This window comes from Streptomyces sp. MI02-7b, from assembly GCF_033793585.1.
Lineage (GTDB): Bacteria > Actinomycetota > Actinomycetes > Streptomycetales > Streptomycetaceae > Actinacidiphila.
This window is the reverse complement of the sequence record NZ_JARAWX010000021.1, coordinates 111,091-156,325: the sequence shown is the minus strand read 5'-3', so window position 1 is coordinate 156,325 and position 45,235 is coordinate 111,091. Positions and strand designations below refer to the sequence as shown.

Annotated in this window: 45 protein-coding genes (1 of these 45 cut by a window edge); 17 read left to right on the top strand and 28 right to left on the bottom strand. The window is 72.5% G+C overall.

Annotated elements, in window-relative coordinates:
• The first annotated feature begins 581 nt into the window (after window positions 1-581).
• Window positions 582-1,580 carry a tryptophan--tRNA ligase gene (trpS, locus tag PV364_RS30210; RefSeq protein WP_319663610.1) on the top strand — a complete coding sequence of 333 codons (999 nt, stop codon included), beginning with the start codon at window positions 582-584 and terminating at the stop codon, window positions 1,578-1,580.
• A gap of 54 nt (window positions 1,581-1,634) precedes the next feature.
• Here the strand turns inward: trpS and proC are convergent, their stop codons facing one another.
• The 3 genes from proC to PV364_RS30195 form a co-directional block, all read right to left on the bottom strand.
• Window positions 1,635-2,444: a pyrroline-5-carboxylate reductase gene (proC, locus tag PV364_RS30205; RefSeq protein ID WP_319663609.1), complete on the bottom strand. Its 810-nt coding sequence runs from the start codon at window positions 2,442-2,444 to the stop codon at window positions 1,635-1,637.
• 68 nt (window positions 2,445-2,512) lie between these two features.
• Window positions 2,513-3,250: an ABC transporter permease gene (locus tag PV364_RS30200; RefSeq protein ID WP_319663608.1), complete on the bottom strand. Its 738-nt coding sequence runs from the start codon at window positions 3,248-3,250 to the stop codon at window positions 2,513-2,515.
• Complete coding sequence (locus PV364_RS30195) at window positions 3,247-4,053, bottom strand: ABC transporter ATP-binding protein (RefSeq protein WP_319663606.1); 807 nt, start codon at window positions 4,051-4,053, stop codon at window positions 3,247-3,249. Before PV364_RS30195 ends, PV364_RS30200 begins: the two co-directional genes overlap by 4 nt.
• A gap of 181 nt (window positions 4,054-4,234) precedes the next feature.
• Between PV364_RS30195 and PV364_RS30190 the strand changes: the two genes are divergently transcribed.
• From PV364_RS30190 to PV364_RS30175, 4 genes are all read left to right on the top strand, one after another.
• Window positions 4,235-4,597, top strand: coding sequence for a hypothetical protein (locus tag PV364_RS30190; protein WP_319663605.1), 363 nt, complete (start codon window positions 4,235-4,237; stop codon window positions 4,595-4,597).
• A 178-nt stretch (window positions 4,598-4,775) separates the two neighbouring features.
• On the top strand, window positions 4,776-4,904 hold the full coding sequence (locus tag PV364_RS30185) for a hypothetical protein (RefSeq protein ID WP_319663604.1): 129 nt from the start codon (window positions 4,776-4,778) through the stop codon (window positions 4,902-4,904).
• Window positions 4,901-6,385, top strand: a complete 1,485-nt coding sequence (locus PV364_RS30180; RefSeq protein ID WP_319663603.1) for a SulP family inorganic anion transporter — start codon at window positions 4,901-4,903, stop codon at window positions 6,383-6,385. The genes PV364_RS30185 and PV364_RS30180 overlap by 4 nt, the downstream gene beginning before the upstream one ends.
• 160 nt (window positions 6,386-6,545) lie before the next feature.
• Window positions 6,546-7,022: a hypothetical protein gene (locus PV364_RS30175; RefSeq protein ID WP_319663602.1), complete on the top strand. Its 477-nt coding sequence runs from the start codon at window positions 6,546-6,548 to the stop codon at window positions 7,020-7,022.
• Here PV364_RS30175 and PV364_RS30170 read toward each other — a convergent pair.
• From PV364_RS30170 to PV364_RS30160, 3 genes are all read right to left on the bottom strand, one after another.
• Entirely contained in the window at window positions 7,019-7,807 is a 789-nt protein-coding gene (locus PV364_RS30170; RefSeq protein WP_319663601.1) for a class I SAM-dependent methyltransferase, read from the bottom strand. The two genes, PV364_RS30175 and PV364_RS30170, sit on opposite strands and share 4 nt — an antisense overlap.
• A 63-nt stretch (window positions 7,808-7,870) precedes the next feature.
• Window positions 7,871-8,176, bottom strand: a complete 306-nt coding sequence (locus PV364_RS30165; protein WP_319663600.1) for an SH3 domain-containing protein — start codon at window positions 8,174-8,176, stop codon at window positions 7,871-7,873.
• Window positions 8,177-8,317: 141 nt separating this feature from the next.
• A complete protein-coding gene (locus PV364_RS30160; protein ID WP_319663598.1) occupies window positions 8,318-8,635 on the bottom strand; it encodes an SH3 domain-containing protein in 318 nt (105 codons plus the stop codon).
• A gap of 123 nt (window positions 8,636-8,758) precedes the next feature.
• Between PV364_RS30160 and PV364_RS30155 the strand changes: the two genes are divergently transcribed.
• Window positions 8,759-10,954, top strand: coding sequence for a serine/threonine-protein kinase (locus PV364_RS30155; protein ID WP_319663597.1), 2,196 nt, complete (start codon window positions 8,759-8,761; stop codon window positions 10,952-10,954).
• Between the two features lie 37 nt (window positions 10,955-10,991).
• Here the strand turns inward: PV364_RS30155 and ilvD are convergent, their stop codons facing one another.
• From ilvD to PV364_RS30135, 4 genes are all read right to left on the bottom strand, one after another.
• Complete coding sequence (gene ilvD / locus PV364_RS30150; protein WP_319663596.1) at window positions 10,992-12,845, bottom strand: dihydroxy-acid dehydratase; 1,854 nt, start codon at window positions 12,843-12,845, stop codon at window positions 10,992-10,994.
• A 127-nt stretch (window positions 12,846-12,972) separates the two neighbouring features.
• On the bottom strand, window positions 12,973-13,683 hold the full coding sequence (locus PV364_RS30145; protein WP_319663595.1) for a TetR family transcriptional regulator: 711 nt from the start codon (window positions 13,681-13,683) through the stop codon (window positions 12,973-12,975).
• Window positions 13,683-14,486 (bottom strand): sugar phosphate isomerase/epimerase, encoded by an 804-nt coding sequence (locus PV364_RS30140; RefSeq protein ID WP_319663622.1) that lies wholly within the window; start codon window positions 14,484-14,486, stop codon window positions 13,683-13,685. Before PV364_RS30140 ends, PV364_RS30145 begins: the two co-directional genes overlap by 1 nt.
• Before the next feature lie 144 nt (window positions 14,487-14,630).
• On the bottom strand, window positions 14,631-15,569 hold the full coding sequence (locus PV364_RS30135) for a Ppx/GppA phosphatase family protein (RefSeq protein ID WP_319663594.1): 939 nt from the start codon (window positions 15,567-15,569) through the stop codon (window positions 14,631-14,633).
• A gap of 101 nt (window positions 15,570-15,670) precedes the next feature.
• Here PV364_RS30135 and PV364_RS30130 point away from each other — a divergent pair, with 101 nt between their 5' ends.
• Window positions 15,671-16,516 carry a hypothetical protein gene (locus PV364_RS30130; RefSeq protein WP_415924621.1) on the top strand — a complete coding sequence of 282 codons (846 nt, stop codon included), beginning with the start codon at window positions 15,671-15,673 and terminating at the stop codon, window positions 16,514-16,516.
• On the opposite strand, the gene PV364_RS30125 is transcribed toward PV364_RS30130, so the two are convergent.
• The gene (locus PV364_RS30125; protein ID WP_319663593.1) at window positions 16,513-18,207 is read right to left on the bottom strand and encodes a BACON domain-containing protein; all 1,695 of its coding nucleotides are present in this window, start codon (window positions 18,205-18,207) and stop codon (window positions 16,513-16,515) included. The genes PV364_RS30130 and PV364_RS30125 overlap by 4 nt on opposite strands.
• 247 nt (window positions 18,208-18,454) lie before the next feature.
• On the opposite strand from PV364_RS30125, the gene radA reads away from it, so the two are divergent.
• Window positions 18,455-19,843: a DNA repair protein RadA gene (gene radA / locus PV364_RS30120; protein ID WP_319663592.1), complete on the top strand. Its 1,389-nt coding sequence runs from the start codon at window positions 18,455-18,457 to the stop codon at window positions 19,841-19,843.
• A gap of 66 nt (window positions 19,844-19,909) precedes the next feature.
• Complete coding sequence (disA, locus tag PV364_RS30115) at window positions 19,910-21,040, top strand: DNA integrity scanning diadenylate cyclase DisA (RefSeq protein ID WP_319663590.1); 1,131 nt, start codon at window positions 19,910-19,912, stop codon at window positions 21,038-21,040.
• 70 nt (window positions 21,041-21,110) lie between these two features.
• Here disA and PV364_RS30110 read toward each other — a convergent pair whose 3' ends face one another.
• Window positions 21,111-21,920: a hypothetical protein gene (locus PV364_RS30110; protein WP_319663589.1), complete on the bottom strand. Its 810-nt coding sequence runs from the start codon at window positions 21,918-21,920 to the stop codon at window positions 21,111-21,113.
• Window positions 21,921-22,115: 195 nt separating this feature from the next.
• On the opposite strand from PV364_RS30110, the gene PV364_RS30105 reads away from it, so the two are divergent.
• From PV364_RS30105 to PV364_RS30085, 5 genes are all read left to right on the top strand, one after another.
• A complete protein-coding gene (locus tag PV364_RS30105; protein ID WP_319663588.1) occupies window positions 22,116-22,994 on the top strand; it encodes an A/G-specific adenine glycosylase in 879 nt (292 codons plus the stop codon).
• 147 nt (window positions 22,995-23,141) lie between these two features.
• Window positions 23,142-23,747, top strand: coding sequence for a SigE family RNA polymerase sigma factor (locus tag PV364_RS30100; RefSeq protein WP_401977896.1), 606 nt, complete (start codon window positions 23,142-23,144; stop codon window positions 23,745-23,747).
• Window positions 23,732-24,499, top strand: a complete 768-nt coding sequence (locus PV364_RS30095; RefSeq protein WP_319663587.1) for a hypothetical protein — start codon at window positions 23,732-23,734, stop codon at window positions 24,497-24,499. The genes PV364_RS30100 and PV364_RS30095 overlap by 16 nt, the downstream gene beginning before the upstream one ends.
• On the top strand, window positions 24,492-25,175 hold the full coding sequence (gene cseB / locus PV364_RS30090) for a two-component system response regulator CseB (RefSeq protein ID WP_319663586.1): 684 nt from the start codon (window positions 24,492-24,494) through the stop codon (window positions 25,173-25,175). Before PV364_RS30095 ends, cseB begins: the two co-directional genes overlap by 8 nt.
• Window positions 25,176-25,180: 5 nt before the next feature.
• Window positions 25,181-26,446 (top strand): HAMP domain-containing sensor histidine kinase, encoded by a 1,266-nt coding sequence (locus tag PV364_RS30085; protein WP_319663585.1) that lies wholly within the window; start codon window positions 25,181-25,183, stop codon window positions 26,444-26,446.
• A gap of 39 nt (window positions 26,447-26,485) precedes the next feature.
• On the opposite strand, the gene PV364_RS30080 is transcribed toward PV364_RS30085, so the two are convergent.
• From PV364_RS30080 to PV364_RS30070, 3 genes are all read right to left on the bottom strand, one after another.
• Window positions 26,486-26,956 carry a VOC family protein gene (locus PV364_RS30080; protein ID WP_319663584.1) on the bottom strand — a complete coding sequence of 157 codons (471 nt, stop codon included), beginning with the start codon at window positions 26,954-26,956 and terminating at the stop codon, window positions 26,486-26,488.
• A gap of 55 nt (window positions 26,957-27,011) precedes the next feature.
• The gene (locus PV364_RS30075) at window positions 27,012-27,428 is read right to left on the bottom strand and encodes a helix-turn-helix transcriptional regulator (protein ID WP_319663582.1); all 417 of its coding nucleotides are present in this window, start codon (window positions 27,426-27,428) and stop codon (window positions 27,012-27,014) included.
• 82 nt (window positions 27,429-27,510) lie between these two features.
• A complete protein-coding gene (locus PV364_RS30070) occupies window positions 27,511-29,073 on the bottom strand; it encodes an MDR family MFS transporter (RefSeq protein WP_319663581.1) in 1,563 nt (520 codons plus the stop codon).
• Between the two features lie 124 nt (window positions 29,074-29,197).
• Between PV364_RS30070 and PV364_RS30065 the strand changes: the two genes are divergently transcribed.
• Window positions 29,198-29,776 (top strand): TetR/AcrR family transcriptional regulator, encoded by a 579-nt coding sequence (locus tag PV364_RS30065; RefSeq protein WP_319663580.1) that lies wholly within the window; start codon window positions 29,198-29,200, stop codon window positions 29,774-29,776.
• Between the two features lie 35 nt (window positions 29,777-29,811).
• On the opposite strand, the gene PV364_RS30060 is transcribed toward PV364_RS30065, so the two are convergent.
• The 3 genes from PV364_RS30060 to PV364_RS30050 form a co-directional block, all read right to left on the bottom strand.
• Window positions 29,812-30,483: a M23 family metallopeptidase gene (locus PV364_RS30060; protein WP_319663579.1), complete on the bottom strand. Its 672-nt coding sequence runs from the start codon at window positions 30,481-30,483 to the stop codon at window positions 29,812-29,814.
• Window positions 30,484-30,786: 303 nt separating this feature from the next.
• Window positions 30,787-32,478: a ricin-type beta-trefoil lectin domain protein gene (locus PV364_RS30055; protein ID WP_319663578.1), complete on the bottom strand. Its 1,692-nt coding sequence runs from the start codon at window positions 32,476-32,478 to the stop codon at window positions 30,787-30,789.
• A 333-nt stretch (window positions 32,479-32,811) separates the two neighbouring features.
• Window positions 32,812-35,340, bottom strand: a complete 2,529-nt coding sequence (locus PV364_RS30050; protein ID WP_319663577.1) for an ATP-dependent Clp protease ATP-binding subunit — start codon at window positions 35,338-35,340, stop codon at window positions 32,812-32,814.
• A 433-nt stretch (window positions 35,341-35,773) separates the two neighbouring features.
• On the opposite strand from PV364_RS30050, the gene PV364_RS30045 reads away from it, so the two are divergent.
• Complete coding sequence (locus PV364_RS30045) at window positions 35,774-36,304, top strand: hypothetical protein (RefSeq protein WP_319663576.1); 531 nt, start codon at window positions 35,774-35,776, stop codon at window positions 36,302-36,304.
• Here PV364_RS30045 and PV364_RS30040 read toward each other — a convergent pair.
• The 10 genes from PV364_RS30040 to PV364_RS29995 all read right to left on the bottom strand — a co-directional run bounded on the left by PV364_RS30040 (window position 36,235) and on the right by PV364_RS29995 (window position 44,295).
• Window positions 36,235-36,576 (bottom strand): histone-like nucleoid-structuring protein Lsr2, encoded by a 342-nt coding sequence (locus tag PV364_RS30040; RefSeq protein ID WP_319663575.1) that lies wholly within the window; start codon window positions 36,574-36,576, stop codon window positions 36,235-36,237. The two genes, PV364_RS30045 and PV364_RS30040, sit on opposite strands and share 70 nt — an antisense overlap.
• Window positions 36,577-36,742: 166 nt before the next feature.
• Complete coding sequence (locus PV364_RS30035; protein ID WP_319663574.1) at window positions 36,743-37,261, bottom strand: amino-acid N-acetyltransferase; 519 nt, start codon at window positions 37,259-37,261, stop codon at window positions 36,743-36,745.
• A gap of 9 nt (window positions 37,262-37,270) precedes the next feature.
• Window positions 37,271-37,684 carry a BlaI/MecI/CopY family transcriptional regulator gene (locus PV364_RS30030; RefSeq protein WP_319663573.1) on the bottom strand — a complete coding sequence of 138 codons (414 nt, stop codon included), beginning with the start codon at window positions 37,682-37,684 and terminating at the stop codon, window positions 37,271-37,273.
• A gap of 58 nt (window positions 37,685-37,742) precedes the next feature.
• Complete coding sequence (locus PV364_RS30025) at window positions 37,743-37,937, bottom strand: hypothetical protein (protein WP_319663571.1); 195 nt, start codon at window positions 37,935-37,937, stop codon at window positions 37,743-37,745.
• A 70-nt stretch (window positions 37,938-38,007) separates the two neighbouring features.
• On the bottom strand, window positions 38,008-38,709 hold the full coding sequence (locus PV364_RS30020; protein WP_319663570.1) for a hypothetical protein: 702 nt from the start codon (window positions 38,707-38,709) through the stop codon (window positions 38,008-38,010).
• A gap of 94 nt (window positions 38,710-38,803) precedes the next feature.
• Entirely contained in the window at window positions 38,804-39,601 is a 798-nt protein-coding gene (locus tag PV364_RS30015; protein WP_319663568.1) for a type III pantothenate kinase, read from the bottom strand.
• Window positions 39,601-40,644, bottom strand: coding sequence for a carboxylating nicotinate-nucleotide diphosphorylase (nadC, locus tag PV364_RS30010; RefSeq protein ID WP_319663567.1), 1,044 nt, complete (start codon window positions 40,642-40,644; stop codon window positions 39,601-39,603). Before nadC ends, PV364_RS30015 begins: the two co-directional genes overlap by 1 nt.
• Complete coding sequence (locus PV364_RS30005; protein WP_319663566.1) at window positions 40,641-42,494, bottom strand: L-aspartate oxidase; 1,854 nt, start codon at window positions 42,492-42,494, stop codon at window positions 40,641-40,643. Before PV364_RS30005 ends, nadC begins: the two co-directional genes overlap by 4 nt.
• Window positions 42,491-43,345 (bottom strand): pantoate--beta-alanine ligase, encoded by an 855-nt coding sequence (gene panC / locus PV364_RS30000; protein WP_319663565.1) that lies wholly within the window; start codon window positions 43,343-43,345, stop codon window positions 42,491-42,493. Before panC ends, PV364_RS30005 begins: the two co-directional genes overlap by 4 nt.
• Window positions 43,342-44,295, bottom strand: coding sequence for a Rossmann-like and DUF2520 domain-containing protein (locus PV364_RS29995; RefSeq protein WP_319663563.1), 954 nt, complete (start codon window positions 44,293-44,295; stop codon window positions 43,342-43,344). The genes panC and PV364_RS29995 overlap by 4 nt, the downstream gene beginning before the upstream one ends.
• Window positions 44,296-44,396: 101 nt before the next feature.
• On the opposite strand from PV364_RS29995, the gene PV364_RS29990 reads away from it, so the two are divergent.
• A protein-coding gene (locus PV364_RS29990) for a threonine aldolase family protein (protein WP_319663561.1) crosses the window boundary here: on the top strand, window positions 44,397-45,235 show its 5' portion. Its footprint extends 292 nt past the window's final position; only the first 839 of its 1,131 coding nucleotides appear in the window; its start codon is at window positions 44,397-44,399; its stop codon lies beyond the right edge, outside the window.

Genomic DNA, 45,235 nt, shown 5'->3' with positions numbered 1-45,235 from the left:
TGGCGTTGACTTTTGGCACGCTGTTGAGTTCTCAAGGAACGGAAGCTTCCTTCGAGACCGTTTCACCGGCCCCTCCGGGCTTTCCCTTCGTTGTCTCCAACCTTACCAGATCCGTTTCGCGTTTCCGCTCTTCGTTTCCGGCCCCCTGTTGGAGCGGGGTTTTTGTTTCGCGCCTTCCGGCGTGTCCACTACTTTAGCGGATTCCCTCCGTGACTCATAATCGAGCCATTCGGACCGAATTTCGGCACGCCGAAATCGACCCCGCAGGGAAGTCGTGAAGTACTGGGTTGCCGCCGGGCGGCGTGAGTGGCTGCCGTTGGAAGGTGACCCGTCCGAGGCAGCTAGAGAACACTACACCACGCCCTCGCGTGCTTCAAACCTGTGGCCGGCCACGCGTTTGAGGGCTACCGTCGGAACATGACCACGCATGCGCACACGAACCTGTGGTGGGCCGCCTGAGGCGGCCGACCCCACTGCGCATGCACCCAACGGCCGCCGCTCCGGCGGCCGTTTCGCGTTTCCCCTGCGGGCCGCCGGATCGACGGGTCCGGCACGCCGGACGACAGCAGGAGGAGACAGAGATGACGCGGGTCTTCAGCGGGATCAAGCCGACCGGGCACCTGACCCTGGGCAACTACCTGGGGGCGGTTCGGCAGTGGGCCGCGGTGAACCAGCACCAGGCCGAGTCCCTCTTCTGTGTGGTGGATCTGCACGCACTGACGGTGGACCACGATCCCGCCCGGGTGCGCCGGCTCAGTCGGCAGGCCGCGACCCTGCTCCTCGCGGCGGGACTGGACCCGGCGGTGTGCACCCTGTTCGTCCAGAGCCATGTGGACGAACACGCCCGTCTGGCCTACCTCCTGGAGTGCGCCGCCACGGACGGGGAGATGCGGCGGATGATCCAGTACAAGGAGAAGGCCGCCCAGGAGCAGCGGCGCGGCGGCAGCGTACGGCTGTCGCTGCTGACGTACCCGGTGCTCATGGCGGCGGACATCCTGGCGTACCGGACGGACGAGGTGCCGGTCGGCGACGACCAGGCGCAGCACGTGGAGCTGACGCGGGACCTGGCGGAGCGCTTCAACCAGCGGTACGGACCGGTGTTCACGGTGCCCCGTGCGGTGCTGCCGCCGGTGGCGGCGCGGGTGATGAACCTGCAGGACCCGGCCGCGAAGATGGGGAAGTCCGACGACACCGGCCCCGGGATCGTCTATCTGCTCGACGAGCCGGAGGCGGTCCGCAGAAAGGTGATGCGGGCCGTGACCGACAGCGGCGACGACGTGGCGTACGACCGTGAGGAGCGGCCGGGCGTGGCGAACCTGCTGGAGATCCTGTCCGCCTGTTCGGGACGGTCGCCGCAGCAGCTGGCCGCGGAGTACGACTCGTACGGGGCATTGAAGAAGGACACGGCGGAGGCGGTGGTCGAGGAGCTGCGGCCGCTGCGGGAGCGGCACGCGGAGCTGGCGGCCGATCCTGGGTACGTGGACGCGGTGCTCCGGACGGGGGCGGAACGCGCGCGGGCGCTGGCGCGGCCGACGGTCGACTCGGCCTACCGGGCGATCGGGCTGCTGCCTCCCGCGTGAGCTGCGGAGGCGACTGCCGCCCCGGGTGCCGGGAGCGGCAGTCCCCTCCGGACGTCAGCCGTTGCCGGAGGCGAGTTCGCGGCTGCGGTCGCGGGCGGCTTCCAGCGCGGCGATCAGGGCGTGCCGCACACCGTGCTTCTCCAGCTCGCGGATGGCGTTGATGGTGGTGCCGGCCGGGGAGGTGACGGCCTCGCGCAGCTTGACCGGGTGCTCGCCGCTGTCGCGGAGCATGACGGCGGCGCCGATCGCCGACTGCACGATGAGGTCGTGCGCCTGGGCGCGGGGCAGGCCGAGGAGGATGCCGGCGTCGGTCATGGCCTCGACCAGGAAGTAGAAGTACGCGGGGCCGGAGCCGGACAGCGCGGTGGCGGCGTCCTGCTGGTACTCGGGGATGCGCAGGGTCTTGCCGACCGGCTGGAAGATGCCCTCGGTGCGGACGAGGTGCTCCTCCCGCGCGTGGCTGCCCGCGGAGATGACCGACATGCCCTCGTCGACGAGGACGGGGGTGTTGGGCATGACGCGGACGACCGCGATGCCGGCGGCGAGGCGTTCCTCGAAGAAGGAGGTCGGCACGCCGGCGGCGGCGCTGATGACGAGCCGGTCCGCGGCGACGTGCGGGGCCAGCTCGTCCAGGAGGGCGGACATGTCCTGCGGCTTGACGGCCAGGATGAGGGTGTCCGCGGTCTTGGCGGCCTCGTCGTTGGAGACGGCGTCGACGCCGTAGCGGGCGCGCAGTTCCTCGGCGCGGGCCGGGCGGCGGGCGGTGACCAGGAGGTTTTCCGGCTTCCAGCCGGCGCGGAGCATGCCGGAGAGCAGGGCCTCGCCGATCTTCCCGGTGCCGAGCACGGCGACTTTCTGGGTCATGCGGCCATCTTCGCACCGGGGACGGCGGCCGCGGGGTCGCTGTCCACGGTGCGGTCGGGCGCGTCGGGTCAGGCGGTGCGGCGGCGCAGGGTGGCGGCGCCGAGTGCCAGGGCGATGGCGGCGCTGCCCGCGACGACGGCGAGGTCGCGGAAGAAGTCGCCGGTGATGTCGGTGCGGGTGAGGACCTGCTGCATGCCGTCGACGGCGTACGACATGGGCAGCACATTGGAGACGGCCTCCAGCACGGGCTGCATCCGGCCGCGGGGCATGAGCAGCCCGCACAGGAGGAGTTGTGGCAGCAGTACGGCGGGCATGAACTGCACGGCCTGGAACTCGCTGGCGGCGAAGGCGCTGACGAAGAGGCCGAGAGCGGTGCCGAGGCAGGCGTCGGCGAGGGCGACCACCAGGAGCAGCCACGCCGACCCGGTGACGTTCAGGCCGAGGACGAGGACGGCGAGGCCGGTGGCCAGCACCGCCTGGACGACCGCGATGGCGCCGAAGGCCAGCGCGTACCCGGCCAGCAGGTCGCCCTTGCCGAGCGGCATCGACAGAAGGCGCTCCAAGGTGCCGGAGGTGCGCTCGCGGAGCGTCGCGATGGACGTGACCAGGAACATCGTGATGAGCGGGAAGATGCCCAGCAGCGAGGCGCCGACGGTGTCGAAGGTGCGGGGGCTGGTGTCGTAGACCCAGGACAGCAGCGTGAGCAGTACGCAGGGGACGACGACCATGAGGGCGATCGTGCGCGGGTCGTGGCGCAGCTGGAGCAGTACGCGGCGGGCGGTGGCGAGGGTGCGGTGCGTGCTCATCGGACGGCCTCCTCGGCCTCGTTCGGGGTCGCGGGGTGCGGGGCCGTGCGGCCGGACGCCTCGTCGACGAGGCGGAGGAAGGCCTCCTCGACGGTGGCGGCGCCGGTGCGCGAGCGCAGTGCGTCGGGGCTGCCCTGGGCGAGGATGCGGCCCTCGCGCATGAGGAGCAGGCGGTGGCAGCGCTCGGCCTCGTCCATGACGTGGCTGGAGACGATCAGGGTGGCGCCGCGTTCGGCGGCGAGGCGGTGGAAGAGCTTCCACAGGTCGCGGCGGAGGACGGGGTCCAGGCCGACGGTGGGCTCGTCCAGAACGAGGAGTTCGGGCGAGCCGAGGAGGGCGACGGCCAGCGAGACGCGGTTGAGCTGTCCCCCGGAGAGGTTGCCCGCCAGCGCCCCGGCGTGCGAGGTGAGGTCGACGTCGGCGATGGCCCGGTCGACGTGGTCGCGGGCGTCGCCGCCGAGGACCGCGGCGAAGTAGTCGAGGTTCTGGCGGATCGTCAGGTCGAGGTAGACCGACGGCGCCTGGGTCACGTAGCCGATCCGGGGGCGCAGGTCGCGGTGGCCGGCGGCGTGGCCGAGCACGTCGAGGGTTCCGGTGACGTGGGCCTGGGTGCCGACGACGGCACGCATGAGGGTCGACTTGCCGCAGCCGCTGGGGCCGAGCAGTCCGGTGATCTCACCGCGCGGGACGGTGAAGTCGAGGCCGTCCAGGACGGTGCGGCCGCCGCGCAGCACGGTCAGGCCGGCGGCGTGGACGGCGGGACCCGGGGCCGGTGCGGCGGGATCCTCGGCTTTATTCATCATGCGGTGAATACTGCTCCCGTGACGGCCACCCCGTCAAGGAGTGACAGGTACATCCATTCGAGTGACGGATCATTTACGCTGCGTTAACCTCAAGAGCTTGCAGAATGGAGGGGCCGACCGGGCAGAATGGAGACCGCGACATCTCGGGGCGGGGGCAACTGTGAGCTGGAGCAAGGGAGTTGTGCGTGTCCTCGCCGTCGGCGCCGGCCTGCTGCTCTCCCTGTTCCTCGCCATCGGCTGCGCCGCCGCGGAGCCAGCGTCCACAGCGGTACGCGAGGCGGGAGCCGGCGCCGCGTACGCACAGGCCGAACAGCGGCAGTGCCTGATCCACCGCCACGAGGGCAACGGCCTGAGCCTGGTGGTGCCCGGGGCGGTCAATGTCCCGGCACCGGCCCCACGCACCGGCTCCGCGGCCGACGATCCGGGCGTGACCGCGGACGGGCGGACGTCCGCCCCCGTCACGGCGCCCCGCACGGCACGCCAGGCCGTCCCGCTGACCAGATCCGGCGAACTCCCGGTCCTCTTGCAGGTGTTCCGCTGCTGACGGACCAGGCCGCGACGCCGCCCGCCACCGTCTGACGTCCCGTTCCGGCGACGTCCTGCGGACCGCCGGCGCGCGCGGCCGTCCGCGCACCACCGCGGACACCCGACCCCCCACACAGCTCGACCCCGCACGCCCCCGCCCCTCGCCGGGCGCCGGGGCGCCATGGAGGCCACCCGTAATGAAGACCTTCATCGACGCTGCCCGCGATGTCCCGCCGGCACGTCCCGTCATCGATCCCGACTGCTTCGCCGCCCCCGCACCGGGGCTCGCGCCCGTCCCGTCCGCCGACACCCTCCTCCCCCGGTGAGCCGCCGGATCCGGGGTGTTCCGGTCAGGCCCGCGACGCTGCGTGCCGACCTCACCGCCTCGCTCGTCGTCTTCCTGGTCGCCCTGCCGCTGTGCGTGGGCGTAGCCGTCGCCTCCGGGGTACCGGCCGAACTCGGCCTCGTCACCGGCATCGTGGGCGGACTGTTCACCGGGCTGCTGCCGGGCAGCAGCCTCCAGGTGTCCGGCCCGGCGGCCGGGCTCACCGTGCTGGTCCTCGAGGCCGTCCGGGAGTTCGGGCTGCCGGCGCTCGGCGTGCTCGTGCTCACCGCGGGCGTGCTGCAGATACTCATGGGGGCGCTGCGACTCGGCCGCTGGTTCCGGGCCATCTCCGTCGCCGTCGTGCAGGGGATGCTCGCCGGGATCGGGCTGGTGCTGATCGCCGGGCAGGTGTACGCCCTCGCGGACGTCAAGGCCCCCGCCTCCGGCCCTGCCAAGATCACCGGGGTCACCGGACTGGCTCGCGATGTGTCCGGCTCCGGCGCGGCCCTCGCCGCCCTCGCCCTCGGGGCCGGCACGATCGCCGTCCTGGTGGTGTGGCCCCGCATCCCGGGCGCCGCGCGCGTGCTGCCCGGGCCGCTGGCCGCGGTCGCGCTCGCCACGGCGGCGGCGGTGCTGCTGCGGCTGCCCGTCGCCCGGGTCGAGGTCCGGGGGCTGCTCGACGCCGTACAGCCGCCGGGTGCCGGGCAGTTCGCACAGCTGGCGAGCGTGTCGGTGATCGGCACGGTGCTGGCGTTCACGCTGATCGCCTCCGCCGAGAGCCTGTTCAGCGCCGCCGCGGTGGACCGGCTGCACGACGGGCCACGCACCGACTACGACAAGGAACTGATCGCGCAGGGCACGGGCAACGCCCTCTGCGGGGCGCTCGGGGCCCTGCCGATGACCGCCGTGATCGTGCGCAGTGCCGCCAACGTCCAGGCGGGTGCCCGCACCAAGGCGTCCCGGGTGCTGCACGGGGTGTGGCTGCTGCTGTTCGCCGCGCTGCTGCCGGCCGCGCTCGGCGTGATCCCGGTCGCGGCCCTGGCGGGCGTGCTGGTGCACGCGGGCTGCAAGCTCGTCCCGTTCCGCGCGCTGGTACCGCTGTGGCGGGAACACCGGGGCGAGGCGGTCGTCCTGGTGGTGACGGCGGTCGCGATCGTCGTCACCAACATGTTCGAGGGCGTGCTGATCGGGCTGCTGACGGCCGTGGTCAAGGCGGCGTGGGAGACCTCCCACACCCACGTCGAGATCGACGACCGGGGCGGCGGCCCGCTCATCGTGCGCGTCCTGGGCAACGCCACCTTCCTGCGACTGCCCAAGCTGCTCGACCAGTTGGAGGCGCTGCCGCGGAACCGGGCCCTGGAACTCGACCTGCGGCGGCTGCGGCACCTTGACCACGCCTGCGGCATGGCGCTGGCCGGCTGGGCCGAGCGGCACAACGAGGAGGGGGTGACGCCGGTGCGAGTGCAGCGGGCACCGGCCTGAGCGCGTGGGGCGGCCGGGGTCCCGGTCGCCCCACCGCCCGAAATCCCGGCGGCCCGAAATCCCGACGGCACGACCGGGTCCCGGCCCTGACACCCGGCTCCGGGCCGACTCAGGGACATCCCCTATGGCTTCCGGCGCGGCCCCGGGCGACCGTGGCGGTATGAGCCGTTCTACCGATCCATCCCGTCCGTCACAGGACGTGACCCGCGGCGAGAAACGCCAACTGGCGCTGGCCTCGGCCACCCTCGGCCCCTGGCGGCCCGCCGCCGCGGTCGGCGCCATCGGCGGCGGGGTCTCCCTGGCCGTGTCCGCCGTCGGTGGCGACTTCGGGTTCGGCGTGGTCGCCGGGGCCTGCTCCGTCGCCCTGATGCTCTTCTTCCTCGTCGGCGGCGCGGGGGCGGTGACGGGACGCGGACCGCGTTCCGACCGCCGCATCCGCCGCTGGGCGGCCGAGCACCCGTGGCGTGTGGCGCTGGTACCGGGCGGCATGCTGCTCGTCGCCGACGTCGTGATGCGCCAGGTCCTCACCTCCGAGGGCTTCTTCGGCAGCCTCTGGGACGGTCTGTGGCGCGGGGCGCTCGTCGCGGGTGTCGTCGGCGTCGTCGGCTCGGTGGCGGCGTCCCGCCGGGCCGGCTAGTCCGTCCCGTCCTTCACGGCGACGGTCAGCGCGACCCGGTACGGCTCGACGACCAGGCCGTCCGGGAAGAGCGCCAGCAGCTCGCTCCGCTCCTCCGCCAGGATGCGGGCGGCGGCGTCCGGGTCCATCACGGCGAAGTACGACCGGCTGCCCAGCATCGCCAGATGCGTGTCCACGGGCACCGTGCGGGTCCAGCGCAGCACGCGGGAGAGCGGTCTCAGACCGAGGCCGGGACCGAGCGAGAGCAGCACGCTCTCCGCGTCGCCGGACAGGCCGAACTCGTGATGGCCGGGCACGCGGGCGGCGAGCCGGGCCTCCTGCTGCACGATCCACGGCACGTCGGTGTCCGGCAGGTTCCACCACAGCGCGAACGCGCCGCCCGGCCGCAGCACGCGTGCCGCCTCCGGCGCGGAGCGCGCGGGGTCCGTCCAGTGCCACGCCTGCGCGTACGTCACGAAGTCGGCGACGCCGGCGGCGAAGGGCAGGGCGTTCCCGTCCCCGCGTACGAGCGGCACCCCCGGCTGCCCGGCCCGCAGTTGCGCCGCCATGCCCGCCCCTGGCTCCACCGCCGTCACGTGCGCCCCGCGCCCCCGCAGCAGCGCGGTGGCTATCCCCGTCCCGGCCCCGACGTCCAGCACGACCGCGCCCGCGAGGGTGCGGCCGGCCATCTCCTCGACGGCGTCGAACATCTCACCGGGGTATCCCGGGCGCGCGGCGGCGTACTGCGCGGCTACGGCGTTGAACGACTGGGCGAACACGCGGCGGTGCGTGGGCTGTGAGGTCATGCCGGTTGTCTTCCCCGCGGTGCGGTCCCCCGACCCTGGGGCGGGGGACCGCACCACCCGGGCTCAGCCGCAGCGGCCGGCTATGTAGCCGTCGCTGCCGGTGTGCACATAGGCATCGGACACGTACTCTCCCGGGGCAATCCGGTCCCAGATGTCGCTGGTGCCGTAGTAGCCGGCGACCGTCGTACCGGGCGTCTGGCAGATGATGGGCACCTGCACGTCGTACGGAAGGATCTTGACGATCTGGAAACTCGTCCCGGGGCCGGTCCTGACGTTCAGGCGCGTGTCCGGGGCGACGGGGTAGTAGATCACGTCGGCCGCCGCTGCCTGGGCCGCCCCTCCCAGCACCAGGAGCACCGCTGCGGCCACGCCGGCCGCGCCCGTTGCTAAGAGGCCACGCCGCTTCTTGCCTGTCTTCAACACACCCTGCTCCTCGTGAAGGGGACTAAGGTCAGGTGCCGCGGGAGACCGCTGCACCTCGTACAGCCAGTCGTCGGTGGCGGTGCGATGTCAGCAGCGGGACGTGACGAAGCCGTCGCTGCCGGTGTGCACGTACGCGTCGGAGACGTACTGGTCGGGGCCGATGCGGTCCCAGATGTTGCTCGTGCCGTAGTAACCGGTGACGTTGGTGCCCGTCGTCTGGCAGAAGATCGGCACCCTGGCGTCGGTGGGCAGCGTCCTGACGATCTGGTAGCTGGTCCCGGGGCCGCTTCGGACATTCAGACGGCAGTCCGGCGCCACCTGGTAGTACACCAGGCCGGTCGTCGCGGCCCCCGCGACGCGTGCGCCCCCGGCCTCCGCGGGCACGTCAAGGCTGTTCTCGGCCATTGGCCCTCCCCCGTGAACATTTACGCTCTGTCAAGTGCAGGCTAGCAATCCGAGTCTTCGCCGTAAGGACGATCGGTTAGGCTCCGTGGGTTGCGGCCATGGACGAACACACGGGGGTGGGTCATGCCGGCATCGGGCGGGCCCGGCGCGGGTCCGGAAGCGGAACGTCCGGAATACGCGGGGCAGTACCTCCTGGAGAGCCGGCTCGGCGCCGGTGGCATGGGTGTGGTGCACCTGTCGCGCTCCACCTCCGGCATGCGTCTGGCCATCAAGGTCGTGCACGAAGAGTTGGCGGCGGACCCCGAGTTCAGAGCACGTTTCCGCCAGGAGGTCGGCGCCGCGCGCCGGGTCAGCGGGGCCTTCACCGCGCCCGTCGTGGACGCCGACCCCGACGCCGAGCGGCCCTGGATGGCCACGCTCTACATCCCCGGCCCCACGCTCGCCCAGTTCGTGAAGCGGAACGGTTCGGTGGCCCCGGCCCAGGTGCGGTACCTGATGGCGGGCCTCGCCGAGGCGTTGCGGGACATTCACCGCGTCGACGTCGTGCACCGCGACCTGAAGCCGAGCAACGTACTGCTGGCCGCCGACGGTCCGAAAGTGATCGACTTCGGCATCTCACGGCCGTCCGACAGCGACCTCCGCACGGAGACCGGCAAGCTCATCGGCACGCCGCCCTTCATGGCGCCCGAGCAGTTCCGGCAGCCGCGATCGGTCGGGCCGGCCGCCGACGTCTTCGCCATGGCGAGCGTTCTCGTCCACGCGGCGACAGGGCGGAGCCCGTTCACCTCGGACAGCCCGTACATCGTGGCCTACCAAGTGGTTCACGAAGAGCCGCAGTTGGAAGGCATACCGGCCGACCTCCGGCCGCTCATCGAACGGTGCCTCGCCAAGAATCCCGACGACCGTCCGACCCCGGACACCCTGATGACAGAGCTCAGGGAGATCTCGGCCTCGTACGACACCGAGACCTTCAGCTCCTTCGACCTCGAGTACCCGATCGCGGCCCGGCTCGCTCCGCGGCATGGTCATCCGCTTCCGGAGCACGGCCCCGGCGGCCCTGCCACATCCGAGGCGCGGGACGACCTCACCGCCGGAACCGCGTCTCGTCAGGGCAAGCGGTGGCGAGTGGCCGCCGCCGCGGCGCTGACCGCCCTGGCCGCGGTCGGCGCCTTCACGGCGCTCGGCCACTTCGGCACCCCGGGACAGGCGGAGGCGGGCAAGGTTCGTCCGAAGGCACCTGCCGCCGTCTTCGAACCCTGGTCCGCGGCCTCGTTGGGGGCCGGGCAATCGCGGGGGATGACCGCCTGCTCCTACGGTGGAAACGCCCTGTACTGCACGCGGAAGGGATACGAAGCGGCGCGGCTGAACCCCGACGACGGCACGTTGCAATGGGCCGTCCGAACGAATGGCGACCATGGTGCTGACAGCGCACCGGGCCGCCCCGTCCTGTACGGCGGCGTTCTCCACGTCACCGCCGATGAGGGCAACCGGCTGGACGGTCTCGACCCGGCCACTGGTGGCAGGCTCTGGTCCCTGGACGTCTCCGCCTCCAAGGGCGCGTTCTACGACACCGGGGAGACCGTGCTCCTCGGTGGTCGCAGCGAAGTCGTGACCGCCGTGGACGGGGTCACGGGCAAGGAGCGATGGCGCGGGAAGCTGCGCGGCCACACGCATCCGTTCTTCGTCCGGTACGCCGATACGGGGCCCCTCTACGCCGTCGAGAGCACGGGCGACGGCCGGCACACGCTGGTGAGCGTCGTGGACCCGGCCGACGGAACCGTGCGGCGGCAGCGGCAGTTCGAGGGCCAGCTCGCGCCGATCGGAGGTTCGGGGACCGACCTGTTCCTCACGGCCATGGACGACTACTCGCGCACCGATGGGGTCGTGCGCATCGACACCGCCGACTGGTCCCTGCGCCGTGTCCCGCTCACCGGCCCCCTGGACGCCGCGCAGGCGGTGGTACAGGGCGGCACGGTGTACGTGCTCGCATACGGAGGGGCGCTGGTGGCCGTCGACACCTCTCGTCCGGGACTCCCGGCGGAACGGGCCCAGCGGTGGCGTCTGGAGTCCTCGGTGAGCCACGGCTCCCTGCCCGTCGCGGTGGGCGACCGGCTCTACTTCTCGTCGTCCGACGGGCGGGTGCTGGCGGTCGACGCCCAGCGCGGCACGTTCATCGGACAGACCTCGCCGCGGCTGGGCACGGTCATGGCGAACACGGAGTCGCCCCCCTCCCCCGTCGTCGCCGACGGCAAGGTGTTCGCGACCGCGCCCGACGGCACCGTGTTCGCGGTGGACGCGAAGGACCCCTCCCGCTGGTGAGGGCGGGAGGGGTCGAGAACGTCGGCGGCGGGGTCGGTCAGCCGTCGAGCTTGGAGACGTCGCGGACGGCGCCCTTGTCCGCGCTGGTCGCCATCGCCGCGTAGGCCTTCAGCGCCAGGGAGACCTTGCGCTCGCGTCCCGCGGGGGCGTAGACGCCGCCGAGGGCGGCGCGGCGCGCGGCCAGATCCTCGTCGGTGACCAGGAGTTCGATGGTGCGGCCCGGGATGTCGATCCGGATGCGGTCGCCGTCCTCGACGAGGGCGATCGTGCCGCCGGAGGCCGCCTCGGGGGAGGCGTGGCCGATGGAGAGGCCCGAAGTGCCGCCGGAGAAGCGGCCGTCGGTGATCAGGGCGCAGCTCTTGCCGAGGCCGCGGCCCTTGAGGAAGGAGGTGGGGTAGAGCATCTCCTGCATGCCGGGGCCGCCCTTGGGGCCCTCGTAGCGGATGACGACGACGTCGCCTTCCGTGATCTCCTTGCGGAGGATCTTGTCGACGGCCTCCTCCTGGGACTCGCAGACCACGGCCGGTCCCTCGAAGGTCCAGATGGACTCGTCGACGCCGGCGGTCTTCACCACGCAGCCGTCGACGGCGAGGTTGCCGTGGAGCACGGCGAGGCCGCCGTCCTTGGAGTACGCGTGCTCGGCGGAGCGGATGCAGCCCTCGGCGGCGTCGGTGTCCAGGGCCTCCCAGCGCTCGGACTGGGAGAAGGCCTCGGCGGAGCGAACGCAACCGGGTGCGGCGTGCCAGAGTTCCTCGGCCTCGGCGGAGGGGGAGCCGCCGCGGACGTCCCAGGTCTTGAGCCAGTCGGCCAGCGACGGGGAGTGGACGGAGTGGACGTCCTCGTTGAGCAGGCCGGCCCGGTGGAGTTCGCCGAGCAGGGCGGGGATGCCGCCGGCCCGGTGCACGTCCTCCATGTAGTACGTGCGGTTCTTAGCGACGTTGGGGGCGACCTTGGCCAGGCACGGCACGCGGCGCGAGACGGCGTCGATGTCGGTCAGCCCGAAGGGGACGCCCGCCTCCTGGGCGGCGGCGAGCAGGTGGAGGATCGTGTTGGTGGAGCCGCCCATGGCGATGTCGAGGGCCATGGCGTTCTCGAAGGCCTCGAAGGTGGCGATCGAGCGCGGCAGCACGGACTCGTCGTCCTGCTCGTAGTAGCGCCGGGTGATGTCCACGACCGTGCGGCCGGCGTCCTCGTACAGCCCCTTGCGGGCGGTGTGGGTGGCCAGGACCGAGCCGTTGCCGGGCAGGGACAGGCCGATCGCCTCGGTGAGGCAGTTCATCGAGTTGGCGGTGAACATGCCCGAACACGAGCCGCAGGTGGGGCAGGCGTTCTCCTCGATGCGGAGGATGTCCTCGTCGGAGATCTTGTCGTTGACGGCGTCGGCGATCGCGTCGATGAGGTCCAGGGTGCGCACGGTGCCGTCGACGAGCGTCGCGCGGCCGGCCTCCATGGGGCCGCCGGAGACGAAGACGGTGGGGATGTTGAGTCGCAGGGCGGCCATCAGCATGCCCGGGGTGATCTTGTCGCAGTTGGAGATGCAGATCAGCGCGTCGGCGCAGTGCGCCTCGACCATGTACTCGACGGAGTCGGCGATCAGGTCGCGGGACGGCAGCGAGTAGAGCATGCCGCCGTGGCCCATGGCGATGCCGTCGTCGACGGCGATGGTGTTGAACTCGCGCGGCACGGCTCCGGCGGCCTTGATCGCCTCGCTCACGATGCGGCCCACCGGCTGCAGGTGCGTGTGCCCGGGCACGAACTCCGTGAAGCTGTTGGCCACGGCGATGATCGGCTTGCCGATGTCCTCGCTCGCTACGCCCGAGGCCCGCATGAGGGCGCGCGCGCCCGCCATGTTGCGGCCGTGGGTGACTGTGCGGGACCTCAGCTCGGGCACGGGGACCACTCCCTACGTTTCCATCCTGGAGCTTTCGAGCGTACGCCCCGGGCCGCCGCCGGCGACGGTGTGTCCGTATTGCGGACGTGAGGTCCACGGAATGGAAGCCTCGCACACCGGGGCGCCGTCATCCCGTGACGGCGCCGGGATCGGGGTCGGCCAGGTAGCGCTGGAGCGTCGGCGCGACGAGGCGGACGACCTCCTCGATGTCCGCCGACGCCAGCGGCTCGATGCGCATGACGTAGCGCATCATCGCGATGCCGATCATCTGGGAGGCGGCGAGCTCGGCCCGCAGCCGCGGGTCGGGGACCTTCAGCTCCCCCGCCACGCGCTCAAGCATCCGCCGCAGGACGATGCCGCGCAGCACGCTCGCGGCCGTCTCGTTGGTGACCGCCGAGCGCATCACGGCCAGCATGGGGGCCCGGGTCACCGGGTTCTCCCAGATGCCCACGAAGAAGCGGGCGAGCCGCTCGCCCACTCCGTCCGGACCGGCCGCCATCACGTCGGGGACGCCGAACGCCGGCTCGAAGGTCATCTCGATGGACGCCTCGAAGACCTGTTCCTTGGCCCCGAAGTAGTGGTGCACCAGGGCGGCGTCCACACCGGCCGACCGGGCGATCGAGCGGATCGAGGTCTTGTCGTAGCCGCGGGCGGAGAACTCCTCGCGCGCGGCGGCCAGGATGCGGTCCCGGGTCTCGGCCGTGCCCGACCGCGCTCCGGCGGGGCGGCCGCGGCCGCGCCTCCCGGTGGCCGCGTGTCCTGCGGGCTCGGCGTCGTCCGGCTGCTCAGCGTCGTCCGGGTTCTCCGGGTTCTCCGGGTTCTCCGGGGCCCGGGGCATCAGCCCACCTGCGCCGCGGCGGCCAGGTGCAGCCGGGTGAAGGCCAGCGCCTCGGCGAGGTCGGCCTCCCGCTCGGCGGCGGACATCGCGCGCCGGGTGTTCACCTCGATCACCACGTGCCCGTCGAAGCCGCCGGTGGCGAGCCGCTCCAGCAGCTCGGCACACGGCTGCGTACCGCGCCCGGGCACCAGGTGCTCGTCCTTGCCGGAGCCGCTGCCGTCGGCGAGGTGGACGTGACCGAGCCGGTCGCCCATGCGCCCGAGCATCTCCAGCGTCTCGGTACGGGCGGTGGCCGTGTGCGACAGGTCGATGGTGAAGTGCCGGTAGTCCTCGCCGGTGGGGTCCCAGTCGGGGGCGTACGCGAGCATCTCCCGGTCGCGGTAGCGCCACGGGTACATGTTCTCCACCGCGAACCGCACGTCCGTCTCGTTCGCCATCCGCCAGATGCCGGAGACGAAGTCCCGGGCGTACGCGCGCTGCCACCGGAACGGCGGGTGGACGACGACCGTCGACGCGCCGAGCTTCTCCGCGGCCGCGCGGGCCCGCTGGAGCTTCACCCACGGGTCGGTCGACCAGACGCGCTGCGTGATCAGCAGGCAGGGCGCGTGCACCGCGAGCACTGGGATGCCGTGGTAGTCCGACAACCGGCGCAGTGCCTCGACGTCCTGGCTGACCGGGTCGGTCCACACCATGACCTCGACGCCGTCGTACCCGAGCCGGGCCGCGATCTCGAAGGCCGTCGCCGTCGACTCGGGGTACACGGACGCCGTGGACAGCGCGACCTTCGCGTCGGGTACGCGCACGGTGTGTTCGTTCGGGTCCACAGGGTCAGGGGCTGCCACGGGGAACAGCGTACGGCGGCCGGTCCGCCGAACGGCACATCCCACCGGGTCGACGTGACGCGATCGACACGGCGCCGGACACCCGGCGCGCGGGGTGCCGGCGGGTCAGACCCGCTCGCTGACCATGAGGTCCAGCCGCCGCAGGATCACGCCCTCGCGCAACGCCCAGGGGCAGATCTCCAGTTCCGTCACGCCGTACAGGTCCATCGCCGCGTCCGCGACGAGGGCGCCCGCGAGCAACTGCCGGGCGCGGCCCTCCGAAACGCCGGGCAGCTCCTTGCGCGCACCCTCGGTCATCGCCGCGAGCCGGGGGACCCAGTCGGCGAGCGACTTGCGGGTCAGCGTGCGCTGGATGTACAGCCCCTCGGCGGAGCGGGCGGCGCCGGCGATGCGGGCCAACTGCTTGAAGGTCTTGGAGGTGCCGACGACGTGGTCGGGCGCCCCGATGCGGCTGAACGCGGCGACGGTGCGGGCGATCTCGGCCCGTACGTGCTTGCGCAGCGAGCGGACGTCCTCGCCGGCCGGGGGGTCGCCGGGCAGCCATCCGCTGGTGAGCCGGCCCGCGCCGAGCGGCAGCGAGACGGCGGTGACCGGCTCCTCGTCCATGCCGTAGGCGACCTCCAGGGAGCCGCCGCCGATGTCGAGCATCAGCAGCCGGCCGGCGGACCACCCGAACCAGCGACGGGCGGCCAGGAAGGTCAGCCGCGCCTCGTCCTCGCCGGAGAGCACGGTGAGGTCGACACCGGTCTGCTCGGCCACCCGCGCCAGCACCTCGTCGCCGTTGGCCGCCTCGCGGACCGCGGAGGTCGCGAACGGCAGCACCTCCTCGACGCCCTTGTCCTCGGCCACCACCAGCGCCTCGGCGACCTGTGAGATCAGCCGCCGGACGCCGTCCTCGCAAATGGCGCCCCGGTCGTCCAGCAGCTCCGCCAGCCGCAGCTCCGCCTTGTGGGAGTAGGCGGGCAGCGGACGCGCGCCAGGGTGCGCGTCCATGACCAGCAGGTGGACGGTATTGGAACCCACGTCGAGGACACCGAGTCTCATGCCCGGAAACCTACTGCTCCGGGTAGTTTCCCGGGACATGCGGGGTGCGTGCTGCCGCGCGGGTGACCACCGAACAAGCTCCACATGCTTACCCTGACATCGTGGCGAAGGCGAAAAAGGCGACGAAGCGGCAGGAACACCCGGTCATCGAGGACGAGGTCGGCCTCGACTTCCCCCGCGCATGGGTGGAGTTCCCCGATCCGGCCGACGACGAACAGATCTTCCGCTGCGACCTGACCTGGCTCACCTCGCGCTGGAACTGCATCTTCGGGCGCGGCTGCGAGGGCATCCAAGCGGGGCGCGCGAGTGACGGATGCTGCACCCTGGGCGCGCACTTCTCGGACGACGACGACGAGAAGCGGGTGGCCGGGCACGTGGACCGGCTCTCCCCCGAGCTGTGGCAGTTCCACGACGTCGGCGCGCAGGGGGGCGAGAAGGGCGGCTGGGCCGAGGTCAACGAGGACGGCGACCGGCAGACCCGGCGCCACAAGGGCGCCTGTGTCTTCCTCAACCGCCCCGGCTTCGCGGCCGGCGCCGGCTGCGCGCTGCACCTGCTGGCGCTCAAGGAGGGCCGCGAGCCGCTGGAGACCAAGCCGGACGTCTGCTGGCAGCTGCCGATCCGCCGGACGTACGACTGGATCGACCGGCCCGACGACACGCGCGTGCTGCAGATCTCCATCGGGGAGTACGACCGGCGCGGCTGGGGCCCGGGCGGCCACGATCTGCACTGGTGGTGCACCGGCGCGCGCTCGGCGCACGGCGCGGGCGACCCGGTCTACGTCTCGTACCGCGCGGAACTGACCGAACTCATGGGCACGCAGGGGTACGCGGCGCTCGTCGAGCTCTGTGAGCAGCGCCTCGCCTCGCTGCTGCCGATGGCACCGCACCCGGCCGACCCGGCCTCGGGGCCCGGCGCGGGCGAGGGCGAGGGCCGGGCAACGAACTAGGACGACGGGGATCCGGAGGGCTCGCCGCTGGGCGAGCCGGACGGCGAGGGATCCGGCGTGGGGGACGTGGACGGCCTGGGCGAGGGGTCGGGGGACGGGGGCTGCGACGGGGTTCCCGTCCCGTGGATGGTGACGACACCGCCCGAGGGGTCGAAGACGATCCGCGCGGTCCACGCGCCCACCGGCTCCCGGTCGCGGTCCACCGACACCGTGATCGTCGTGGAGTCCCCCGGCCGCAGCATGCCGTGCCGCCGGCTGAGGTGCAGCCAGGGCGCCGAGCGCGCGGCGGACCAGCGCACGGCCCGGTCGCCCTCCGCCGTGAGCGTGATGACGGTCACGTCGCCCTCGGTGCGGGCGGCGACGACGAGCCGTCCCTCACGGTGGGCAGGGCGGCCGCCGTGGTCGCCGTCCGCGTCGGCGCCCTTCGTGGCACGGCTCGACGGCGACGCCGAAGCGTGCCTGCCGGCCGACGGGGAGGCGTCCGGCGCTTCGGGGGAGGCCGAGGCGACCGACACCGACAGCCGTCCATGGCCGCCGCGCTGGGAACGCCCGCGCTCCGCGCTGCCCGCGGCACCGGCCTTCTCGTAGGGGAAGCCGTCCAGCCCGTCGCCGTCCGCCGCGGTGAAGGAACCCTCCCCCTTCTGGCCCGGGGCCAGCGGCGCCCCGTGGTACGCGGCCCACAGCGCCAGCACCGGGGCCGCCACCACCGCCGCGACGACGGTGGAGGTCACCGCGCGGTGCCGCATCCGGGCGCGGCGCGCGGTGCGTTCCTTCAGGTCCATGGGGAAGCCGCGCCGGTCGAAGCGCGGAGTACCCTGGCGGGCGCGCCCGACGCCGCCGCGCATGGCGTGCAGCAGGGCGGCGTACGCGGCCGAGCGCGGGGCCTCGATGGTGGCCAGCACGGCCGTCGCCGCGGTGGTCGCCAGACCCGGCCACGGGCCGGCGGCGACCGCGCGCTCCGCGGTCAGCCGGCAGTGCGAGCAGACGTCGACATGGTGGACGAGCTCGCGGCGCAGGGCCGTGCCGAGCAGCACCCGGGCGTCCCCGGCGAGCCGGGCGACCGCCGGGCAGTTGCCCAGTTCCACGACGGCCAGGGCGGCCCGGGTCCGCTCCACCTCGCAGGCGGCCTGCGCGAGCAGCGCCCGGGTGGCGTCCGGATCCAGGCCGACGACCAGCGCGACCTCGTGCGGGGCCAATTGGTGGCGTACCGCCAGCTCCAGCACCTCGCGCTGCTCGGGCGTCGTGCCGGCCGCCTCCGGCCAGGCCAGCGCCGACAGCTCGCCGCGGCGCCGGGCGGCCACCTCGGCGGAGGCCTTCACCGACGCCGGGCGGCCGTCGGCCAGCGTGCGCAGGCAGGCCCAGCGGGCCAGCGCGTACAGCCAGGGGCGGCGCAGTTCGGGGTTGCGCAGCCGGGCACGCTGCCGCTCGGCGACCGCCAGCACGTCGCCGACGGCCACGGCCGCGGCGTCGTGCTCGCACAGCACCGACAGGCAGTAGGTGAACAGCCCGTCCAGGTACGGCTCGTAGTGGGCGGGCGGCTGCGAGGGCAGCGTGCCGTTCGGCCGGAGCCGGCGCCGCCCCGCCGCCGGGCCGGTCCCGCCGCCCGCCGCGGCGCGGCCGCGCTGGACCGGCGCGCGGTGTCGGCGGTGCGCGCCGGTTGTCTGCGAGGGTGTCTCAGGCCTGCTGCTCATCACTCCGTGACGGTAGGCCCACGGTCCGTACACCCTCAGCCGTCACGGCGGGCTTTAACCCAATTGGGTGGTGATCCCGCCCGAAAGAGCACACCCCGATCACCCTCCGGGGCGATGGATCGGCCGTGTGCGCGAGCGCTCCGCGGCGGGAATCGGGGGGCAGCGGCAGAACGGCGGCGGGACGGCGGCGGACGACGGCGTCCCCGGGACGGCCGCGCTGTCAGTGGTTACCGATACCGTGCACGGCATGGCTGCCCGGACTCGCCCCGCGTCAAAGGACCGACCGTCCTACCGCTGCACTGAGTGCGGCTGGACGACCGTCAAGTGGCTCGGCCGCTGTGGCGAGTGCCAGGCGTGGGGCACGATCGAGGAGTACGGCGGCGCCTCGCCGGTGCGCACGACCGCCGCGGGCCGCGTCACGACACCGGCGAAGCCGATCGGCCAGGTGGACGGCCGCCAGGCGACCGCGCGCAGCACGGGCGTCCCGGAGCTGGACCGGGTGCTGGGCGGGGGGCTGGTCCCCGGCGCGGTGGTGCTGCTGGCGGGCGAGCCCGGCGTCGGCAAGTCGACGCTGCTGCTGGACGTCGCCGCGAAGGCGGCCGGGCCCGAGGCGCGCACGCTCTACGTGACCGGTGAGGAGTCCGCCTCGCAGGTGCGGCTGCGGGCCGACCGCATCGGCGCCCTGTCCGACGACCTCTACCTCGCCGCCGAGACCGACCTCTCGGCGGTGCTGGCGCACTTGGACGACGTCAAGCCCTCGCTGCTCGTCCTGGACTCGGTCCAGACCATCGCCTCGCCGGAGATCGACGGCGCCCCCGGCGGCATGGCCCAGGTCCGCGAGGTCGCCGGCGCGCTCATCCGGGCGTCGAAGGAGCGCGGCATGTCGACGCTGCTCGTCGGCCACGTCACCAAGGACGGAGCGATCGCCGGGCCCCGGCTGCTGGAGCACCTGGTGGACGTGGTGCTGTCCTTCGAGGGCGACCGGCACGCCCGCCTGCGGCTGATCCGGGGGATCAAGAACCGCTACGGCGCCACCGACGAGGTCGGCTGCTTCGAACTGCACGACGAGGGCATCACCGGCCTGACCGACCCCTCGGGCCTGTTCCTGACCCGGCGCGACGAGCCGGTGCCCGGCACCTGCCTGACGGTCACGCTGGAGGGCAAGCGCCCGCTGGTCGCCGAGGTGCAGGCGCTGACCGTGGACACCCAGATCCCCTCGCCGCGCCGTACGACCTCCGGCCTGGAGACCTCGCGCGTGTCGATGATGCTGGCGGTGCTGGAGCAGCGCGGCCGCATCCGGTCGATCGGCAAGCAGGACATCTACACCGCCACCGTCGGCGGCGTGAAGCTCGGCGAGCCCGCCGCGGACCTCGCCGTGGCCCTGGCGCTGGCCAGTGCCGCGATCGACACCCCGCTGCCGAAGAACCTGGTCGCCGTGGGCGAGGTGGGCCTGGCGGGCGAGGTCAGACGGGTCACCGGCGTGCAGCGGCGGCTCGCCGAGGCGGCCCGGCTGGGCTTCACCCACGCCCTCGTTCCGCCGGACCCGGGCCGGATTCCGGCGGGGATGAAGGTGACGGAGGTGACGGACATAGGGGACGCCTTGCGCGTCCTGCCCAAGAGGGCCCCCCGTCCGTGAGCCTTCCGACGGTAAACTTTGCCCTGGTCTCGCCCATCCGGGCATCCGTACGACCGGAGGAGAGCAGTGGCAGCCAATGACCGGGCGGCAGCTCCCGGCAAAGCCTGGGGTCGCGAGGGCTCCGGTACTGACAGCCTGATGCGCGCCTCCCTGAGCGCCGTGGCACCCGGCACCAGCCTGCGCGACGGCCTGGAACGGGTCCTGCGCGGCAACACCGGCGGCCTGATCGTCCTGGGCATGGACAAGCTCGTCGAGTCGCTGTGCACCGGCGGTTTCGTCCTGGACGTCGAGTTCTCCGCGACGCGCCTGCGCGAGCTGTGCAAGCTCGACGGCGCCCTCATCCTCGACAAGGACATCACCAAGATCCTGCGGGCCGGTGTCCAGCTCGTCCCGGACGCCGCGATCCCCACCGAGGAGACCGGCACCCGGCACCGCACCGCGCAGCGGGTCTCCATCCAGACCGGTTTCCCGGTCGTCTCCGTCAGCCAGTCGATGCGGCTGATCGCGCTGTACGTCGACGGTCAGCGCCGGGTCCTGGAGGACTCCGCGGCGATCCTGTCCCGCGCCAACCAGGCGCTGGCCACCCTGGAGCGCTACAAGCTGCGGCTGGACGAGGTCGCGGGCACGCTCTCCGCCCTGGAGATCGAGGACCTGGTCACCGTCCGTGACGTCACCGCGGTCGCGCAGCGCCTGGAGATGGTGCGCCGCATCGCCACCGAGATCGCGGAGTACGTGGTCGAGCTGGGCACCGACGGACGGCTGCTCTCGCTCCAGCTGGACGAGCTGATCGCGGGCGTCGAGCCCGAGCGCGAGCTCGTCGTGCGCGACTACGTGCCCGAGCCGACCGCCAAGCGCAGCCGCACGGTCAGCGAGGCGCTGTCCGAGCTGGACTCGCTCCCGCAGGGCGAGCTCCTCGAACTGCCCACCGTGGCAAGGGCGCTGGGCTACGCCGGCTCCCCCGAGGCGCTGGACTCCGCGGTGTCGCCGCGCGGCTACCGGCTGCTGGCCAAGGTGCCGCGGCTGCCGAACACGATCGTGGAGCGCCTGGTGGAGCACTTCGGCGGGCTGCAGAAGCTGCTGGCGGCCAGCGTGGACGATCTGCAGACCGTCGACGGTGTCGGCGAGGCCCGCGCCCGCTCCGTCCGCGAGGGCCTGTCGCGCCTGGCGGAGTCCTCGATCCTGGAGCGCTACGTCTGACGGCCGGTCCGGCGCCCGCCGCCCGGAATGCCCCGGGCCGGTGCGTCGGCCGGCCTGACGCCCGCGTCGGTCAGGCGTCCTTCAGGACGAAGGACGTCTGCTTGGGCTGGAAGCCCGGCAGCCGCGCCTCCACGAGGTAGGTGCCCAGCGGCGCGGTCCGGACCTTGGGGGTCGCGCACTGCGGCGCGCTGGTCGTGCGGTCCCAGCGCAGCTCGTAGGTGGTCGAGCTGTTGGCCGGTACCTGCAGCAGGTAGCCGGAGCGGCTCCTGGGGCAGTCGTCGCTCGCCCAGCGGTGGTTGTCGTCCACGTCGGAGACGGTGAAGACGGCCGCGGTCGCCCCGAAGTCCAGCTTGCAGCCGACACCGGAGGAGTTGGTGGCGGTGAGCATGAACGTGGGCTTCTCACCGGGCTCGTAGGAGTTGTGCTCGCTGCGCAGGCTGAGCGTGACCGACGAGGAGGTGCAGTCGGGGAGGCTGGAGCCGGCGGGAAGCTGCGCGCCGCCCCCGCTGCCGCTGCCGCCGCTGCCGGAAACGCCGCCGCCGGACGAGGAGTCGGTGCCGCCGGACGCCGAGCCGCCGTCCGCGCCCGCACCGCCGTCCGCGCCGCTGCCGCCGGTGTCACCGGCGTCGCCGCCGGACGAACTGCCGTCCGTGGCACCGGAGTCACCGGCCCCGTCGGTGGAACCGCCGTCCGAGGAGCCACCGCCGACCGAGCCGCCGGGACGCGAGCTGTTGAGCGGGCCGCTGGCGGACGGACCGGGCGTGATGGAGGGTACGGGGGTGCGACCGCCGGGACCGTCCGCCCTGTTTCCGCCGCCGCCGTCACGGAAGTTGACGGCCCACACCACCAACGCGGTGATCACCAGGAGGAGGAGCAGCACAACAGCCCGTCGTCGCCAGTAGATGGAGGACGGGAGAGGTCCCACGGGATTGCGCACAGAGCCCACGCGCAAACCTTATGCGCTTTCCCTTGAATCGGACCAAGGCACGCGCGGCACGCAGGCAACTTGTGTGATTGATCAGCAGATCTCCCCTGCCCGCCGGGCGGGTTCCGGGGCCGTAGGATCGGTGACGCTATGAACGAGCACCGTGATCTTCACTCCCCCGTGATCGACTGGTTCGACGAGAACGCCCGGGACCTGCCGTGGCGCCGCCCGGAGGCAGGCGCCTGGGGCGTCATGGTGAGCGAGTTCATGCTGCAGCAGACGCCGGTCTCCCGGGTGCTGCCGGTGTACGAGCAGTGGCTGGAGCGCTGGCCCGATCCGGCCGCGCTCGCCGCCGAGCCGCCCGGCGAGGCGGTCCGCGCCTGGGGCCGGCTGGGCTATCCGCGCCGGGCGCTGCGGCTGCACGCCGCCGCCACCGCGATCGCGCACCTCCACGACGGTCATGTCCCCACCGATCACGCCGAGTTGCTGGCCCTCCCGGGCATCGGCGAGTACACGGCCGCGGCCGTCGCCTCGTTCGCCTACGGGCAGCGGCACGCCGTGCTGGACACCAACGTGCGGCGGGTGTTCGCGCGCGCGGTGACCGGCGTGGAGTACCCGCCGAACGCCACGACCGCCGCCGAGCGCAAGGTCGCCCAGCGCCTGCTCCCCGCCGACGAGGCCACCGCCGCCCGCTGGGCCGCGGCCACGATGGAACTGGGCGCCCTCATCTGCACCGCGCGCGGCCCGGAGTGCGTGCGCTGCCCGATCGCCGCGCAGTGCGCCTGGCGGCTGGCCGGCTCTCCCGCGCACGAGGGCCCGCCGCGCCGCGGCCAGACGTACGCGGGAACCGACCGGCAGGTCCGCGGCAAGCTGCTGGCGGTGCTGCGCGACGCGACCGCCCCCGTGCCGCAGGCGGTCCTGGACGCGGTCTGGCACGAGCCGGTGCAGCGCGCCCGCGCCCTGGACGGGCTGGTCTCCGACGGCCTGGTGGAGCCCCTGGCGGGCGGGGTGTACCGGCTGCCGGGCTGAGCCCGCCCTCCGCTCCGGGGCCGTCGCGGGCCTTCTTCCGTACCCGGAAGGTCCGGTCGTTACACAACCGATGGGTTCCTGTGCGGCCGCTGTGCGGCTGCGGTGGCGAAAGCCGTACATGCCCTCCGTAGCGTCGGCCGCGTCGTGATGGAACGCACGGAGCGGAGGGACGCCATGGGGGCGAACGGCCAGGGGTCAGCCCAGGTGATGGACTTCGAGGAGTACGTACGGAGCCGTCAGGACGCCCTGCTGCGCAGCGCCCGCCGCCTCGTCCCGGACCCGATCGACGCGCAGGACCTCGTCCAGACCGCGCTTGCGCGCACCTACCCGCGGTGGGACGCCATCGCCGACAAGAACCTCGCCGACGCCTACATGCGCCGGGTGATGATCAACACCCGTACCGAGTGGTGGCGGGCCCGGCGCCTGGAGGAGGTGCCGACCCCCGAGCTGCCCGAGGGCGCGGTGGACGACGGCGCCGAGCAGCGCGCGGACCGCGCCATGCTGCTGGACGCGCTGCAGTGCCTGGCGCCGAAGCAGCGCCAGGTGGTGCTGCTGCGCCACTACCGGCAGCTGAGCACGGAGGAGACGGCGCACGCTCTGGGCATGTCGGTGGGTACCGTGAAGAGCACCCTGCACCGGGCGCTGGCGCGACTGCGCGCCGACCTCGAGGGGCAGGGCAACGGGTACGGGAAGTCCGAAGGGTCCGAAGGGTCCGCAGACGTCAGGACGGAGGGTGTGTGCGCCGCAGCATAGTCCCGGTCGGCGCCGCCGTCGCCGCGGTAGCGGTGTGCGGGTCGGCGCTGGTCGCCGTGACCAGCTGCCGTGACGCCGGCGGGGTGCGGGAGGAGGGCACCGTCCTCTCCTCGACGCTCGCGGTGCCGGCCCCCCTGCCCACCGGCGCCGCGCCGACACCGCCGGCGCGCAAGACCTCCGGCGGTGTCCCCCCGGCCGCGGCCCGCACGCCCGTCGCGGACGCGGTGCGGCTGGTGAAGTCCGATCCCAAGGTCGCCGAGGACATCCGCGCCCGGCTGGTGGCGTGCGTGGCCGCCTCGTCGGTCCCCGGATCGGCCGCCCGCGACGGCGGCACCGGGACCGTGCCCGCCCCGCGGACCCCGGTCGCGCGGACCCCGGTGCCGACCGCCCGGGGCGCCGAGGTCCTGTACCCCGTCGACGACCGCTACGGCGACCTGACCGGCAGGAACGCGGCCGACCTCGTGGTCACCGTCTCGACCTGCGGTGACGGGGTGGGCATCGGCGCCTACGTCTACCGCCGGGAGCACGGGAAGTACGTCAACGTCTTCGCCGACGAGCAGCCCCCCGTCTACGCCGAGATCAGCGACAGCAGCCTCAAGGTCACCCACCAGGTGTACGAGCCGCAGGACGCCGTGTCGAACCCCTCCGGCGAGGACATCACCACCTACCGGTGGAACGGGACGCGCTTCGAGGAGACCTCCTTCAGCCATCGCGACTACGAGGCCGGCGACGAGGACACCTCCCATGGCTGACACGCACGTCCTGTTCGTCGAGGACGACGACGTCATCCGCGAGGCCACCACGCTGGCGCTGGAGCGGGACGGCTTCGAGGTCACCGCCGTGCCCGACGGCCTGTCCGGGCTGGACGCGTTCCGTGCCCGCCGGCCCGACCTGGCGCTGCTGGACGTCATGGTGCCGGGGCTGGACGGGGTGAGCCTGTGCCGGCGTATCCGCGACGAGTCCACGGTGCCGGTGATCATGCTGTCGGCGCGGGCCGACGCGATCGACGTGGTGCTCGGCCTGGAGGCGGGCGCCGACGACTACGTGACCAAGCCCTTCGACGGGGCCGTGCTCACCGCCCGGATGCGGGCCGTGCTGCGCCGCTTCCGGCTGGCCGCGGCCGGTGAGGAGCCGGCCGGGTCCGGGGTGCTGGCCTTCGGCGACCTGGAGGTGGACCCGGAGGGCATGGAGGTGCGGCGCGGCGGTGAGCGGCTGGCGCTGACCCCGACGGAGATGCGGCTGCTGCTGGAGTTCTCGGCGGCGCCGGGCACCGTGCTGTCGCGGGACCGGCTGCTGGAGCGGGTCTGGGACTACGCGTGGGGCGGCGACACGCGCGTCGTGGACGTCCACGTACAGCGACTGCGCGCCAAGGTCGGCCAGGACCGGATCGAGACGGTGCGCGGCTTCGGCTACAAGTTGCGGGGCTGAGCCCGGTGACCGCGCGCCGGGCCGGCGGACTCCGCCCACTGCCGAAGGTCGGTCTGCGCTGGAAGGTGTGCGCGGCGATCGCCGTGGTGTCGGCCCTGGTCGCGCTCGTCCTGAGCCTGGTGGTGCACAACGCGGCCCGCGCCAGCATGATCGAGAACTCCCGTGACGTGCAGAACGAGCGGGTGCAGTTCGCGCAGCGGATCTACGAGTCCACCGGCCGGCTCACCATCGACGCCCAGCTGAACGACCCGGCTCTGCCGGCCCCGCTCAAGCGGCTGGCCCGCGAGGGCAAGCGGGCCACCTACGTCGCCGACGCCGGCGGCGCGCCCATGGTGTGGGCCGAGACCCCGCTCGCGGACGGCAAGATCCTGTCGCTGAAGACCACCTTCACCGACCGCTTCTCGGTCCTGGAGGACCTGGACCAGGCGCTGGTCATCGGCTCCACGGCGGTCGTGGTCGGCGGCACCGCGCTCGGCGTGCTCATCGGCGGCCAGCTGTCCCGCCGGCTCCGCAAGGCCGCCGTGGCCGCGGGCCGGGTGGCCGACGGGGAGACCCGGGTCCGGGTGCGGGAGGCCATCGGGGGCCGGGTCCGCGACGAGACGGACGAACTCGCGCGCGCGGTGGACGCCATGGCGGACGCCCTGGCCGGGCGGCTGGAGGCCGAACGCCGGGTCACCGCCGACATCGCCCACGAACTGCGCACCCCGGTGACCGGTCTGGTCACCGCCGCCGAGCTGCTGCCGCCGGGCCGCCCCGCGGAGCTGGTCCGGGACCGGGCGCAGGCGCTGCGCACCCTGGTCGAGGACGTGCTGGAGGTCGCCCGGCTCGACGGCGCCGCCGAGCAGGCCGACCTCCAGGACGTCGCGCTCGGCGACTTCGTGCGCCGGCGCGTCGCCGCGGTGGTGCCCGCGGCCACCGTCGACGTACGCGACGACGCCGTCGTGCGCACCGACCCCCGGCGTCTGGAACGCGTACTGGCCAACCTGCTCGGCAACGCCGCCCGGCACGGCCGGCCGCCCATCGAGGTCACGGTCGCCGGCCCCTACCTGGAGGTCCGCGACCACGGCCCGGGCTTCCCCGAGGACCTGCTCCACGACGGCCCGAGCCGCTTCCGCACCGGCAGCAGCGACCGCGCCGGGGGCGGTCACGGCCTCGGCCTCACCATCGCCACCGGCCAGACCCGCGTCCTCGGCGCCCGCCTCACCTTCCGCAACGCCCCCGCATCCGCCGGCGGCGGCGCCGTCGCCCGGCTCCTCCTCCCCCGCGACTAGCCGGGCCCGGTCGGGCCGAGCCCCCGGGACCCGGGCGCGTCAGCCGTCGGCCTGCTCCTGCGTGCCGTCGGCCCAGTCCTTGGTGAGGTCCAGCCCGTCGCGCCGCTGGGTGAGGCTGAACCAGTTGCCGGAGTCGTCCCGCATGATCGCCTCGGTGCCGTACGGGCGCTCCTGGGGTTCCTGGAGGAACGTGACGCCCTTGCCCTTGAGGTCGCGGTAGGTGGCGTGGATGTCGTCGGTGCGGAGCACACCCGCGCCGAGGACGCCCTTGGCGACCAGCGACCTGAGCTGCTCGGCGGACTCCGGGTCGAGCGCGGGCGGGCCGGGCACCATGAGGGTGATCTCGACGTCGGGCTGCTCCTTGGGACCCACGGTCAGCCAGCGCATCGCCCCCATGCTCATGTCCGTGCGTACCTCGAAGCCGAGCTTGTCGGTGTAGAACTCCTTGGCGCGTTCCTGGTCCTGCACCCAGACGGTGACGATGGAGATACCGGTGATCCCAGTGGTCATGACCTGCTCCTGAGGGGGTCGCGTGCTTGCCCCTCCACGCTAGGCGCGGGCCGTCTCACGGCGCTTCTCCGGAATTGCGGAATCCGCCGGCCCAGAACAGCGCGTAGCACCCGGGTATCAGGGCGGCGCCCCGGCCGAGATGCGTGCCGCGGTACTCGGTCGGGGTGAGCCCGGTGTGCCGCTTGAAGCGGCTGGAGAAGGTGCCGAGGCTGGAGAAGCCGACGAGCGTGCAGATCTCGGTGACCGCCAGGTCCGCCGTGCGCAGCATCTCCTGGGCGCGCTCGATGCGGCGCCGGCTCAGGTACTGCCCGGGCGTCTCCCCGTACACCGCTTTGAAGGAGCGCACGAAGTGGTAGCGGGAGTAACCGGCGTGCGCGGCCACCGCGTCCAGGTCCAGCGGCTGGGCCCAGTCGCGGTCCATCGCGTCCTTGGCCAGCCGCAGCTGCCGCAGAAGCCCGAGGTTCGCCGCCATACGACGATGCTCGCACGGGGGTCGGACAGCGACCCCCGTGCGAGCACGGGTCACAGCGGGAGCGGGCGGGTGGGGCCAGGGCTCAGAAGGCCTCGACGGCCGCCACGACCTCCTGCTCGCCGCTCTTGTCCTCGCCGGCCTTCGCGGACGGGCCACCGCGCAGCGGGATCTCCTTGACGAAGAACGCCGCGGCGAAGCCGATCAGGCTGAGCACCGCACCCCACAGGAAGACGTGGTGCGTGCCGTTGGCGACCGCGTGGAAGTAGGCCTGCTGCACCTGCTCCGGGAGCTTGGCCAGGCTCGCCATGTCCATCTGGGCCGGGCCGGACGCCGCCGATCCACCGGCGCTGCCGAGGCTGGCGCTCATGGAGTCCTGCACCTGGTGCGCGAAGATCGCGCCGAACAGCGCGACACCGAACGAGCCGCCGATGGTGCGGAACAGGGTGGAGGACGAGGACCCGACGCCGATGTCCTTCATCTCGACGCTGTTCTGCGCGATGAGCATCGTGATCTGCATCAGGAAGCCCATGCCCGCGCCGAGCACGGCCATCCACACGCCGGAGACGAAGCGGCTGGTGCCGGTGTCCATCGTCGACAGCAGGTAGAGGCCGACCGCGATGAGGGCACCGCCGATGATCGGGAAGATCTTGTACTTGCCGGTCTGCGTGGTGACCCGGCCCGCGATGAGCGAGACCACCATCATCGACAGCAGCATCGGCAGGAGCAGCAGGCCGGAGTTGGTGGCGGAGGCGTGCTGCACGGTCTGCTGGAACAGCGGCAGGAAGGTCATCGCGCCGAACATCACGAAGCCGACCAGGAAGCCGATCACGGAGATCAGCGCGAAGTTGCGGCTGCGGAAGATGTGCAGCGGCAGCACGGGCTCCGCGGCGCGGGTCTCGGCGTAGATGAACGCGGCGAGGGTGACCAGGCCGAGGACCAGCAGGCCGAGGATCTGGGCCGAGCCCCAGGAGTACTGGTTGCCGCCCCACGTGGTCAGCAGCACCAGCGAGGTGATGCTGACGGTGAGCAGCGCCGCGCCGAGGTAGTCGATGCGCGCCTTGATCCGCTTCTTCGGCAGGTGCAGCACCGCCGAGATCACGAAGAGCGCGACCACGCCCAGCGGCAGGTTGATGTAGAAGCTCCAGCGCCAGCCCCAGTTGTCGGTGATGCTGCCGCCGACCAGCGGGCCGCCGATCATGGCGACCGCCATGACGCCGGCCATCATGCCCTGGTACTTCCCGCGCTCGCGGGGCGGGATCAGGTCACCGATGATCGCCATGACACCGACGATCAGACCGCCGGCGCCCAGGCCCTGGATGGCGCGGAAGGCGATCAGCTGGCCCATGTCCTGCGCCATGCCGGACAGCGCGGAGCCGACCAGGAAGATCACGATCGACGCCATGAAGATGCCCTTGCGGCCGTACATGTCGCCGAGCTTGCCCCAGATGGGCGTCGACGCGGCCGTCGCCAGGGTGTAAGCGGTGACCACCCACGACAGGTGTTCCAGGCCGCCCAGTTCGCCGACGATGGTGGGCATCGCGGTGCCGACGATCATGTTGTCGAGCATCGCGAGCAGCATCGCGATCATCAGCCCGAACAGCACCACGCGCACACTGCGCTGCGGTGCCTCGGCGGTGTCCGCCATTACAAGCTCCCCTACTTGTCACGCACTTGTCGTGAGTCGCTTACCTGCCGCCCGGCTAGTTGCCCGGGGCATCCTGAATGTAAGCCGCTTACTAGCCGGGCGTCAAGTAAGTTAAAGTTCGCCCATGGCCACGCCGCACGTACGCAGAGGTGATACGCGCCGTCGCATCCAGGACGTCGCGCTCGAACTGTTCGCCCAGCAGGGGTACGAGAAGACCTCGCTGCGCGAGATCGCCGAGCACCTCGACGTGACCAAGGCGGCGCTGTACTACCACTTCAAGACCAAGGAAGACATCCTCATCGGCATCGTGGAGGACCTGACCTCCCCGGTCGACGAGCTGATCGAGTGGGCGGCCGACCAGCCCCGCAGCCTGGAGACCAAGTACGAGGTGCTGCGCCGCTACAGCGAGGCGCTGTGGACCTCGGGCCCGCTCTTCCGCTTCCTCCAGGAGAACCAGGCCACGGTCCGCGACCTCAGCATCGGCGAGGCCTTCAAGTCCAAGCTGTTCGCCGTGCACGCACTGCTGCGCGACCCCGAGGCCCCGCTGACCGACCAGGTCCGCTCGATCACCGCCGTCTTCGCCATGCACGCGGGCATGTTCACGATGCAGGACATCGAGGGCGACCCCGAGGAGAAGCGCGCGGCCGTCCTCGAGGTCGCCCAGGGGCTCATCGCCGAGACCTACCGGGACGACCGGGGGTAGGGCGGAGCGGGCGGATACGGTCGGCCACCGCCGGATCAGACCGAGACGCCCTCGGCCCGCAGGAAGGGCAGCGGGCTCACCGACGAGCCGTAGTACGGGGTCGTACGGATCTCGAAGTGCAGGTGCGGGCCGGTGCTGTTGCCGGTGTTGCCGGACAGCGCGATCTCCTCGCCGGTGTTCACGTGCTCACCGACGCGGACCTTGATCTTCGACAGGTGGCCGTACTGCGAGTACGTGTTGTCGCTGTGGCGGATGACGATGTTGTTGCCGTAGGCGCCGCCCCAGCCGGCCGTCACGACGGTGCCGCTGTGCACGGCGTGCACATCGGTGCCGATGGCGACCGCGAAGTCCTGGCCGGAGTGCTTGTGCGCCCAGTGCGCACCGTTCTTCATGTAGCCGGCCGAGAGCTGGTAGTGCTTGACGGGCTTCATCCAGGCGACGGAGAGCCGCGCCACGTGCGTCGCGTGCAGCCGGGTGCGCGCGTGGCGGTCGGCCTGGCCGGCCACGGCGGCGCGCTGCTGCCCGTCGGCCTGGGCACGGGTGGCCTTGGCCAGCTTGCCGGCTGCGCCCATCCCCAGCAGCCCCGCGTCCTGGGTCGCGGCCGAAGCCGTGCCCACCGCGCCGAGCGCCAGCGACGCCACGACGCCGGCGGTCACGGCGGCGCCGCGGCCGCGGATGACGGAGTTGGAGAAGTCGGGCTTGAGCATTCGCAATACCTCGCGGGAATAGCCGGAAAAGTCTCGCGGTTGTCGGCCGCGAGTCACAGGTAACCCGGAATTCCAGGCGAGGACAAACCCCCGCATCCACTATGCGGCATCGTAGGAATTGCCTTCGGTACCGTCCGGCTACCCGTTCCACGGGGCCGCTTCTCCTATTGCCCTTCGTACGTGTCCCAGGTCACGTGGGTCAGGTCACCGCCCAAAGGACCAAAGGAAATGGCCCCCGAGGGACGAAGGACCGCCCCTGGGGACCAAAGTCCCGTGGCCTGCGCCACGCACCGGAAAAAGCCCTCACGGCCTTTCTTCTGCGGAATTCAGTGCGACACGTACGACGGGTGGGCGGCCGAGGGCGACGGACCGAAAGCGGGACGGCTCGACCGAGGCGTCCAGGGACCAGCGCTGGGCGGAGCGGCCGTCGCGCGGTGCCAGGACGACCCCGGCGCCGCGCCGCCCGCTGTCCGGTGCGACGGCCAGCTGCTGGTTCCAGCGCGGCACGAGATCGCCGGTGAGCGTCAGGTCGTAGCGCACGTCCTCGGCACCGGTGACGAACGAGGCGGTGCACAGACCCAGTTCGAGCGCAGCGCCGCGGTGCGAGTTGAGGCAGTACGAGGGCTCGGCGACGCTGCGCAGCAGCCCGTCCCGCTCGTACGTCCAGAACTGGGTGGTCCCGGAGTCGCACACCGCGGTGAGCGCCGTGGTGCCCAGGACCGTGCCGCGCCCGGCCAGGTCGACGCACAGGCCGCTGCCCTGATTGCGCAGCCGCCCACGCAGTCCGCCGCCCGGCGCCGGGTCGGCGGTGACGCCGCCGGAGCCGCGTCCGGTGCCGGTGCCGGACGACGAGGCCGTGGGTGAGGCGGAACCGGCACCGGAACCGGAAGCAGAACCGGCGGCCGAAGTACCGGCGGACGCGCCCGGGAAGACGCCCGCCGAGGCCCGGTCGTCGGTTCCGCCGTCCGACAGGAGCCCGGCGAGACCGGCGACGGCGGCCACGACCAGCACGACGCCGCCGACCCCCAGGGCCGTCGCACCGGCCGCTCCCGGCCGCCCACGGCCGCGCAGCAGCCCGCCGGGCCTCCGGCGCCGGCCGCCGTGCCGCCGCCCGGCCTGACCACCGGAGCGACCGGCCTGAGCGGCCGCGGCATCGTTGTCACGCGCCGCCCGGCGCGCCGGGCGGGAGTCGAGGTAAGCCCGTGCCTCCCAGACCAGGACCGCCTCGGCGATCAGCGCGCCCAAGCGGTCCCCGGAGTGGTCGAGTTGCTCCGCGGCGTACCGGCAGTGGTCGCATTTGGCGATGTGGCGCTGCAGGTCGGGCACGAGCCCGGCGCCGCCGCGGTGGATGGAGATGTCCAGCAGCCGGCTGAACTGCAGGCAGCTCTCGTACGGAGCCAGGTCCCGGTGGGCCTGGACACAGGCCTCGCGGAAGCGGGTGCGTGCGAGCTCCAGCTGCCCCGCGGCCTTCTCCTGGCCGACACCGAGGAGGGCGGCCGGTACGGCCAGGTTCTCCGCGTCGACCTCGACGTGCCAGAGCAGGCAGCGGGCCGGTTCGGGGAGCCGCTGGAACGCCCGATGGACCAGCCGGCGGTTGTCCGGGACGGCCAGGCGCGGATCGGCCTGGTCCCCGCGCATCCGCAGTCCGCGGTGCAGGGAGGCACGACGGCGGTCCGTGGCCCATTCCTCCGCGATGCGGTGGACGGTGACCAGCAGTTCCGGGCGCCAGGCGGACGAGGGGCCGGTCAGCCGCAGCGTGTCGACGAAGACCCGGGTGAAGGCGGCCGACGCGAGGATGCCCGCCGTGTGCCCGGACACGGCGCACAGCTCCGCGTACTCGTGGACCGGCCGCCAATGGCGGGCCAGCAACTCCTCGAAGGGCTGGTGGACGGCTTTCTTTCCCGAGAAGTTTCTGAGCTCCACCGACAGGGCCTCGTCCGGAACGTCGAACAAATGGCCGGGGTGCGGGGAATTCGAGGAGAGCGAATCCTTCAACGAGCGTTTCCTTCCGCGTTCGCCGCGCCGGGAAAAGTACGAACCATTCCACCGACGGGCACGCAGCTGGGTGGGGGGACGCGGGACCGGGGCACCGGGAGGTGTGCTCTCCCCCTTCGCCTGGAGCAGCTCATCGGGAATGCCTGCGGGAATGACGGCGCGACACCGGCCCACGGAGAAGGAAGACTGAAGGATTCCCGCGCGCGAGCAGAGCTCACCTTTCCATAAATCAGACGAGCACAACAAGGGTGGGTTCATCGGGAACACAAACGAGCCGGCCCCGTCCGTACTCGTGTACGGACGGGGCCGGCCCCGGTGTTCGATGACGCGCGACTAGGCGTCCTTGCTGAGGTTCGGGCCCGTGCCACCGCTGCCGGCCGCCTCGACCGGCGGGGCGTCGGCGACGGCCACCTTCTCCTCACCGCGGAAGGTGAACTTGACGTTCTCGCCCTCGCCCTCGGTGCCCACGACCACGATGTGACCGGTGCGCAGCTCGCCGAAGAGGATCTTCTCGGAGAGCACGTCCTCGATCTCGCGCTGGATCGTCCGGCGCAGCGGCCGGGCACCCAGCACCGGGTCGTATCCGCGCTTGGCGAGCAGCGACTTGGCCTCGGGACTGAGCTCGATGCCCATGTCCTTGTCCTTGAGGCGCTCGTCCACCCGGGCGATCATCAGGTCGACGATCTGGATGATGTCTTCCTCGCTGAGCTGGTGGAAGACCACGATGTCGTCGACACGGTTCAGGAACTCGGGACGGAAGTGCTGCTTGAGCTCCTCGCCGACCTTGGCCTTCATCCGCTCGTACCCGGTCTTGACGTCACCCGCGGCCGCGAAGCCGAGGTTGAAGCCCTTGGAGATGTCCCGGGTGCCGAGGTTGGTGGTCATGATGATGACCGTGTTCTTGAAGTCCACGACCCGGCCCTGGGAGTCGGTCAGCCGACCGTCCTCCAGGATCTGCAGCAGGCTGTTGAAGATGTCCGGGTGGGCCTTCTCGACCTCGTCGAAGAGGACGACGGAGAACGGCTTGCGGCGCACCTTCTCGGTGAGCTGCCCGCCCTCCTCGTAGCCGACGTATCCCGGCGGGGAGCCGAAGAGCCGCGAGACGGTGTGCTTCTCGCTGAACTCGGACATGTCGAGCTGGATCAGCGCGTCCTCGTCACCGAAGAGGAACTCGGCGAGCGTCTTGGAGAGCTCGGTCTTACCGACGCCGGACGGGCCGGCGAAGATGAACGAGCCACCGGGGCGCTTGGGGTCCTTCAGGCCGGCCCGCGTGCGGCGGATGGCCTGCGAGAGGGCCTTGATCGCGTCCTTCTGGCCGATGACGCGCTTGTGCAGCTCGTCCTCCATGCGCAGCAGACGCGAGGACTCCTCCTCGGTGAGCTTGAAGACCGGGATGCCCGTGGCGGTGGCCAGGACCTCGGCGATCAGCTCCTCGTCGACCTCGGCGACGACGTCCATGTCGCCGGCCTTCCACTCCTTCTCCCGCTTGGTCTTCGCGGAAAGCAGCTGCTTCTCCTTGTCACGGAGAGAGGCGGCCTTCTCGAAGTCCTGGGAGTCGATCGCGGACTCCTTCTCCCGGCGCACGTCGGCGATCTTCTCGTCGAACTCGCGCAGGTCCGGCGGAGCGGTCATCCGGCGGATGCGCATCCGGGAACCGGCCTCGTCGATCAGGTCGATCGCCTTGTCCGGCAGGAAGCGGTCCGAGATGTACCGGTCGGCGAGGGTCGCCGCGGCCACCAGGGCGGCGTCCGTGATGGACACGCGGTGGTGGGCCTCGTAGCGGTCCCGCAGGCCCTTGAGGATCTCGATGGTGTGCGGCAGCGACGGCTCCGCGACCTGGATGGGCTGGAAGCGGCGCTCCAGGGCCGCGTCCTTCTCCAGGTGCTTGCGGTACTCGTCGAGCGTGGTGGCGCCGATGGTCTGCAGCTCACCGCGGGCGAGCATCGGCTTCAGGATGGAGGCGGCGTCGATCGCGCCCTCGGCGGCACCCGCACCCACCAGGGTGTGGAGCTCGTCGATGAACAGGATGATGTCGCCGCGGGTGCGGATCTCCTTGAGCACCTTCTTCAGGCGCTCCTCGAAGTCACCGCGGTAGCGGGAGCCCGCGACCAGGGCACCGAGGTCAAGCGTGTAGAGCTGCTTGTCCTTCAGCGTCTCCGGGACCTCGCCCTTGACGATGGCCTGGGCCAGGCCCTCGACGACGGCGGTCTTGCCGACGCCGGGCTCGCCGATCAGGACGGGGTTGTTCTTGGTGCGGCGCGACAGCACCTGCATGACGCGCTCGATCTCCTTCTCGCGCCCGATGACCGGGTCGAGTTTGGTCTCACGAGCGGCCTGAGTGAGGTTGCGGCCGAACTGGTCCAGGACGAGCGAGGTCGAGGGGGTGCCCTCGGCGGGACCGCCGGCGGTGGCGGCCTCCTTGCCCTGGTAACCGGAGAGCAGCTGGATGACCTGCTGCCGCACCCGGTTCAGATCGGCGCCCAGCTTCACGAGGACCTGGGCGGCGACGCCCTCGCCCTCGCGGATCAGGCCGAGCAGGATGTGCTCCGTGCCGATGTAGTTGTGGCCGAGCTGGAGGGCCTCGCGGAGCGACAGCTCCAGGACCTTCTTGGCCCGGGGGGTGAAGGGGATGTGACCGGACGGGGCCTGCTGGCCCTGACCGATGATCTCCTCAACCTGCTGGCGGACCGCCTCGAGCGAAATCCCGAGGCTCTCCAGGGCCTTAGCGGCGACACCCTCACCCTCGTGGATAAGGCCCAGGAGGATGTGCTCGGTGCCGATGTAGTTGTGGTTGAGCATCCGGGCTTCTTCCTGAGCCAGGACGACAACCCGCCGCGCGCGGTCGGTGAACCTCTCGAACATCGTTAATCGCTCCTCAGAGCGGTCGGGCAGTTAGGGGCGTGTCCCCTCCCTGTCCTTCCGCATGCTAGTCCCGCACAGCGGGGCAGCTCACTTCAACCGTCGACACCTCGCGAGGTCGTTTACCCCCCGCGCCGTCGACAACAGCCACAACTTGATGGTGCGAGACGATGTTCCCGCAGGCCAGGCGGATAGCCCTTTATCCAGTACGCCGAGGGCGAACGCCCTGCCCGTCCGACATGCCCGTCGTCCCTTCCCACTAGGTATTTCTTACCCGCTCCCACCGACAGTCCATGCCGGAAGCGCGCCGCCTGTCTGCTACAGGCGAACAGGCTTGCGTCCGGGGAATTCACGGACAGTGACGGGATACCGGCACCCGGGTACTCCTGGTGACGGCTCTCGTAACCGCGGCCGGGTCCGCGGCGTTGCGCAGGACATGCAGGCCTCTCAGGACATCCGGCGCATCCCGGAACCACGGCGCACGACGGGCATGGACGCCCTCGACGTGCCCGCCGCGGCCGGGTACGAGGTGCTGGACCGCTTCCCGCCGGGGAGGACCGGGCCGGTGGCGCTGGAGGGGCCGCGCATGCGGTTCTACGTGGCCGCCGGCGGGGCCGCGGAGGTCCCGGGCCTGCTGGACTGGCTGGAGTGGACCGGCGTCCCGCTGGACCTGGTGCCGCTGCAGGGGCTTACCGGGCGGAACGACGGCGCGCCCGTGTGGCTGCGTCCACCCGGAACGGGCGGGCACAGCCACACGGGCGCGCCGCACTTGCCCGCCCTGACGGTCGGGGGTTGCCCGGCCGACGGGGACCCCACGGGGCCCGTCGGCCTGGTGGCCCTGGTGTCCGCACTGGCGAACGCCTGCCACCGGGTCCGGCTGCGCACCGGCCGGACCGGTCAGCCGTGCTCCTTCTCGTACGCCTCGCGGATCTGCGCCGGGACGCGGCCGCGGTCGTTGACCTCGTAGCCCGCCTCCTTGGCCCAGGCACGGATCTTCGCGGTGTCCTGGCTCGCGGAGCCGCCGCGGGAGGCGGCCTTCACGGTGCGGCCACGCCCTGCACGGCCGCCGGTGCGCCGGCCGCCGTCCACGTAGGGGCTCAGCAGGCCGCGCAGCTTGTCGGCGTTGTCGGTGGTGAGATCGATCTCGTAAGTCACTCCATCGAGTGCGAACGTCACGGTCTCATCCGCCTCGCCGCCGTCGAGGTCGTCAACAAGAAGGACCTGAACCTTCTGTGCCACCGGCTTCCCTTTCATCGAATACGGATAACCGGTAAAAGCAAACCGCCTTTTCCCGGAAAACTCAAACCCCTTGCCCGAACTGCTCCGGTCCCTCACGCCGTACGCGGTCTTCCACCGGGGAACGTATCGGACATACTGTTGTGCTGGAGGCGCCCGGGGAGCGGCGTCAGAGATGCAACAGCATCCGGCTGTTGCCCAAGGTGTTCGGTTTCACTCGTTCGAGGTCGAGGAACTCGGCCACACCCTCGTCCTTTGACCGCAGCAGCTCACCGAAGACATCGCCGTCGACCGGCGTCTCACCGATCTGCACGAAGCCGTGCTTCACGAAGAAGTCCACTTCGAAGGTGAGGCAGAAAATTCGCCGCACTCCCAGCCAGCGCGCGGTCTGCAGCAGCTTCTCCAGTACGAGATGGCCGATGCCGTTGCCGTGGTGGACCGGGTCGACCGCGAGAGTGCGCACCTCGGCGAGGTCCTCCCACATGACGTGGAGGGCACCGCAGGCCACGACCTCGGCGTCCTGATCGCGTTCGGCGACCCAGAACTCCTGGATGTCCTCGTAAAGCGTGACCGTCGGCTTGTCCAGCAGGATGCGGTCCCGGACATAGGCGTCGAGCAGTCGCCGGACGGCCGGCACATCACCGGTGCGCGCCCGGCGGATGGTGACGTCATTTGAAGCGACGGGCATGCACGGACGCTATCGTCCGTCCGATCCCGGCGTCTCGCCGGGGTCAGCGGGTTCTGCGGGTTCAGCGGATTGGACGACCCGCATTGCGTCCCGGAGCGCTTCTCGCTGTTCCGCCGACATCATCCCGAAGAAGGCGACAAGAGCCGCCGCCGGGTTGTCACTCGCGGCCCACGCCTCGTGCATCAGCGCGGCGGAGTAAGCGGCACGCGTGGAAACCGCCTCATAGCGATAGGCGCGCCCTTCGGCTTCCCGGCGCAGCCAGCCCTTCTGATGAAGGTTGTCCATTACGGTCATGACCGTCGTGTACGCGATGGAGCGCTCCCGGCGCAGATCTTCGAGCACTTCGCGTACCGTCACCGGGCGGTTCCAGCGCCACACCCGTGTCATGACGGAGTCTTCGAGGTCTCCCAGGGGACGGGGCACACCCGAATACTAGTGGCAATCGGGCGGAATGCCCCGGAATGCCGGAGAACCCCGGGCGTCAGGCCCGGGGTTCGGCGCCGCCCGGCCGGGGGGCCGGGGCGGCGGGAGCGGCGTTGGCGGCGAGTGCGGTGTCGACCACCGCGTCCTCCTTGGCCTTGTTGGCCCCGCCCTGGCTCTTGATCAGCGTCCTGATGAGGAACGTGAACGCGATGGCCATCACGGCCGGGGGCACGAGGGCGGAGACGTAGTCCATGCGACCAGAGTAGCCACGCCCCCGCGCGGCTCCGTCGCCCGGTCGGCCCGGGACGCTCCGGCGGCCCGTCTCAGCCCGTGGCGAGCTGTTCCGGCGGAGGCTGGGTGCGGCGGCGCGGCGGGAAGATCTCCGCCGGGGTCGGCACCTTGCGCTTGGGCTCGTCGCGCTCGGGGGCGTCGGGATCCGCGGGCGGGGTTCTCGGGTCCGGCCGCGGCGCCGGCTTCGGCTCCTGGCCCCGGCCGCGTTCCGCGGGGTCGTCGGCGGAGGTCCGGCCGCCGGGCAGGGCCCGCAGCCTGGTGCGCCCCGGGCGGGCCGTGACGGGCGGCGAGGCGGGCGCCGGGATGCGGGCCGCCAGGCGGGCGCGGACGTCGAGCTCCGCCAGGTGCTCGCAGCGGCGCAGCACCCCGTACCGGCGGTGCGTCTCGGCCTCGGAGGACGGGTGCGTGCGCAGCATGCGCAACGCCGCGAGGTCGTCGGGCACGGGGACGTAGCCCGTGTCGAGCGCGCCGGTCAGCCGTTCGAGGTAGCCGGCGGCGCTGCCGGGCAGCGCCGCCCGGTAGCGGGCGAGCTCCGCGAGCAGGAAGGTGCGCAGTCGCCCGGCCTCCCGGGCCGCCTCGTCCACGTCCTCGACAAGACGCAGATAGTCCCGCACATCGTCGGGCGTGGGGGTCGTGGTGCTGGACTGGAGGGCCGCTGAGAGGGCGCGCCGGAGCACGCGCAGTTCATCCGCGCTGAACGCCATTCCGCCTCGGGACCCGTGTGGCGTGGGCATGCACCGACTTTACGTACTAAGCGGACAAAATACGCGTAACCAGATATGCCCGGGCGTGCCGTGCCGACGGCCGTCCGGGGCCGTCGCCCGCCCGTCAGGTCGCCTGGACGTTGCGCTCGTAGACCAGGCGCAGCCCGATGAGGGTCAGCCACGGTTCGTGGACGTCGATGGCCGCCGACTCGCCCAGCACCAGGGGCGCCAGGCCGCCGGTGGCGATGACGGTGACATCGTCGGGGTCGTCCGCGAGCTCCCGGGCCATCCGCTCGGTCACGCCGTCCACCTGGCCCGCGAAGCCGTACAGGATGCCGGACTGCATCGCCTCGATGGTGTTCTTGCCGATGACGCTGCGCGGCCGGGTCAGCTCGACCTTGCGCAGCTGCGCGCCGCGCGCCCCGAGGGCGTCCACGGAGATCTCGATGCCCGGGGCGATGGCGCCGCCGGCGTACTCGCCGCGCGCGGTGACCGCGTCGAAGGTGGTGGCCGTGCCGAAGTCCACGACGACGCACGGGCCGCCGTACAGGTGCACGGCGGCCAGCGAGTTGATGATCCGGTCCGAGCCGACTTCCTTGGGGTTGTCGGCGAGCACCGGGACGCCGGTCTTGACCCCGGGCTCCACCAGGACCGCGGGGACGTCGCCGTAGTAGCGGCGGGTCACCTCGCGCAGCTCGTGCAGCACGGAGGGGACCGTGGAGCAGATCGCGATGCCGTGGATGTTGTCGCCGAGCTCCTCGCCGAGCAGCGGGTGCATGCCCATCAGGCCCTGCATCAGGACCGCCAGCTCGTCCGCCGTGCGGCGCGGGTCGGTGGAGACCCGCCAGTGCTCGACGATCTCGTCCCCGTCGAACAGTCCCAGGACGGTGTGGGTGTTGCCGACGTCGATGGTGAGCAGCATCAGTCCCGCTCCGGTCCGTCACCCGCGGGACCGGCGGCATCCGCGGCGCGCAGGTCGAGACCGATGTCGAGGATCGGCGAGGAGTGGGTCAGCGCGCCCACGGCCAGGTAGTCCACGCCGGTATCGGCGTAGGCGCGGGCGGTCTCCAGGGTGAGCCGGCCCGAGGACTCCAGGGCGGCGCGGCCGGCGACCAGCGCGACGGCCTCTTCGGTCTCGGCCGGGGTGAAGTTGTCCAGCAGGATCAGGTCCGCGCCCGCCTCCAGGACCTCGCGGACCTGGTGCAGGGTGTCGGCCTCGACCTCGATGGCCAGGTCGGGGAACTCCTCCCGCACGGCCTTGAAGGCCGCGGCGACGCCGCCCGCGGCGACCACGTGGTTGTCCTTGACCAGGGCGGCGTCCGACAGCGACATGCGGTGGTTGACGCCGCCGCCGCAGCGCACCGCGTACTTCTCCAGCGCGCGCAGGCCCGGGGTGGTCTTGCGGGTGTCGCGGACCCGGGTCTTCGTGCCCTCCAGCAGGTCCGCCCAGCGGCGGGTCGTGGTGGCGATGCCGGACATCCGGCACAGCAGGTTGAGCGCGCTGCGCTCGGCGGTCAGCAGGTCCCTCGTCCGGGTGCGGACGGAGAGCAGCACCTGGCCCGCCTCGACCCGGTCGCCGTCCTCGACGTGCCGCTCGACCTCGAACTCGTCGGTGCAGACGACGGACAGGATCGCCTCGGCGACCCGCAGCCCGGCCACCACGCCCGCCTCACGGGCGGTGAAGTCGCCGGTGGCGAAGGCGTCCTCGGGGATCGTGGCGACGGTGGTGACGTCCACCCCGCCGTCCAGGTCCTCCTCGATCGCCATGTGGGCGATGTCCTCGACCAGTACCGGGTCCAGCCCGGCGTCCGCCAGCAGCTGGGCCAGGCCCGGGTCTAGACCGCACTCGTCCGGGTCGTACGCGTGCTCCTCGCCGGCGCCGCAGCCGCAGCCGTCACCGCAGCCACCGCCCCCGCCGCCGCTCGGGCCGCCGATCTGCAGGAGGGGTTGGTCGGGCGTGCTCATCGCTGCTGCTCCGTTCCAGGGCGGGTCGGGTGGGGTCCCCCGGGCAGGGGGCCGGGGGCGAAGTCCGCTGTGTCGGTGGTGCGGATGGTGAGAGTAGCGGGTGCGGCGGGCACCGCTCCGCCCGGCCGGAGGCCGTGGGAGGCGGGGGGATCGAGGGTGGCGACGATGTGCCGGCGCCACGTGGCGTCGTCCCGCTCGGGACGGTCCTCGCGCCAGTGGCAGCCGCGGGTCTCCTCGCGGCGCCGGGCGGCCTCGACCAATACTCGCGCGACCAGGCAGAGGTTGGACGCCTCCCAGGTCTCCACGCACGGCTCGGCGGTCTTGCCGTCGCGTTCCAGCAGCTCGGCGGCGTCGGCGTACATCCGGTGCAGCGCTTCGGCCGCCTCCTCCAGGCTGGCGGCGCTGCGCAGCACGCCCGCCCCGCGCGTCATGATCCGCTGGATCCCGTACCGCGCCTCGGAGGGCAGCAGCGGGAAGCGGCTCGGGGCGGGGATCACGGGGGCGCCGGGGGCGGCCGGGTGCGCGGCGATGTCGGCGGCGATCCGCTCCGCGAAGACCAGCCCTTCGAGGAGGGAGTTCGACGCGAGCCGGTTGGCGCCGTGCACGCCGGTGCAGGCGACCTCGCCGCAGGCGTACAGGCCGGGCACGGTCGTACGGCCGCGCAGGTCGGTGCGGACCCCGCCGGAGGCGTAGTGCGCGGCCGGGGCGACCGGGATCGGCTCGGTCACCGGGTCGATGCCGTGGGCGCGGCAGGCGGCCAGGATCGTGGGGAAGCGCTTGCTCCACATCTCGGCCCCGAAGTGGCGGCCGTCGAGGTACATGTGCTCGGCGCCGGTCTCCTGCATCCGGCGCGTGATGCCCTTGGCGACGATGTCCCGCGGGGCCAGCTCGGCCAGTTCGTGCTGCCCCTGCATGAAGCGCACGCCGTCGGCGTCCACGAGATGGGCGCCCTCGCCGCGCACCGCCTCGGAGACCAGCGGCTGCTGGCCCTCCGCGTCCGCGCCGAGGAAGAGCACCGTCGGGTGGAACTGCACGAACTCCAGGTCCGAGACCTCCGCCCCGGCGCGCAGCGCCAGCGCCACGCCGTCACCGGTCGACACGGAGGGGTTGGTCGTCGCGGAGAACACCTGGCCCATGCCGCCGGTGGCCAGCACCACGGCCCGGGCCCGGACCGAGCCGACCCCGTCGCGCTGCCCCTCGCCCATGACGTGCAGGGTCACCCCGGCGGTGTTGCCAGCGGCGTCGGTGAGCAGGTCCAGGACGAGGGCGTTCTCGATGAGTTCGATCCTCCCCTGGCCTTCGGCATGGGGGACCCCACCCTGGCCTTCGGCATGGGGGACCCCACCCTGGCCTTCGGCACGGGGGACCCCGGCTTCCCGCACGGCCTCGATCAGGGCGCGGGAGATCTCCGCGCCCGTCGCGTCGCCGCCGGCGTGCGCGATACGGCGGCGGTGGTGGCCGCCCTCGCGGGTCAGCAGGATCTCGCCGGTGGTCTCGCTGGTGTCGAAGTGCGCACCGGTCGCCATCAGCCGCCGCACCGCGTCGGGGCCCTCGGTGACCAGGACGCGGACCGCCTCCTCGTCGCACAGCCCGGCGCCCGCCACCAGGGTGTCGTCCAGGTGCTGCGCCGGGGTGTCGCCCTCGCCGAGGGCCGCCGCGATGCCGCCCTGGGCCCAGCGGGTGGAGCCGTCGTCGAGATGGGCCTTGGTCACGACGGTGACCTTGGCCCCCTGCGCGGCGCAGCGCAGCGCGACCGTCAGCCCGGCCACGCCGGACCCGACCACCACCACGTCCGCCTCGTGCGCCCAGCCGGGCGCGGGGGCGAGCAGCCGTATGCCGGTGGTGCTCATCGGGTGCCTCCGAAGTCGAGTGGCAGGTTGTCGATCAGCCGGGTCGCCCCGACCCGGGCGGCGACGGCGAGCACCGCGGGTCCGGTGTGGTCCGCGGACGCCTCGGAGAAGTCCCGGGGGTCGACGAGGGCGAGGTAGTCCACGCCCACGCCCTCGGCGCCGTCCAGCACTTCCCTGGCGGCGGCCCGTACGGCCTCCGGCCCCTGCCCGGCCGCGTCACGGCCGGCGAACAGGGCGCGGGACAGGGCCAGGGCGGTGCGGCGCTCCCCCTCGGAGAGGTAGCGGTTGCGGCTGGACAGGGCCAGGCCGTCCGGCTCGCGCACGGTGGGGACGCCGACGATCTCGACGGGGAAGTTCAGGTCGGTGGCCATGCGCCGGATCAGCGCGAGCTGCTGGGCGTCCTTCTGGCCGTAGAACGCGACGTCGGGCCGGGTCAGGTGGAGCAGCTTGGCGACGACGGTGAGCATCCCGTCGAAGTGGCCCGGGCGGGAGGCGCCCTCGTACCGCTCGCCCATCGGCCCTGCCCCGACGCGCACCTGGGGCTGCCCGCCGGGGTAGACCTCCTCGACGGAGGGGGCGAACACCACGTCGGCGCCCGCCTGTTCGGCGACCTTGAGGTCGGCGTCGAGGGTGCGCGGGTAGCGGTCGAAGTCCTCGTTCGGGCCGAACTGCAGCGGATTGACGAAGACGGTGACCACCACGGTGCCCTCGCCGACCCGCCCGCGGGCGGTGCGGATCAAGGTGGCGTGGCCCTCGTGCAGGGCGCCCATCGTCATGACGACGCCGGTCGCGCCGGAGCGGCCCTCGACGGCCGCCCTCAGCTCGCGCGCGGTGTGGACCAGTTCGGTCATCGCTCTCCCCGTTCTCCGCCGCCGGTTCCCGCGGCCCCGTCGGCGAGTACGCCGAGCAGCGCCTCGGCGAACTCGGCTTTCAGCAGTCCGCCCGCCAGGGCGCGGTCCGCGGTGGCGCGGGCCATCGCGAGGTAGGAGGCCGCCATCTCCGGCGCGTGCTTGCGCAGTTCGGACAGATGGGCGGCGACCGTGCCGGCGTCGCCGCGGGCCACGGGGCCGGTCAGTGCGGCGTCGCCGGAGCGCAGGGCGTTGTCGAGGGCGGCGCCGAGCAGCGGGCCGAGCATGCGGCCGGGCTCGGCGACCCCGGAGGCGCGCAGCAGTTCCATGGACTGCGCGACGAGGGTGACCAGGTGGTTGGCTCCGATGGCCAGGCCCGCGTGGTAGAGCGGCCGGGCGGACTCCTCGATCCACTCCGGCTCACCGCCCATCTCGATGACCAGCGCCTCGGCGGCCATCCGCAGCTCCTGCGGGGCCGTGACGCCGAAGGAGCAGCCGGCCAGCCGCTGCACGTCGACGGAGGTACCGGTGAAGGTCATCGCCGGGTGCAGCGCGAGCGGCAGCGCGCCCGCGCGCAGCGCCGGGGCCAGGACACCGGTGCCGTACCGGCCTGAGGTGTGCACCAGCAGCTGGCCCTGCCGTACGGCACCGGTCTCGGCGAGCCCGGTCACCAGGTCCGGCAGCGCGTCGTCGGGGACGGTGAGCAGCACCAGCTCGGCGCGGGCCAGCACCTCGGCGGGCTCCACGAGCGGCACGTCGGGCAGCAGGGCGGCGGCCCGGCGGCGGGAGGCGTCGGAGACACCGGACGCGGCGACGGGGCGGTGCCCGGCCATCCGCAGCGCGGCGGCGAGCGCGGGACCGACCCGGCCCGCGCCGACGACGCCGACCGTGAGCCGCGCGGGGCGGGCCTCCACGTCGGGGGGCAGGGGCCCCGGGGAGTGCGATGCGTTCACGCTGGCTTGCCTTCCGTTCCAGTCCTCGCGGGGGTACCGGACGTTCTCGTCAATGCTACGCGAATGTTCCCCGGCGCCCTCCGGCACGGCAGGATCGGGGCATGACCTCTGCGGACGACGAGAAGGCGCGGCGGATCGCCGCCGTCAACGCCTGCGACCGGGTGCTGTCGCACGGCACGTACCCGACGATGCGGGACCGGCTGGCCCGGCTGGCGGCCAGGGACGGGCTGGACGGCCCCACCGACATGTACGGGGACGGCATCGTGGCCGAGGTGGAGCAGCGGGTGGCCCGGCTGCTCGGCACCGAGGAGGCGGTCTGGTTCCCGACCGGCACCATGGCACAGCAGGTCGCGCTGCGCTGCTGGGCGGGCCGCACCGGCAACCCCACCGTCGCCCTGCACCCGCTGGCCCACCCCGAACGGCACGAGCGCGGGGCGCTGTCGGCGCTCAGCGGGCTGCGGACCGTGCACCCGACCACCGCGCGACGGCTGCCGGACGCCCAGGAGATACGCGAACTGGACGAGCCCTTCGGCACGCTCATGCTGGAACTGCCGCTGCGCGACGCCGGTTTCGTCCTGCCCTCCTGGGAGGACCTGACGGCGACCGTGGAGGCCGCGCGTGAGCGCGACGCGGTCGTCCACTTCGACGGCGCCCGGCTGTGGGAGTGCCCGCCGCACTTCGGGAAGCCGCTGGAGGAGATCGCGGGGCTCGCCGACAGCGTCTACGTGTCGTTCTACAAATCCCTCGGCGGAGTCGCGGGCGCCGCCCTGGCCGCGCCGTCCGCACTGGCCGCCGAGGCCCGCGCCTGGCGCCACCGCTACGGCGGCCTGCTCTTCCAGCAGTGGCCGACCGTCCTGGCGGCGCTGGACGGGCTGGACCGCGAACTGCCCCGGCTGCCGGAGTACGTGGCCCACGCCAAGACGGTCGCCGCGGCCCTGCG

Excerpts from the sequence above, each read along its gene's own strand:
- PV364_RS30075 (WP_319663582.1), bottom strand. The coding sequence starts at position 27,428 with ATGGCGGCGAACCTCGGGCTTCTGCGGCAGCTGCGGCTGGCCAAGGAC.
- trpS (WP_319663610.1), top strand. The coding sequence starts at position 582 with ATGACGCGGGTCTTCAGCGGGATCAAGCCGACCGGGCACCTGACCCTG.
- PV364_RS30175 (WP_319663602.1), top strand. The coding sequence starts at position 6,546 with ATGAGCCGTTCTACCGATCCATCCCGTCCGTCACAGGACGTGACCCGC.
- proC (WP_319663609.1), bottom strand. The coding sequence starts at position 2,444 with ATGACCCAGAAAGTCGCCGTGCTCGGCACCGGGAAGATCGGCGAGGCC.
- PV364_RS30035 (WP_319663574.1), bottom strand. The coding sequence starts at position 37,261 with ATGCCCGTCGCTTCAAATGACGTCACCATCCGCCGGGCGCGCACCGGT.
- PV364_RS30005 (WP_319663566.1), bottom strand. The coding sequence starts at position 42,494 with ATGAGCACCACCGGCATACGGCTGCTCGCCCCCGCGCCCGGCTGGGCG.
- PV364_RS30185 (WP_319663604.1), top strand. The coding sequence starts at position 4,776 with ATGAAGACCTTCATCGACGCTGCCCGCGATGTCCCGCCGGCACGTCCC.
- PV364_RS30080 (WP_319663584.1), bottom strand. The coding sequence starts at position 26,956 with ATGACCACTGGGATCACCGGTATCTCCATCGTCACCGTCTGGGTGCAG.
- PV364_RS30105 (WP_319663588.1), top strand. The coding sequence starts at position 22,116 with ATGAACGAGCACCGTGATCTTCACTCCCCCGTGATCGACTGGTTCGAC.
- nadC (WP_319663567.1), bottom strand. The coding sequence starts at position 40,644 with ATGAGCACGCCCGACCAACCCCTCCTGCAGATCGGCGGCCCGAGCGGC.
- PV364_RS30050 (WP_319663577.1), bottom strand. The coding sequence starts at position 35,340 with ATGTTCGAGAGGTTCACCGACCGCGCGCGGCGGGTTGTCGTCCTGGCT.
- cseB (WP_319663586.1), top strand. The coding sequence starts at position 24,492 with ATGGCTGACACGCACGTCCTGTTCGTCGAGGACGACGACGTCATCCGC.
- PV364_RS30145 (WP_319663595.1), bottom strand. The coding sequence starts at position 13,683 with ATGCCCCGGGCCCCGGAGAACCCGGAGAACCCGGAGAACCCGGACGAC.
- PV364_RS30100 (WP_401977896.1), top strand. The coding sequence starts at position 23,142 with ATGGAACGCACGGAGCGGAGGGACGCCATGGGGGCGAACGGCCAGGGG.
- PV364_RS30155 (WP_319663597.1), top strand. The coding sequence starts at position 8,759 with ATGCCGGCATCGGGCGGGCCCGGCGCGGGTCCGGAAGCGGAACGTCCG.
- PV364_RS30065 (WP_319663580.1), top strand. The coding sequence starts at position 29,198 with ATGGCCACGCCGCACGTACGCAGAGGTGATACGCGCCGTCGCATCCAG.
- PV364_RS30200 (WP_319663608.1), bottom strand. The coding sequence starts at position 3,250 with ATGAGCACGCACCGCACCCTCGCCACCGCCCGCCGCGTACTGCTCCAG.
- PV364_RS30160 (WP_319663598.1), bottom strand. The coding sequence starts at position 8,635 with ATGGCCGAGAACAGCCTTGACGTGCCCGCGGAGGCCGGGGGCGCACGC.
- PV364_RS30025 (WP_319663571.1), bottom strand. The coding sequence starts at position 37,937 with ATGGACTACGTCTCCGCCCTCGTGCCCCCGGCCGTGATGGCCATCGCG.
- PV364_RS30060 (WP_319663579.1), bottom strand. The coding sequence starts at position 30,483 with ATGCTCAAGCCCGACTTCTCCAACTCCGTCATCCGCGGCCGCGGCGCC.
- PV364_RS30070 (WP_319663581.1), bottom strand. The coding sequence starts at position 29,073 with ATGGCGGACACCGCCGAGGCACCGCAGCGCAGTGTGCGCGTGGTGCTG.
- PV364_RS30170 (WP_319663601.1), bottom strand. The coding sequence starts at position 7,807 with ATGACCTCACAGCCCACGCACCGCCGCGTGTTCGCCCAGTCGTTCAAC.
- radA (WP_319663592.1), top strand. The coding sequence starts at position 18,455 with ATGGCTGCCCGGACTCGCCCCGCGTCAAAGGACCGACCGTCCTACCGC.
- PV364_RS30125 (WP_319663593.1), bottom strand. The coding sequence starts at position 18,207 with ATGAGCAGCAGGCCTGAGACACCCTCGCAGACAACCGGCGCGCACCGC.
- PV364_RS30015 (WP_319663568.1), bottom strand. The coding sequence starts at position 39,601 with ATGCTGCTCACCATCGACGTCGGCAACACCCACACCGTCCTGGGACTG.
- PV364_RS30135 (WP_319663594.1), bottom strand. The coding sequence starts at position 15,569 with ATGAGACTCGGTGTCCTCGACGTGGGTTCCAATACCGTCCACCTGCTG.
- PV364_RS30020 (WP_319663570.1), bottom strand. The coding sequence starts at position 38,709 with ATGCCCACGCCACACGGGTCCCGAGGCGGAATGGCGTTCAGCGCGGAT.
- PV364_RS30045 (WP_319663576.1), top strand. The coding sequence starts at position 35,774 with ATGCAGGCCTCTCAGGACATCCGGCGCATCCCGGAACCACGGCGCACG.
- PV364_RS30195 (WP_319663606.1), bottom strand. The coding sequence starts at position 4,053 with ATGATGAATAAAGCCGAGGATCCCGCCGCACCGGCCCCGGGTCCCGCC.
- panC (WP_319663565.1), bottom strand. The coding sequence starts at position 43,345 with ATGACCGAACTGGTCCACACCGCGCGCGAGCTGAGGGCGGCCGTCGAG.